Source organism: Salinifilum aidingensis (assembly GCF_054782015.1).
In genome coordinates, this window is record NZ_BAAGTH010000012.1 from 1 (window position 1) to 56,365 (window position 56,365).

General features: G+C 72.5%; 58 protein-coding genes and 2 tRNA genes (1 of these 60 cut by a window edge). 18 read left to right on the top strand and 42 right to left on the bottom strand.

Annotated features, from left to right (window positions below; translation table 11 throughout):
* The first annotated feature begins 317 nt into the window (after positions 1 to 317).
* Complete coding sequence (locus tag ACYVJE_RS16260; RefSeq protein WP_461145134.1) at positions 318 to 689, top strand: recombinase family protein; 372 nt, start codon at positions 318 to 320, stop codon at positions 687 to 689.
* 195 nt (positions 690 to 884) lie between these two features.
* On the opposite strand, the gene ACYVJE_RS16265 is transcribed toward ACYVJE_RS16260, so the two are convergent.
* A protein-coding gene (locus ACYVJE_RS16265; RefSeq protein ID WP_461145135.1) for an IS5 family transposase occupies positions 885 to 1,684 on the bottom strand; the annotation gives its coding sequence in 2 pieces (ribosomal slippage) (positions 885 to 1,354 and positions 1,354 to 1,684; 801 coding nt in all).
* A 627-nt stretch (positions 1,685 to 2,311) separates the two neighbouring features.
* Between ACYVJE_RS16265 and ACYVJE_RS16270 the strand changes: the two genes are divergently transcribed.
* Positions 2,312 to 3,097: a transposase family protein gene (locus ACYVJE_RS16270; RefSeq protein ID WP_461145256.1), complete on the top strand. Its 786-nt coding sequence runs from the start codon at positions 2,312 to 2,314 to the stop codon at positions 3,095 to 3,097.
* 235 nt (positions 3,098 to 3,332) lie between these two features.
* Here the strand turns inward: ACYVJE_RS16270 and ACYVJE_RS16275 are convergent, their stop codons facing one another.
* Positions 3,333 to 3,947, bottom strand: a complete 615-nt coding sequence (locus ACYVJE_RS16275; RefSeq protein WP_461145136.1) for a hypothetical protein — start codon at positions 3,945 to 3,947, stop codon at positions 3,333 to 3,335.
* Between the two features lie 143 nt (positions 3,948 to 4,090).
* Positions 4,091 to 4,291, bottom strand: coding sequence for a helix-turn-helix domain-containing protein (locus ACYVJE_RS16280; RefSeq protein WP_461145137.1), 201 nt, complete (start codon positions 4,289 to 4,291; stop codon positions 4,091 to 4,093).
* A 177-nt stretch (positions 4,292 to 4,468) separates the two neighbouring features.
* Here ACYVJE_RS16280 and ACYVJE_RS16285 point away from each other — a divergent pair, with 177 nt between their 5' ends.
* Together ACYVJE_RS16285 and ACYVJE_RS16290 are read left to right on the top strand one after the other, a co-directional pair.
* A complete protein-coding gene (locus tag ACYVJE_RS16285; RefSeq protein WP_461145138.1) occupies positions 4,469 to 4,654 on the top strand; it encodes a hypothetical protein in 186 nt (61 codons plus the stop codon).
* A gap of 105 nt (positions 4,655 to 4,759) precedes the next feature.
* Positions 4,760 to 4,912: a hypothetical protein gene (locus tag ACYVJE_RS16290; protein WP_461145139.1), complete on the top strand. Its 153-nt coding sequence runs from the start codon at positions 4,760 to 4,762 to the stop codon at positions 4,910 to 4,912.
* Positions 4,913 to 4,929: 17 nt separating this feature from the next.
* On the opposite strand, the gene ACYVJE_RS16295 is transcribed toward ACYVJE_RS16290, so the two are convergent.
* Positions 4,930 to 5,613, bottom strand: coding sequence for a formylglycine-generating enzyme family protein (locus ACYVJE_RS16295; protein ID WP_461145140.1), 684 nt, complete (start codon positions 5,611 to 5,613; stop codon positions 4,930 to 4,932).
* Between the two features lie 16 nt (positions 5,614 to 5,629).
* Between ACYVJE_RS16295 and ACYVJE_RS16300 the strand changes: the two genes are divergently transcribed.
* Entirely contained in the window at positions 5,630 to 6,871 is a 1,242-nt protein-coding gene (locus ACYVJE_RS16300; RefSeq protein WP_461145141.1) for a site-specific integrase, read from the top strand.
* A gap of 66 nt (positions 6,872 to 6,937) precedes the next feature.
* Here the strand turns inward: ACYVJE_RS16300 and ACYVJE_RS16305 are convergent.
* The 8 genes from ACYVJE_RS16305 to dnaG form a co-directional block, all read right to left on the bottom strand.
* Positions 6,938 to 7,012: transfer RNA gene (locus ACYVJE_RS16305), tRNA-Ile, on the bottom strand.
* A 268-nt stretch (positions 7,013 to 7,280) separates the two neighbouring features.
* Complete coding sequence (locus ACYVJE_RS16310) at positions 7,281 to 7,487, bottom strand: hypothetical protein (protein ID WP_459158795.1); 207 nt, start codon at positions 7,485 to 7,487, stop codon at positions 7,281 to 7,283.
* 578 nt (positions 7,488 to 8,065) lie between these two features.
* Positions 8,066 to 9,622: a sodium:solute symporter family protein gene (locus tag ACYVJE_RS16315; protein WP_461145142.1), complete on the bottom strand. Its 1,557-nt coding sequence runs from the start codon at positions 9,620 to 9,622 to the stop codon at positions 8,066 to 8,068.
* On the bottom strand, positions 9,619 to 9,870 hold the full coding sequence (locus ACYVJE_RS16320; protein ID WP_459158793.1) for a hypothetical protein: 252 nt from the start codon (positions 9,868 to 9,870) through the stop codon (positions 9,619 to 9,621). Before ACYVJE_RS16320 ends, ACYVJE_RS16315 begins: the two co-directional genes overlap by 4 nt.
* A gap of 183 nt (positions 9,871 to 10,053) precedes the next feature.
* Positions 10,054 to 10,125 (bottom strand) — tRNA-Asn (locus ACYVJE_RS16325).
* Between the two features lie 123 nt (positions 10,126 to 10,248).
* Positions 10,249 to 11,010, bottom strand: a complete 762-nt coding sequence (locus ACYVJE_RS16330; RefSeq protein ID WP_461145257.1) for a trans-aconitate 2-methyltransferase — start codon at positions 11,008 to 11,010, stop codon at positions 10,249 to 10,251.
* A 66-nt stretch (positions 11,011 to 11,076) separates the two neighbouring features.
* The gene (locus tag ACYVJE_RS16335; RefSeq protein WP_461145143.1) at positions 11,077 to 11,664 is read right to left on the bottom strand and encodes a hypothetical protein; all 588 of its coding nucleotides are present in this window, start codon (positions 11,662 to 11,664) and stop codon (positions 11,077 to 11,079) included.
* A complete protein-coding gene (gene dnaG, locus ACYVJE_RS16340; protein ID WP_459158791.1) occupies positions 11,664 to 13,583 on the bottom strand; it encodes a DNA primase in 1,920 nt (639 codons plus the stop codon). The genes ACYVJE_RS16335 and dnaG overlap by 1 nt, the downstream gene beginning before the upstream one ends.
* Positions 13,584 to 13,648: 65 nt before the next feature.
* Between dnaG and ACYVJE_RS16345 the strand changes: the two genes are divergently transcribed.
* Positions 13,649 to 14,533, top strand: a complete 885-nt coding sequence (locus ACYVJE_RS16345; RefSeq protein WP_461145144.1) for a sigma-70 family RNA polymerase sigma factor — start codon at positions 13,649 to 13,651, stop codon at positions 14,531 to 14,533.
* 102 nt (positions 14,534 to 14,635) lie between these two features.
* Here the strand turns inward: ACYVJE_RS16345 and ACYVJE_RS16350 are convergent, their stop codons facing one another.
* The 6 genes from ACYVJE_RS16350 to ACYVJE_RS16375 all read right to left on the bottom strand — a co-directional run bounded on the left by ACYVJE_RS16350 (position 14,636) and on the right by ACYVJE_RS16375 (position 20,552).
* The gene (locus tag ACYVJE_RS16350; RefSeq protein WP_461145145.1) at positions 14,636 to 15,241 is read right to left on the bottom strand and encodes a carboxymuconolactone decarboxylase family protein; all 606 of its coding nucleotides are present in this window, start codon (positions 15,239 to 15,241) and stop codon (positions 14,636 to 14,638) included.
* Positions 15,242 to 15,349: 108 nt separating this feature from the next.
* Positions 15,350 to 16,474 (bottom strand): serpin family protein, encoded by a 1,125-nt coding sequence (locus tag ACYVJE_RS16355; RefSeq protein ID WP_461145146.1) that lies wholly within the window; start codon positions 16,472 to 16,474, stop codon positions 15,350 to 15,352.
* Positions 16,475 to 16,556: 82 nt separating this feature from the next.
* A complete protein-coding gene (locus ACYVJE_RS16360; protein WP_461145147.1) occupies positions 16,557 to 16,742 on the bottom strand; it encodes a hypothetical protein in 186 nt (61 codons plus the stop codon).
* A 265-nt stretch (positions 16,743 to 17,007) separates the two neighbouring features.
* Positions 17,008 to 18,321, bottom strand: coding sequence for a deoxyguanosinetriphosphate triphosphohydrolase (locus tag ACYVJE_RS16365; protein ID WP_461145148.1), 1,314 nt, complete (start codon positions 18,319 to 18,321; stop codon positions 17,008 to 17,010).
* Between the two features lie 110 nt (positions 18,322 to 18,431).
* Positions 18,432 to 19,097: a YdcF family protein gene (locus ACYVJE_RS16370; RefSeq protein WP_459158785.1), complete on the bottom strand. Its 666-nt coding sequence runs from the start codon at positions 19,095 to 19,097 to the stop codon at positions 18,432 to 18,434.
* Between the two features lie 69 nt (positions 19,098 to 19,166).
* Positions 19,167 to 20,552 carry a glycine--tRNA ligase gene (locus ACYVJE_RS16375; RefSeq protein ID WP_459158784.1) on the bottom strand — a complete coding sequence of 462 codons (1,386 nt, stop codon included), beginning with the start codon at positions 20,550 to 20,552 and terminating at the stop codon, positions 19,167 to 19,169.
* Between the two features lie 466 nt (positions 20,553 to 21,018).
* On the opposite strand from ACYVJE_RS16375, the gene ACYVJE_RS16380 reads away from it, so the two are divergent.
* Positions 21,019 to 21,468 carry an ArsR/SmtB family transcription factor gene (locus ACYVJE_RS16380; RefSeq protein ID WP_461145258.1) on the top strand — a complete coding sequence of 150 codons (450 nt, stop codon included), beginning with the start codon at positions 21,019 to 21,021 and terminating at the stop codon, positions 21,466 to 21,468.
* The gene (locus tag ACYVJE_RS16385) at positions 21,465 to 21,884 is read left to right on the top strand and encodes a Fur family transcriptional regulator (RefSeq protein ID WP_461145149.1); all 420 of its coding nucleotides are present in this window, start codon (positions 21,465 to 21,467) and stop codon (positions 21,882 to 21,884) included. Before ACYVJE_RS16380 ends, ACYVJE_RS16385 begins: the two co-directional genes overlap by 4 nt.
* A gap of 136 nt (positions 21,885 to 22,020) precedes the next feature.
* Here ACYVJE_RS16385 and ACYVJE_RS16390 read toward each other — a convergent pair whose 3' ends face one another.
* From ACYVJE_RS16390 to hemW, 18 genes are all read right to left on the bottom strand, one after another.
* Entirely contained in the window at positions 22,021 to 22,446 is a 426-nt protein-coding gene (locus ACYVJE_RS16390) for a YbjN domain-containing protein (RefSeq protein WP_459159933.1), read from the bottom strand.
* A gap of 5 nt (positions 22,447 to 22,451) precedes the next feature.
* Complete coding sequence (locus ACYVJE_RS16395) at positions 22,452 to 23,333, bottom strand: isoprenyl transferase (protein ID WP_459158782.1); 882 nt, start codon at positions 23,331 to 23,333, stop codon at positions 22,452 to 22,454.
* 34 nt (positions 23,334 to 23,367) lie between these two features.
* On the bottom strand, positions 23,368 to 24,201 hold the full coding sequence (gene recO / locus ACYVJE_RS16400) for a DNA repair protein RecO (RefSeq protein ID WP_461145150.1): 834 nt from the start codon (positions 24,199 to 24,201) through the stop codon (positions 23,368 to 23,370).
* A 114-nt stretch (positions 24,202 to 24,315) separates the two neighbouring features.
* Positions 24,316 to 24,726, bottom strand: a complete 411-nt coding sequence (locus tag ACYVJE_RS16405; protein WP_461145151.1) for a DUF4190 domain-containing protein — start codon at positions 24,724 to 24,726, stop codon at positions 24,316 to 24,318.
* A gap of 254 nt (positions 24,727 to 24,980) precedes the next feature.
* Complete coding sequence (locus ACYVJE_RS16410; RefSeq protein ID WP_461145152.1) at positions 24,981 to 25,436, bottom strand: DUF4190 domain-containing protein; 456 nt, start codon at positions 25,434 to 25,436, stop codon at positions 24,981 to 24,983.
* A 129-nt stretch (positions 25,437 to 25,565) separates the two neighbouring features.
* Entirely contained in the window at positions 25,566 to 25,979 is a 414-nt protein-coding gene (locus tag ACYVJE_RS16415; protein ID WP_461145153.1) for a DUF2752 domain-containing protein, read from the bottom strand.
* A complete protein-coding gene (locus tag ACYVJE_RS16420) occupies positions 25,976 to 26,377 on the bottom strand; it encodes a DUF4190 domain-containing protein (protein WP_461145154.1) in 402 nt (133 codons plus the stop codon). Before ACYVJE_RS16420 ends, ACYVJE_RS16415 begins: the two co-directional genes overlap by 4 nt.
* Before the next feature lie 31 nt (positions 26,378 to 26,408).
* A complete protein-coding gene (locus tag ACYVJE_RS16425) occupies positions 26,409 to 27,224 on the bottom strand; it encodes an RDD family protein (protein WP_461145155.1) in 816 nt (271 codons plus the stop codon).
* Positions 27,225 to 27,409: 185 nt separating this feature from the next.
* Entirely contained in the window at positions 27,410 to 28,339 is a 930-nt protein-coding gene (gene era / locus ACYVJE_RS16430; protein WP_461145156.1) for a GTPase Era, read from the bottom strand.
* Positions 28,340 to 28,439: 100 nt separating this feature from the next.
* Positions 28,440 to 28,805 (bottom strand): cytidine deaminase, encoded by a 366-nt coding sequence (locus tag ACYVJE_RS16435; RefSeq protein ID WP_459158774.1) that lies wholly within the window; start codon positions 28,803 to 28,805, stop codon positions 28,440 to 28,442.
* Positions 28,798 to 30,153 carry a hemolysin family protein gene (locus tag ACYVJE_RS16440; RefSeq protein ID WP_461145157.1) on the bottom strand — a complete coding sequence of 452 codons (1,356 nt, stop codon included), beginning with the start codon at positions 30,151 to 30,153 and terminating at the stop codon, positions 28,798 to 28,800. Before ACYVJE_RS16440 ends, ACYVJE_RS16435 begins: the two co-directional genes overlap by 8 nt.
* A gap of 68 nt (positions 30,154 to 30,221) precedes the next feature.
* Entirely contained in the window at positions 30,222 to 30,776 is a 555-nt protein-coding gene (gene ybeY, locus ACYVJE_RS16445; protein ID WP_461145158.1) for an rRNA maturation RNase YbeY, read from the bottom strand.
* A gap of 5 nt (positions 30,777 to 30,781) precedes the next feature.
* Complete coding sequence (locus tag ACYVJE_RS16450) at positions 30,782 to 31,846, bottom strand: PhoH family protein (protein ID WP_459158771.1); 1,065 nt, start codon at positions 31,844 to 31,846, stop codon at positions 30,782 to 30,784.
* Positions 31,847 to 32,091: 245 nt separating this feature from the next.
* Positions 32,092 to 32,457 carry a histidine triad nucleotide-binding protein gene (locus ACYVJE_RS16455; protein ID WP_459158770.1) on the bottom strand — a complete coding sequence of 122 codons (366 nt, stop codon included), beginning with the start codon at positions 32,455 to 32,457 and terminating at the stop codon, positions 32,092 to 32,094.
* A 515-nt stretch (positions 32,458 to 32,972) separates the two neighbouring features.
* Positions 32,973 to 33,713, bottom strand: coding sequence for a 16S rRNA (uracil(1498)-N(3))-methyltransferase (locus ACYVJE_RS16460; protein WP_461145159.1), 741 nt, complete (start codon positions 33,711 to 33,713; stop codon positions 32,973 to 32,975).
* A gap of 3 nt (positions 33,714 to 33,716) precedes the next feature.
* Complete coding sequence (dnaJ, locus tag ACYVJE_RS16465) at positions 33,717 to 34,889, bottom strand: molecular chaperone DnaJ (protein WP_459158768.1); 1,173 nt, start codon at positions 34,887 to 34,889, stop codon at positions 33,717 to 33,719.
* 107 nt (positions 34,890 to 34,996) lie between these two features.
* Positions 34,997 to 36,019, bottom strand: a complete 1,023-nt coding sequence (hrcA, locus tag ACYVJE_RS16470; RefSeq protein ID WP_459158767.1) for a heat-inducible transcriptional repressor HrcA — start codon at positions 36,017 to 36,019, stop codon at positions 34,997 to 34,999.
* Between the two features lie 359 nt (positions 36,020 to 36,378).
* Entirely contained in the window at positions 36,379 to 37,608 is a 1,230-nt protein-coding gene (gene hemW / locus ACYVJE_RS16475) for a radical SAM family heme chaperone HemW (protein ID WP_461145160.1), read from the bottom strand.
* 66 nt (positions 37,609 to 37,674) lie between these two features.
* On the opposite strand from hemW, the gene ACYVJE_RS16480 reads away from it, so the two are divergent.
* From ACYVJE_RS16480 to ACYVJE_RS16525, 10 genes are all read left to right on the top strand, one after another.
* Positions 37,675 to 37,773, top strand: coding sequence for a putative leader peptide (locus ACYVJE_RS16480; protein WP_459158765.1), 99 nt, complete (start codon positions 37,675 to 37,677; stop codon positions 37,771 to 37,773).
* A 189-nt stretch (positions 37,774 to 37,962) separates the two neighbouring features.
* Complete coding sequence (locus ACYVJE_RS16485; RefSeq protein WP_459158764.1) at positions 37,963 to 39,660, top strand: nitrite/sulfite reductase; 1,698 nt, start codon at positions 37,963 to 37,965, stop codon at positions 39,658 to 39,660.
* Positions 39,657 to 39,848, top strand: a complete 192-nt coding sequence (locus tag ACYVJE_RS16490) for a hypothetical protein (RefSeq protein WP_459158763.1) — start codon at positions 39,657 to 39,659, stop codon at positions 39,846 to 39,848. Before ACYVJE_RS16485 ends, ACYVJE_RS16490 begins: the two co-directional genes overlap by 4 nt.
* Positions 39,845 to 40,576 carry a phosphoadenylyl-sulfate reductase gene (locus ACYVJE_RS16495; protein ID WP_461145161.1) on the top strand — a complete coding sequence of 244 codons (732 nt, stop codon included), beginning with the start codon at positions 39,845 to 39,847 and terminating at the stop codon, positions 40,574 to 40,576. The genes ACYVJE_RS16490 and ACYVJE_RS16495 overlap by 4 nt, the downstream gene beginning before the upstream one ends.
* 41 nt (positions 40,577 to 40,617) lie before the next feature.
* Complete coding sequence (cysD, locus tag ACYVJE_RS16500; protein WP_459158761.1) at positions 40,618 to 41,568, top strand: sulfate adenylyltransferase subunit CysD; 951 nt, start codon at positions 40,618 to 40,620, stop codon at positions 41,566 to 41,568.
* Positions 41,569 to 41,605: 37 nt separating this feature from the next.
* Positions 41,606 to 42,991 carry a sulfate adenylyltransferase subunit 1 gene (locus ACYVJE_RS16505; RefSeq protein WP_461145162.1) on the top strand — a complete coding sequence of 462 codons (1,386 nt, stop codon included), beginning with the start codon at positions 41,606 to 41,608 and terminating at the stop codon, positions 42,989 to 42,991.
* A 5-nt stretch (positions 42,992 to 42,996) separates the two neighbouring features.
* A complete protein-coding gene (locus ACYVJE_RS16510) occupies positions 42,997 to 43,767 on the top strand; it encodes a sirohydrochlorin chelatase (protein ID WP_461145163.1) in 771 nt (256 codons plus the stop codon).
* Between the two features lie 213 nt (positions 43,768 to 43,980).
* The gene (locus ACYVJE_RS16515) at positions 43,981 to 49,224 is read left to right on the top strand and encodes a type VII secretion system-associated protein (protein WP_461145164.1); all 5,244 of its coding nucleotides are present in this window, start codon (positions 43,981 to 43,983) and stop codon (positions 49,222 to 49,224) included.
* 22 nt (positions 49,225 to 49,246) lie between these two features.
* Positions 49,247 to 51,685, top strand: coding sequence for an ADP-ribosylglycohydrolase family protein (locus ACYVJE_RS16520; protein ID WP_461145165.1), 2,439 nt, complete (start codon positions 49,247 to 49,249; stop codon positions 51,683 to 51,685).
* Between the two features lie 92 nt (positions 51,686 to 51,777).
* Positions 51,778 to 52,557 carry an enoyl-CoA hydratase-related protein gene (locus ACYVJE_RS16525; RefSeq protein ID WP_461145166.1) on the top strand — a complete coding sequence of 260 codons (780 nt, stop codon included), beginning with the start codon at positions 51,778 to 51,780 and terminating at the stop codon, positions 52,555 to 52,557.
* A gap of 263 nt (positions 52,558 to 52,820) precedes the next feature.
* Here the strand turns inward: ACYVJE_RS16525 and ACYVJE_RS16530 are convergent, their stop codons facing one another.
* From ACYVJE_RS16530 to ACYVJE_RS16555, 6 genes are all read right to left on the bottom strand, one after another.
* Entirely contained in the window at positions 52,821 to 53,183 is a 363-nt protein-coding gene (locus ACYVJE_RS16530) for a barstar family protein (protein WP_459158754.1), read from the bottom strand.
* Positions 53,184 to 53,227: 44 nt separating this feature from the next.
* Positions 53,228 to 53,476, bottom strand: a complete 249-nt coding sequence (locus tag ACYVJE_RS16535; RefSeq protein ID WP_459158753.1) for a hypothetical protein — start codon at positions 53,474 to 53,476, stop codon at positions 53,228 to 53,230.
* Complete coding sequence (locus ACYVJE_RS16540) at positions 53,473 to 53,691, bottom strand: hypothetical protein (protein ID WP_459159932.1); 219 nt, start codon at positions 53,689 to 53,691, stop codon at positions 53,473 to 53,475. The genes ACYVJE_RS16535 and ACYVJE_RS16540 overlap by 4 nt, the downstream gene beginning before the upstream one ends.
* Positions 53,692 to 53,764: 73 nt before the next feature.
* Entirely contained in the window at positions 53,765 to 54,652 is an 888-nt protein-coding gene (gene mmsB, locus ACYVJE_RS16545) for a 3-hydroxyisobutyrate dehydrogenase (protein WP_461145167.1), read from the bottom strand.
* Between the two features lie 217 nt (positions 54,653 to 54,869).
* Positions 54,870 to 55,901 (bottom strand): enoyl-CoA hydratase/isomerase family protein, encoded by a 1,032-nt coding sequence (locus tag ACYVJE_RS16550; protein ID WP_461145168.1) that lies wholly within the window; start codon positions 55,899 to 55,901, stop codon positions 54,870 to 54,872.
* A protein-coding gene (locus ACYVJE_RS16555) for an acyl-CoA dehydrogenase family protein (RefSeq protein WP_461145169.1) crosses the window boundary here: on the bottom strand, positions 55,898 to 56,365 show its 3' portion. 705 nt of this gene lie beyond the right edge of the window; 468 of the gene's 1,173 nt are visible here — the last part of the coding sequence; the start codon falls outside the window, past its right edge; its stop codon occupies positions 55,898 to 55,900. The genes ACYVJE_RS16550 and ACYVJE_RS16555 overlap by 4 nt, the downstream gene beginning before the upstream one ends.

Below are 56,365 nucleotides of genomic sequence, written 5' to 3' on the forward strand. Positions count from 1 at the left end.
AGCCGTCAACTCCGCCCACGCCCGGCGACCGCGGCCCCGGCGAACGAGCACGCCCAGCTCACAAGCTGGAAAATCCTGCGTCGCATCCGAAGCTGTCCACACCACGCAACCCGACTGATCAACGCCATCCAAACCCTCATCCACACCAGCTAAACCCAAGCGGAAAGAGCTCAAGCAGGCGATCACAGTCGTGCTCCCAGTAGTGCGACCAGAACTGACCCCTGAGGTAGCGCAAGCGCTACTGCGGTTGATTTACCACGCGGCGTATACGCAGGAGAACCCCAACGAGTCCCCGACAGCAGCGAGGAGGAAGCAGGATGACCCACCAGTTCGCTTTTTACGGACGAGTATCTACTGAGGACCAACAAGACCCCGAAACGTCCCGCAATTGGCAACGCTCACGATCTCAAGCGCTGATCGAGGGGCATGGTGACATCATCGTCGAGTATTTCGACTCCGGTTACTCACGCTCGCTGCCGTGGAAACGTCGACCGCAGGCTGCTCGACTCCTCGAAGCGTTCAAGAACCCTGACCGCGCTTTCGACGCTGTCGTGATCGGTGAACCCCAGCGCGCCTTCTACGGCAACCAATACAGCACGACGTTCCCGGTCTTCGAGCACTACGGGGTCAGCTTGTGGATCCCCGAAGTCGGGGGCCCATTGACCCCGGCTCGGAAGCTCATGAGCTGATCATGGGCGTCTTCGGCGGCATATCCAAGGGCGAACGCAACCGCGTCAAGGTCCGAGTGCGGAGTGCGATGGGATTTCAAACCCAGATAGAAGGCCGTTACTAGGGAGGACGACCGCCCTACGGTTACTGCCTCGTTGACGCCGGTGCGCATCCCAACCCCGCCAAAGCCGCTGAGGGCAAACGCCTTAGAGCTCCTAACGCATTGGTGCGGGGAGGCGTCGCCAGCATATGAGGTTGGTGGCCAGGGTGAGGAAGCCGTGGTGGATGTCGGTGCGGCGTTCCCAACGGGTGGCCAGGCGTCGGAACTGGTGCAGTAGCGCGAGGGTTTGTTCGACGACCCAGCGCACGGGTTGGTTGTTGTCCCGGGTGCCGCGCCGGCTGATCAGCGGCCGGATCCCGCGCTCTCGTAACAAAGTCCGATGATGGTCGTAGTCATAGCCGCGGTCAGCGACCAGAACGTCGGGCTTGTGTCGCGGTCGCCCAGGTCTGCCGCGGACGGGCGGGATGGCATCGACCAGCGGCAGGAGCTGGGTGATGTCGTTGCGGTTGCCGCCTGTGAGGATCGCCGCGAGCGGTAGTCCGCCGCCATTGGTGATGAGGTGGTGTTTCGAGCCAGTCTTGCCGCGGTCTACCGGGCTGGGGCCGGTCGCTGATCCCCTTTTTTCGCCCGCACATGGGAAGAATCCGCGATCGCCCGCGACCAGTCGATCTGGCCAGCTGCGTGCAGCTCGGCCAGCAGCACTTCGTGGAGCTCGGCAAAGACTCCAGCTTCGTGCCAGTCCCGTAACCGGCGCCAGCAGGTCATCCCCGAACCGAACCCCAGCTCTTGGGGAAGGTCTTCCCAACCGATGCCCGTGAAGAGCACAAACAAGATGCCCTGGAGCACCTGCCGGTCCGGCAGCGGCTTCGGGCCGGTCTTGCCGGCTGGGCGTACCGGCAGCAACGGCTCGATGCGCTCCCACAACGCGTCCGAGACGATCCATGGCGCAGCCACAACAAGATCATCTCACACCAAGATCATTAATGTGTTAGGGGCTCTAAGAGTAAACCGCAAACAGCAAGAATATGAAAATCCACCAGGGCCAAAATGTGGCCCACGTAAAAAACTTCCATTCTGAGAGGATGATTCGCCATGGTGTACCTTCGAGCGCGTATGCTATAATGGAAGTTGCCGTGAGTATGAGCATAAAAGTGGCGGCAAAGGACAGGCCAGAAATCCATCCATATCGCCTTAACTTTGAGGGATGGCTGGCAGCCAGCGTCGGCCCTTGTCCAGTCGGAGGATCCGCGGAGGGCGAGACTGCCCTAGCTGCACTTCCTTGGGGAGAAGATCTTTGCAACCACGTAGTGCAACGATGGACCCAACGTCGATGTTGGTAGGGAGGCCAGGGGTGCCCTGTAAAGGGGTCGGGCTGGGGCGGTAGCTGCGAAATCACTAGGGTACACTACCTCGGCCACGCCAGAGCGAAATGAGTTTGAGGATTCGAATTCGGGCACTGAGCCTTTTCCACTTGGTGCGGTAGGGCCTCGGCGCTGGTGATGCCGGGTGTGGAGACGGGTGAAGCTCCTGGTAGACGAGTGGATTGACAAGATCAACTCGGCCACTACCAGGAGCTTCAGGGTGCTTTCTTACCCGTCGGGGATGTCGGTGTCCAGTCGCGCGTTGAACATGCTGGCTGAAGCGTTACGCCAGGAACGGCGGGCACGTCGGACCCGCTGGCGGCGTCTCGACGCGGGCCAGCAGGCGCTGTTGGTGCTGGCCTACCTGCGCAAAGGTGACACCTACGCGGACCTGGCGATCGGGTTCGATATCGGTGTCACCACGGCGTTCCGCTATATCCGTGAAGCCCTGGGAGTCCTGTCCGTCCGCGCGAGAAGCCTGGATGAAGCGATCACCCTCGCGGCGCGGAAAACCTTCGTCGCCCTCGACGGGACGTTGTTGCGCATCGATCGGGTCGGGATGGCCACCGCTCGGGATCGCCCGTATTACTCAGGAAAGCACACAAGACACGGGGTGAACGTGCAGGTCATCGCCGACCCTGCCGGGAGGTTGATCTGGGCCTCACCCGCATTGCCCGGCGCCCGGCATGACATGGGCGCAGCCCGGGACCACGGTCTCATCGACGCCCTCGACACCGCGGGCATCCGGGTCGTTGCCGACAGCGCCTATCGCGGCGCGGACTTCGAACTCCCGCAACGCCGCCGACCACGCGACAACTCCGACGACCGGCCCCACCTCTCGACGAACCAGAAGGCAGTCAACGTCGCCCACGCCCGCCTACGCGGCCCTGGGGAACGAGCGAACGCCCAGCTCACAAGCTGGAAGATCCTCCGCCGCATCCGAGGATGCCCGCACCACGCGACACTGCTCGTCAACGCGGTGCAAACCCTCATCCACGCAAGCTGACCACAAGTGGAAAAGGCTCACTACCAGGAGAGTGCGACATACCGGGTCGAATCAGCGTGTGGTGAGCATTGTCAACGGTCCTTACCGCGCACGGCGGCGTGCAGCTCGGCGATCTCGGCGTATAGTCGGCGCACCCCCTCCGGCAGGGTCGGGTGCTGCTGCTGGCCGGGCTGGTCTGCCCAGGCTCGTGACAGGTGCTACCCCACCGTCCCTGAGGAGCGCACGGCGGGCCGGGTCAGCTCTCCTTGCCGCGCACGCCCGCGCGCAGTTGCGCGATGTCGGCGCACAGCTGGCGTACATCGTCCGGTAGGGCTGTGTGGTCGGCGCGCAGGGTGGCGGCGGCGAGGCCGAGCACGGCCAGCGCCTGTCGGGAGCAGTCCTGTTCGCGGTGATCGCGGTCGACCTCGGCGAGCCAGTCGCGCACGTCCGCAGAAACCCCGGTGCTCTCGCCGGCCGCGGCGAGAAGCCGGCCGCGCAGGACGTGCAGGTGCTCAGCGGCTGCGGCCAGGCGCTGCTCCTCGGCGGCGGCCTGGTGTGCGCGTGCGCGGTCGGCCGCGCGGGCCACGCGGATGTCGTGCTCTGTGCTGCGCCCGAACTGCAGCAGGGCGGCGTTGCGGTCGCGGCGGTCGCGCACGCTCTGGCGGTGCATCCCGCCGCGGCTGAGCAGCGCGCCGACCTCGGCGTTGCTCGGTCGGACGTCGGTGAGCAGATCATCGAGCCGGGTGAGCCGGGCCTGTTCGTGTTCCAGCAGTTGCCAGCGCAGTTCCGCGAGCAGCAGCAGCGCCGCGCGCCCCTCGGCAGCAGCGTCCTCGGGCCGGCGTGCCGGGTGGCGGCGCAGGTAGGCCAGCACCTCCCACGGTTCGCTGCCCAGCAGTTCGCGACGCTTATCGCCAGTGCGGCGATGGCGCCGCCCGACCGGACCGCGCTGACTGCATCGAGTGGCCTTGAGCCCTCAGGTGGACGGGCTTGCCGGCACCGGTGTGCAGGCTTGGGCTACTTCTCGCGGTCTTCGCGGCGCTTCTGCGCGAGCTGGCGCAGCTCTTCGGAGACCACGTCGAGATCGAAGCGGTAGCGGCCGCCTGGGGTGACGAGTGCGATGGAGATGAGTCCTTCATCGGCGTAGCGGCTGATGGAGCGACGCGAGAGCCCGAGTTCGTCGGCGAGCTCTCCGGAGGACATCAGCCGCTTGCTCATAGCCGCAGCGTAGGGCTGCCATTTGGCCTCGGCAGCCTATTTGACCTGATATTCCTCTACGGCCTTACTGGCCTGCTTGTCCTGGCTGTGGGAGCACGCTACCCTCTGATTGGCCCATATGGCCTGAGTGCCTGAATCGGGGAGATTGTGGCGAGCGGAGGGAGTTGGACGTGCCAAGTGGGGTTGCACGTGTTCGTGTGGCCGCAGGGGACGTTCGTTCAGATCTACGGCCTGCCGCACTGGCAACGGCGGCTGGCCGGTGAGACGCGGGACGCGCACCCGGATCGGGTCGTGGCGGTGGCTGGGTTCTCGACCTACGCGGAGTTCTGCGCGTGGTGCCGGAACACGAACCCGTGGTGGTGAGGAATCGTGCATCGCGCACCGCCTGCGCTGGGAACCTCACACCGCTTGAGCAAGGACGACGGCACCGATGCCGCGTAGTCTGCGCGAGTGATGGACCGTGGCCGCTTGCAGGGACAGACGCTCATCGGCTCTGCCGCCGTGGCGAGCCTGATCGCCGCGCTGCTCCCCTCCAGCTACGTGTGGCTATCGATCTTGTGCTTGGTCGCCGCTGGTGGCCTGCTCGTGGCCGGCGTGGTGCGGTACGTGCGCTCGCGGTAGCGCCGGGGCCGTCGCGCCTACCGGCTGAGCAGGCGCTCCATCTCCTCGGCGGTCACGACGCAGCGGAACCCGGTGTCATCGTCGCACATCGTCTCGGCGGCGTCGTTGAACGAGGACGGCGTGGCCCGCTCGAACGGGCTCGTCCACGCCCCACCGCGCAGCTCCCGCCGGCCCGGACGCGAGGCGGTGGAAAACCACTCCCACACGTTGCCGCACAGGTCGTAGACCCCGTACGGACTCGCCCCGCTCTGACACCGGTCCACCGGCGTGCTCGCCCCGATGCCGCTCTCGCGCACGGTGCACTTGGCCGGCGTGGGCTGATCACCCCACGGGTAAACCGTGCCGCGGGTATCGCGGGCGGCCTTCTCCCACTGCTGCGCACTCGGCAACTCCTTGCCGGCCCACTGGGCGTAGGCGGCGGCGTCCTTCCACGTCACGAACACCACCGGGTGCTCGGCCAGCTCGGCCGAATGCGTGCCGCCGGTCCAGTGCTGCGGCGAGCTGTGACCGGTCGCGGCGACGAACCGCGCGTACTCGACGTTGCTCACCGGATGCACGTCGACGTAGTACGCCGGCACCCACACCGGCTCGTTGCTCGGCCCGGACAGGAACACGCTGGCATCGACCTTGACCATGAGACTGCCATCGGCGGGGTGGCGCACCTGGGTGCTGCCGATGAGCTCGGTCCCTCGCTCGCCCACCCTCAATCCGGGGTTGGTGAGCCTGGATTTCCAGCGGTCCGAGCCCTTCGACGCCATCAACCTCGCCGAGCAGTTGCACCTCCTCTTCGCCGGAGCCACCGGCGACGACACCCGCGACATCGACACCGAGCAGGAGATTCCCGAGGACACCGAGGACGGGGACGTGCTGCTCGACCTGGCCGACCTCGAACACATCGAAGTTGACGACGGTGACGACGGAGGCGAAGGCGGAGCGGCAGCTCAAGCAGGAGCTTCGGGACCGCCTCACCCCTGTCCAGGCATCGGGTCTTTCGCCTGGCTCCAAGTTCGAGGAAGCGGCAGAGCTGTGGATCTCGGACGTGGAGGCCGGGATCACCGACGGCGCCCGATCACCGACAACGCTCGACACCTACCGGGCCGGCTGCGGACGATCGTTCTGCCCGCCATGGCCGAGCTGCGGCTCCGCGAAGTCACGGTGTACCGCGTCGAGCAGGTCTGCCAGACCGTTCGGACGAACTGGAGCGTCGACTCCACCCGGACCGTTCGCAACATCATCTCCGGCATCTGCGCGCTGGCAGTCCGGTACCGGGCGTTGGAGCTCAACCCGGTCCGGCACATGAGCTCGCTCGAAGGCAAGAAGAAGGTCTCGCGATCGCTGACCGCTGAGGAGATGAAGGACCTGCTCCACAAGCTGGACAGCAGCGACTTCGCGGCCAAGCACGACCTCCCCGACCTCGTCCGGTGGTACGCGGGCACCGGCTACCGCACCGGCGAGGCCCTGGCGGTGCACTGGCACCACCTCGACCTCGACGGCGGCACGGCCCAGTGGCCCGGCAACGTGATCAGGGCCAAGGGCACCGGACTCATCATCAACGAGGGCAAGACCGAGGTCTCCGAGCGGATCCTGGCATTGCCCTCGTGGCTGGTGACCATGCTCCGGCGGCGCCGCGAACGCCTCGCCGACGAACTCGGGGCCCTGCCCGAACGGGTGGCCGGCCCGGTCTTCCCCAACACCGCCGGCGGACTCCGCGACAAGGCCAACACCCTCGCCCGCTGGCGCGACTTCCGCGCCACGGCCGGCTACCCCTGGGTGACCTTCCGGACCTTCCGCCGCTCGGTGGCCACCGTCCTCGACGAGGCCGGCCTCTCCGCCCGCGAGATCGCCGACCAGCTCGGCCACTCGAAGGTGTCGACCACCCAGGACGTCCGCACGGGCCGCCGGGTCCGCAGCCACCGGGCGGCCGAAGCGCTGAGCCGCGTCGAGTGCTTCGAGGGGTGATCTCAGGAAAGACCTGGTGATGATCGTGCCGCTCCCGCTCGGCAATCCTCTCACCTGGATGAGCGGTGGGGCAGGTCGGATTTGAACCGACGACCTGACGGGTTATGAGTCCGCTGCTCTGACCTGCTGAGCTACTGCCCCGGCAGGGCCGATCGTAGCGAGATCACCGGGGAAGACGACCGCGGGGTCCGGGCGCACGGGGGCACCGCGGAGACCGCACATCCCGCGCGCACGACCGCCCCCTTTGTCAAGGACCTCACCTGACCGAGGTCGGGAACCCCCACGGGAAATGTTCGAACCCCTGGGCGCGGACCCGCCGAAGCGCAGCGCGGGATCCGCCGAGGGATGCAACACGCACGGAGCCGGCGCGCCGTGGTGCACGACGCGCCGGCTCCGCTCGGATCGATCCTCAGGCCACGAAGCTCAACACGCTGAACGCACCCGTCAGCTGGCCGATGATGGCGATCGTGGTCAGCAGCGCCCCGATGGCGACCACGGTGCCGACCGACAGCAGCAGCACGTACACGAGTGCCTTGACCGGTTTCGGCAGGTTCTCCACCGTTGACCAGTCCGGCAGGGAAATGTGCGGGTGCTTCCCGATTCCTGGTGCCGACATCTGACTACCCCCGTCCTTCGTCAGTCCCCGAACCCGAATACCGCTGTGCCGGACGAGACGACCCAGCGGCGGTGTGCCGTTGCGCGCAACGCATAACGAATCAGTTTCATTCGCTGATCCGAACGACCGATTCCCGGCGCCCGGTGCCCGAGCACCGGGAGCCGGAGTGCGTGGAACCGGCGCCGACGGCACCGCCCATCTTCCGCCGCGACCCCCGGGGTGCGCGACCCCGTTCACCCGAAACGCGCCTCGTGCGCAGGCGTTCCGGTATGACCGCGAAGACGCGGAGCATCCCCGGCGCCCTGCGCGCGGAAGCGATCTTCGGCGACCCGACCGCCCCGTCTCCGGGTGGTCGACCGGCCACGACCCGGCCGGTTCAGGATGAGCGGAGTTCAGGCTCGGACATTCGGACCTTGCACCGTTGCTGCTCGTGATCTTAGCAGGCGAGCGGCTCCGTCCCGCATGACACCGCGCACTCGGCGTGTTCCCGCAGGCCGCGCGGCGGCGCGGAACGAAAGGGCCCGCGCAATTCGATCATTTCCGCGCAAGTGCGAATTGCCGGCCGAGCGGAATGGAGATCATCTTTCCGCCGATCGCTCATCCGCCGCCCGCGGAGCGGCCGGTGGCGCGGACGCGGCCGCCACCGCGCTGCGGGTGCGGCCGCCCGTCCGCGGGCGCCGCGCCCGCGCTGTCAGCGCGCTGCGGGTGCGGCCGCCCGTCCGCGGGCGCCGCGCCCGCGCTGTCAGCGCGACCGCGGTCAGCACGAGCAGGTTGGCCGCGAGGCCGAGCACCCCGGCGTTGATGCCGAGCGGGGTGATCCCCGCCGCGGTCAGCACGAGCACGACCACTTCCCCGACCGCGATCCCGGCGATGACCGCGGCCGCCCCGACCGGACCGCTGCGCTCCGGAGCACCGCGGCGCAGCCCCAGCAGGTTGGCAGGGGCCAGCTGGGCCAGACCGCCGTAGGTGAGCAGGTACAGGTTCGCCATGAGGTCGGGGCGGCCCAGCGTCAGGGCCAGCACGAGCACCGCGACCACGGCGGCCGCCGCGCGGCTGATCCGCAGCCGCGCCTGCGCCGGGGTCGCCTGCGGCACGAGGTTGCTGGACACGAGCGTGGAGATGGCGATCAGCCCGCCGGCCGCGGGCACCATGGCGCAGGCCGCGCCGCCGATGAGGACCACGGCCAGCAGCCACGGCGGCAGGCTCCGCTGCGCCAGGGCGAGCAGGGCGGCGTCCTCCTGCCCCTCGCCCAGGTTCAGGTGCGCCACGGCGTAGAAGCCGAGCAGCACGGGGATCGCCACGGCCACGGTGTACAGCGGCAGGTAGACGTGGTTCGTGGCCACGGCCCTCGCCGACCTGCCGGACAGCACCGCGGGCCAGCTCACCGGCAGCGTCATGCCGCCGAAGCCGATCGCGCTGATGAGGATGCTCGAGGTGTACCAGAGCCGGCCGTACTCGCCGGTCGGGTGGATCGTGAGCAGGTCGGCACCTCCGGCGAGCACCGCCCCGCGCAGCCCGCCCTCCGGCAGGAAGTGCAGGAACACGCCGACGCCGATGACGACCAGCGCCACCACCATGAGCACGTCCTTGAGGTAGGAGGTGGTGGCCACCCCGTGCAACCCGGCCCAGGCGACGAACAGCAGCACCAGGGCCATCGCGATGACGATGCTGAGCGTGCCCGCCGATCCGTCGCCGGTCATGAACGACACGATGGTTCCCAGCCCGATCAGCTGGACCTGGATGACCGGCAGGAAGAACACGACCGCGAGCACCGCCGTGATCCTGCCGAGCAGCGGGCTGGCGAACCGGTGCCGCAGGTAGTCGGAGTTCGTCGCGTACCCGTGCTTCTTGCCGAGCCGCCACACCACCGGCGCGACGAGGAACATGCCGATGTAGCCGAGCACGAGGTACGACGGCATGTACATCGCGGCGACACCACCGCCGAGCACGAGCCCCGACATGCCGAGGAACGTGAAGGTGGTGAAGATCTCGCCGGCCTGCAGCAGGAACGTGGCGGCCCTGCCGAACCGGCGTCCGCCGACGGTCCACGCGGCGAGGTCGAAACCGCCGCTGCGCCTCCCCAGCAGTCCGACGACGCCGATGAGCAGCACACCGGCCACGGCCGTGGTGATCACCGCGCCTCGCCCCCGTTCGCGCCCGCGTCGGCCGGGGCGGCGTTCTCGGCCGGGGGTGCGTCGCCGCTGCCGTGCTCGCGGCGCAGGACCCACGCCAGCAGGCCGCTGGTGAGCACGCACCACAGGCACACCCACACCACCACGGACGGCAGGCCGAACCACAGCGCGGGCGCGTTCACGAACGGCAGGAAGGGTGTGCCGAGCAGTGCCACGGCCGGGCACACCAACAACAGGTAGAACGGCTGCATGGCTCATCCCCGGGGTCGCCGCACACGTGCCGGGGAGACGTTAGTACCCGCGGCGCGCGCGGCGAAGGCGCGGCGTGCGCTCTGCGAGATGCATGACGCCAGAGGTGGCGACGGTCACGCGAGCACCGGACCGCGGGGCGAATACGAAGAAGCCCGGGCCGTGCGGCCCGGGCTCCACCAGAGCTCCTCCGGTTGGATTCGAACCAACAACCTTTCGGTTAACAGCCGAATGCTCTGCCCTTGAGCTACGGAGGAATGCTGTTCTGCTCTTCGTCGCCAGCTCCGTTCCCCGTCGCTGACGTCGTCCACCTTAGCGCACCCGCACCGGAGGATCTCACCCACCCCCTCCCCTCCCGCTACGCACCTTGAAATCGCAGGTCACATCCGATGAAGCAGGGCGAAGACGCGGCGGAACGGAAACCACGTCACCCCGTCGTCCCGCCGCGGGTACGCCGCCCGCAGGCGCGGGGCGAGCTCCGCGGTGAACCGCGTCCACTCGTCCTCGCCCAGCACCGCCCGCACGGGTCGCAGCCCGGCGCCGCTGATCCAGCGCAGCACGGGGTCGTCCCCGCGCAGCGCGTGCACGTAGGTGGTCTCCCACGCGTCGACCGCGGTGCTCCCGCTCGTGAGCCGGTCGGCGTAGTCGACGGCATCGGAGACGACGTCCTCGCCGGGCACCGCTCCGGCCAGGCGCTCGCGCCACCGCTCCTGCGCCGCCAGCTCGCGGGCGAGCGCGTGCGACGGGGCGCCGAAGTTGCCCGGCACCTGGAAGGCGAAGCAGGACCCGCTCGGCATCCGGTCCAGCCACGTGCGCAGCAGATCCACGTGCCCGGGAACCCAGTGCAGCACGGCGTTGCAGAACACCACGTCGGCGTCCGGCCCGGGTTCCCACGCGCGCACGTCGCCGACGTGCGCGTCGATCCCGCGCGAGCGCGCCTCGGCCACCATCTCCGGCGAGGAGTCGAACGCCTCGACCGCGGCGTCAGGCCAGCGCCGCGCCAGCTCCCCGGTGAGCGTGCCGGCGCCGCAGCCCAGGTCGACGACCCGCCGCGGCCGCTCCGCCGGCACGCGGGCCAGCAGCTCGCGCGCCGGCCGGTCCCGCTCGTCCTGGAAGGAGAGGTACGTCCCCGGATCCCACATCGCCACCTCGCACTCGAACCGTACGGATGTACGGTATCTGGTGGCGCGGGACCCGTCGACGCCCGCTCACTCGGCCGCGGCCCCGCCCCGCTCGGGATCACCCCGCTCGGCGCCCTCCCGCTCGGCGCCCTCCTGCTCGACACTGCGCACCCGGGTGCTGACCTCGCGCGCCAGCGCGGTCACCAGCTGCTCGTCGGTGCCCGGATCACCGCGGACCTGCAGCACGACGCCGTCCTGGCCGGGCACCCTGCGCTGCACGACCCACGCCCCGCCGCCGGGCAGGTCGCGGCGGTGGCGCGAGCGGATCGAACCGGTGACCCGCTCGTGCACCACCTGCGGCACCCGCCCGGGGACGGACAGCCGCAGCCGCCGCGGCGGGTGGTCGCGCAGCACCACGGCCTGGTCGGCGGTGGCGATCTCCTCGGCCTCGACGAGGCTGAGGCTGCCCGCGTCCCACGTGGCCTTGCTGATCAGGTGCCAGCCCACGCGCCGCCGCTCCGGTAGCCACAGCCCGCGCTGCGTCGCCACGGCCGCGCCCTCCGGGCTCTCGGCCGCGGCGAGCACGCGCTCGTCGTGCTCCAGCGCGCGGCGGACCTCGTCCGGCACGCGCGGACCACCGGTCAACCGGGTCAGCAGCCGCCGCAGGCGGGACATCACACTCCGCCACCCATCGCCTGGTCCAACAACGACTTGCGGTACCCCTCGAGCGCGATGAGATCGCCGAAGAGCTGGTTGTACTCCTCGGGCTCGTCCACGGGGGACATCCGCTGCACCTTCGACTTGATGTCCGCGATCTGCCTGCTCACCAGGGTTTCCTGCAACCTCGCGACGAGCGCGTGCACGTACCGCGGGTCCTCCACCGAGTTGATCTCCAGCGTCTCCACCGCGAGCTCGGTCAGCAGCGACCGGGCCACCTGCGACTCGCAGTGCTGGGACACCGCCTCCACCAGCGCCGAACCGCCCAGCCCGGAACCGCAGCCGCCGGCGGCGAGCATCGCCCGGTGCAGTTCGGCGTAGGCGGGTTCGGTGAACGCCTCGGCCGGCAGCGCGTCGTACGGCGGGCCGGCCAGCGCCGGCACCTGCAGCGCGGCCTTCACCGTCTCCCGCTGCGTCCACCGCGGGTCGTGCCGCGGCGGCTTCGGCGGCAGGTCCGCCTCGAGGCCGAGGCTCTGCTGGTTCTGCTCCCGCTGCCGCCGCCGCGGGGGGCTCTGCTTCTTCGCGGGCGCGCCGGCCTCCTCCCGGACGCGGCGCACCACCTGGTTCTCGTCGCTCCAGCCGGCCCACCAGGCCAGGTTCACCGCGTAGCCGTCGCGGCTGGCCGGGTCCTTGATCCGGGCGACCAGCGGCACGGTGCGGCGCAGCGCCTCCACCCGACCGTCCACCGAGTCGAGGTCGTAGCTGCCGAGCAGGCTGCGGATGGCGAACTCGAACAGCGGCCGGCGGCGCGCCACCAGATCCCGCACGGCGCTGTCGCCCTTGGACTCGCGCAGCTCGCACGGGTCCATCCCGTCCGGGCCGATCGCGATGTAGGTGTGGCTGGCGAGCTCCTGCTCGCCCTCGAACGCCCCCAGCGCGGCCTTCTGCCCGGCCTCGTCGCCGTCGAAGGTGAAGATGACCTCGCCGCGGAAGCTGCGCTCCTTGCCGTAGTCGACGTCCATCATCAGCCGCCGCAGCACCGCGACGTGCTCATCGCCGAACGCCGTGCCGCAGGAGGCGATGGCCGTGGGCACACCGGCCATGTGCATGGCCATCACGTCGGTGTAGCCCTCGACGACCACGACCTGGCGCCGCTTGGCGATCTCCCGCTTGGCCAGGTCGATGCCGAACAGCACCTGCGACTTGTTGAAGATCGGCGTGGCCGAGGTGTTGACGTACTTGGCCTCGATCGGGTCGTCGTCGAAGATGCGGCGCGCGCCGAAGCCGACCACGTCGCCGGAGAGGTCCTTCAGCGGCCACACCAGCCGCCGGTGGAACCGGTCGATCGGACCGCGCCGGCCCTCCCGGCTCAGCCCGCACTTGATCAGCTCCTCGAGCTCGAAGCCCTTGCCCAGCAGCACCTTCGTCAGCCGGTCCCAGCCGCTCGGCGCGAAACCGCAGCCGAACTTCGCCGCGGCGGCCTCGTCGAAGCCGCGCTGGGCCAGGTACTCGCGGGCGGGCCGGGCCTCCTTCTCCGAACGCAGCTGCTCGGCGTAGAACTCGGCGGCCAGCCGGTGCGCCTCGACCATGCGGGCGCGGGTGCCGCGGTCGCGCTGGCTCGGCGGCGCCCCGCCCTCGTAGCGCAGCTGCACCCCGGAGCGGTCGGCCAGCCGCTCGACCGACTCGACGAAGCCGAGGTGCTCGATCTTCATGAGGAAGGCGATGACGTCACCGCCCTCGCCGCAGCCGAAGCAGTGGAACGTGCCGTGGCTGGGGCGCACGTTGAACGAGGGGGTCTTCTCGTCGTGGAACGGGCACAGCCCCTTCTGCGCACCACCACCGGCGTTGCGCAGGGCGACGTACTCCGAGACGAGATCGTCGATCCGGTTGCGATCGCGGACCTCGGCGATGTCGCTCTCCCGGATTCGTCCTGCCACGGCTCCAGTCTAGGGAAACGGCCAGCGGCCCGCGCGGACCCGGGTCGGTGCGGCAGAATCGTCCCATGACAACCGCTCTGGCCACCGAGTTCGAGCAGCACCGCGCACGGCTGACCGGCGTGGCCTACCGCCTGCTCGGCACGCTCGCCGACGCCGAGGACGCCGTGCAGGAGGCCTGGCTGCGGCTCGCCGGGGCCGACCACGACCGCATCGACGACCTCGGCGCGTGGCTGACCACCGTGGTCAGCCGGCTGTGCCTGGACCGGATGCGCTCGGCCGCGGCGCGCCGGGAGCAGTACCCCGGGTCGTGGCTGCCGGAGCCGGTCGTCACCGACGAGCAGCACCCGGACGCGGTGGTCGGGGAGCGCGACGACCTGCGCATGGCCGCGCTGCGGATCCTGCACGAGCTCAGCGCCGACCAGCGGCTGGCGCTGGTGCTGCACGACGGCTTCGACGTGCCGTTCGGCGAGATCGCCGCGCTGCTCGGGTGCAGCGCGGCCGCGGCCCGCCAGCACGCCTCGCGGGCGCGGCGCGCGATGGCCGAGGGGGACCCGGCTCCGCGGGCGCCGCTGTCCGAGCAGCGCGCCGTGCTGGAGCGCTTCCTCGCCGCGGTGAACACCGGGGACGTGGCCGAGATCGCGCGCACCCTGCATCCGCGGGCGGTCGTGCACGGCGACGGCGGCGGCCGGGCGCGCACCTCGCGGCACCCGGTCCGCGGGGCCGACAACGTGGCCCGCTTCACCGCCGGCCTGGTGGCCAAGTACGGCGCCGACATGATCGCCGGGGCCCGGCCGGTGCTGGTCAACGGGGACGCGGGCCTGCTGCTGCCCGGTTCGCCGGAGGGGTCGCCGGTGGCGCCGCGGGTGATGACCCTGAGCGTGCGCGAGGGGCGGGTGGACGAACTGTTCGACGTGGTCAACCCGGACAAGCTCACCCGCGTGCCGTGGTGAGGGCCGGCGAGCTCCCGCAGCGGCGGCCGGCACCGCCGAGGCGGTGGAACGGGCTCCGCGGCCCCGGGCGAGCCGGCCGGGCAGTCCCGGCCGGCGGCGGTGTCACGGCATCGGTGCGCGGCAGGCCTCGCCCGAGGTGAAGCCCTGCTCGGTGATCCCCAGCGCGTGGTTGAACCGGGCTCGCTGGTTCTCCACCGCGATCGCGTGGGTGAGTTCGACGAGGCCGGCGTGCCCGAGGCGGCGGTCGAGCTCGGCGACCTGCTCGTCGGAAACCCGCATCGGCTGGTCGCACATCGCCTCGGCGTAGGCGATCACGAGCCGTTCGAGCTCGGTGAACTTCCCCGACGTGGCGCTGTCGTCGACCTCCCGCAGCCGGTCGATGTCGAGGCCCTGGTTGCGCTGCAACATCGTGCCGAAGTCGACGCACCACGAGCAGCCGATGCGGGTGGCCGCGCGGTACACCGCGAGTTCGCGCAGACCCGCGGGCAGAACGTGGGCGCCCTTCTCCGCCGCGAGCTCGCTGATGCTGAACGCGAACATCAGCCTGCGGTGGTGCGCCAGCACGCCGAGCGGTTCCGGAACTGCGCCGTACCAGCGCTTGGTCAACCGGTAGGTGAGCCGCGTCAGCCATCCGGCGCGCGCCGCGGGCACCTGCGGGACGCGTGCGGTGGATCCCTGCGGGGTGGATCCCTGCGAGGAACGTGCCATCATCACTCCTTCGCGCGGTGCCCCGCCGTTCGGGGCCGTGCGATGGGAGGACGAGACGGTGCACGCGGATGTGACAGCCCGCGCGGCGAAAGCCCCGGTGAAGCCCCGCTAGGACGCCGGGTCGGTCACCCGGGCCAGGAAGTACGGCACACCGCTGGCGCGGTGGCGCACGAGGAACCAGAACGGGCGGTCCACGGTCACGCGGATCGGCCGGGGGCGGCGCACCGCGGAGGTCAGGCGCATCACCGCAGCCGTGGCCGCGGCGCCTTCCAGCCCGTTCTCGTCGACGCGCAGCACCGACTCGTGCACGGCGGTGGACACGCGCATCGGCCGGTCGGTGAGCGGGGTGAAGTCGGCCGCGGGGGTGAACACGGTGTCCACCCCCAGGGCGCCGAGCGGCCCGCGCAGCTCGGCGTTGCCGCGCACCTCGAACCGGGGCAGCGCCAGTTCCACCCGCTGGGTGCCCGTGCCGCCGAGCAGGTCGGCGAGGGTCTCGGGCGTCAGCGCGCCCTCGGCGGTCTCCAGCGCCTCCACCGGGTCGCGGGCGGCGTCGGGCAGCAGCACGACCGCCTCGACCCCGCCGAGCGCTGGCAGGCCGACGGCCTGCCAGCCGTGCGCGGCGGCGTACGGCAGGTCCCGGCTGACGTGCATCATCGGCACCGACCGATCCCGCCCGGGCGCGTGGAAGACGCGGTCGCGCGTGTCGTTGCCGTCGAAGGCCTCCTGCCACGAGGTCTTCAGGTACAGGGCGTTGACGAGGGCCGCGACCGTGTCGGGGTCGACGGTACCGGGCTGCAGCAGTTCGGGGATGAGCCCGCGGGTGGTGTCGGCGACGTCGCTGTTGATCTCCTGCCGGGCTCGTTCCGGATCGGCGCGGAACCGGGTGCTGCGCACCGCACCGCCGGGCCACGCGGCGAGTTCGGCCAGGTACGCCTGCTTCGGCGCCAGGTCCCCGTCGGCCCACAGGGTGTTCGACGCGGCGAACTCCGGCTGCTCGCGCGCCCCGCCCGGATCCTCGATCGCGGAGGCCGCGGCGGCCGCCGCGCGCAGGTTCGCCGGGTCGTCGCCCAGCGCCGCGCGCAGCTGCTCGTGCGCGGGTCCGGTGGTGGCTTCGGCGACGAGTCCGAGGGCGCTGAGCACGGAGCAGGGCGACCAGCAGAACGAGGTCTCCACCGGCGGGGCGAGGGCGCGGTGCAGGCTGCGGCTGAACGCGAGCGGAACTGGGGCGGGCACGGCGCCTCCCGGTGGCGGGGGTGGGGACCGGCACCGAGTCTGCCAGCTCCGCGGGGCCCGCGGGGCGGCTCCGCGGACTCCCTTACTTCAGCGATTCCTCGGCGTCGGCCAGGCCCATCAGCCGCAGCTCCTGGGCGATGTACTGGGCGGCCCGCTTGGCCGCGGAGTCCTGCCAGTTGAGGTCGCCTATCCAGTCGGCGAGGTCGTCGCTGTTGACGTAGGGCTCACCGGCGACGACGAGCTTCTGGATGTAGTGCCGCTGGGGCATCGGGGTCTCCTTGCGGCGTTCGACGCGGACGAGCCGGGGCGGTTCCGGGGACCCCGGCTCGCGGCGTTGTCGGGGAACTCTTCCTCAGGGGGAGCGCGGCCGCGGTGCGCGTGCACCACTGCGCAACACGCTGCGTGACAGCATGCAATACACAGAAGATCAATTCACCCGGTTACGCGAAAAATCACAGAAAATAAACTACTCCAAGTAGTTACACTTGTGCGCGGAGGAACTCCGGCCCCGCAGGACGCGGCGCACGCGCGGCTCAGGCCGAATCCGCCGCCTCCCCGACCAACTGCCGGTGCCACCGCACGGCCTGCGCATCGGTCAACGAGGCCACCTGGTCAGCCACCACGCGCCAGCACTCCGCGTCGTCGCGCGCCGCGTCCCACACGTCGCGCAGCACCGGGTCGAGATCGCGCGGCGCGCGGCGCGCCACCTTCCGCGCCAGCTCCGCGAGGAGCTGCCGCTGCTCGGCCTGCATGCGGGCCCGCTCCTGCGTGCGCAGCACGTACCGGAAGGCGAAGGCCTTGAGCACCGCGACCTCGGCCACCACCGGTGCGGGCACCACCAGCTCGGCGGCGTACCGGGTCAACCGCCGCTCGGCGAACCGCTCCCGCGTCGAGCGCACGGCAGCACCCACGAACCGCCCCACGAGCTCGCTGGTGAGCCGCTTCAACGCGGTGTGCTCGGCGAACGCGTCGGAACAGCCGGTGACCGCCCGCACCGCGGGCAGCGCGGCCAGCCGCTCCACCGCCGCGGTCAACGTCCCCTCCCCCACCTGCCCCGCGGACGAGCCCGCGTCGAGGTCGGCGGCGATGCGCACGATCTCCGCGCGCTCCACCGGGCTGCTCAGCGAGCGCAGCGAGATCCGCCCGGCCAGCACGCCGTCCTCGAGGTCGTGCACCGAGTAGGCCACGTCATCGGCCCAGTCCATGATCTGGGCCTCGAGGCAGCGCCTCCCCGGCGGCGCGGGCGCGCGCACCCAGTCGAACACCGCCCGGTCCGCGGTGTACACGCCGAACTTGGCGCGCCGGCGCGCCCCGTCCGGCCGCGGCCAGGGGTACTTCAGCACGGCGTCCAGGCACGCGCGGGTGAGGTTGAGCCCGCTGCCGCCCCGCTCGGAGTCGGCGGCGGACCACTTGGGCTCCAACCGCGCGAGGATCCGCAGCGTCTGCGCGTTGCCCTCGAACCCGTCGGGAACGGGCAGCAGCTCGTCGAGGGCGCGCTCGCCGTTGTGCCCGAACGGCGGGTGCCCGATGTCGTGCGCCAGCCCCGCCATGTCCACCACGTCGGGGTCGGCGCCGAGCGCGTCGGCGATGCCCCGACCGATCTGCGCGACCTCGAGCGAGTGGGTCAGCCGGGTGCGCGGTACGTCGTCCTCCTCCGGGCCCACCACCTGCGTCTTGCCCGCCAGGCGCCGCAGCGCGGCCGAGTGCAGCACGCGCGCGCGATCCCGGGCGAACGGCGTCCGCGCGTCCACCCCGCTGCGGTCCTCGGCCGCGAACCACGCGGCCTTCGGCTCCTCGGAGCCCAGGCGGGCGACGTCGTCGGAGGAGTAGCCGTCAGGGGCGGTCATCGCCACCACGCTACGACGCACCACCGACACCGGCGGCACGACAGGATGACCGCGCGGTGAACACCGCACCGGCGGGCCCGGCCGAGCGGGCCCGCCTCAGCAGCCCCCGCTCAACCCAGCGTGATGCCGAGCGACTTGCCCTCCACCACCGCCGGGGCGTGGGTGAGGCGGTAGTAGATCATCGCCGCGGTCTCCCGGGCGACGTAGCTGGTCCGCGCCTCGGCCGTCTGCCCGGTCGGCCCGCCGCGGGTGGGCGAGGACCAGGCGCGCAGCCCGAAGTCCCGGGCCATCGTCTGCGCCCGCAGCGAGTGCCACGGGTCGCTGACGATGAGGCCCGTGCGCCACCCGCGCTCCTCGGCCAGGTCGGTGACCGCGTCCATGCTGCCGAGCGTGTCGCTGCCCTCGTCGACCTCGACGATCCGGTCGGCGGGCACCCCCCGTTCGACGAGCCAGCGCTTGCTCGCCTGGGCCTCGGTGTACTCGTCCCCGGTCTGCCGCCCGCCGACGGTGACCACGTGCCCCGCCAGGCCCTGCCGGTACAGCTCCAGCACCTGGTCGAGCCGGGACTCCAGCACGTCCGAGGGCACGCCGTGGTACTGGGCCGCGCCGAGGACCACGAGGATGTCCACCGGCCGGCGGTCGTCGGCGCGCGCGACGTGCCACACGTGGTAGGCCGTCCCGCCGACGAGCAGCAGTCCGACGAGCACGCTGCCGACCACGGCGCGGCGGACGACGCGCCACAACCGCCCGCGGCCGGCGCCACCTGAGGTCTTCACGCTGGCAACCTCACAGATTCACGTCGCGCGCCTCCGCGGCCCGCCGCACGGCGGATCGCGGCGCGCTCCTCAGCAACCGACGAGGCGGGCCGCCAGGTACTCCTCCAGCTTGTCCATGGCGACCCGCTCCTGCTGCATGGTGTCGCGCTCCCGCACGGTCACGGCGTGGTCGGACAGCGAGTCGAAGTCCACGGTCACGCAGAAGGGGGTGCCCACCTCGTCGTGCCGACGGTACCGGCGCCCGATCGCCCCGGCATCGTCGAAGTCGATGTTCCAGTTCCGGCGCAGCTGGTTGGCCAGGTCGCGGGCCTTCGGCGAGAGGTCGGCGTTGCGGGACAGCGGCAGCACGGCCGCCTTGACCGGGGCCAGGCGGCGGTCCAGCTTGAGCACGACGCGCCGGTCCACGCCGCCCTTGGCGTTCAGCGCCTCGTCCTCGCGGTAGGCGTCGGTCAGGAACGCCATCATCGGGCGGCCCACGCCGGCCGCGGGTTCGATCACGTACGGCCGGTAGCGCGAGTCGGTCGCCTGGTCGTAGTAGGACAGGTCCACGCCCGAGTGGTTCGAGTGCGTGCCCAGGTCGAAGTCCGTGCGGTTGGCGATGCCCTCGAGCTCGCCCCACTCGTTGCCGGCGAAGGCGAACCGGTACTCGATGTCGACGGTGCGCTTGGCGTAGTGCGAGAGCTTGTCCTGCGGGTGCTCGTAGTGGCGCAGGTTGTCCGGGTCGATGCCCAGGTCCGTGTACCACCGGGTGCGCTCGTCGATCCAGTACTGGTGCCAGTCGGCGTCCTCGCCCGGCTCGACGAAGAACTCCATCTCCATCTGCTCGAACTCGCGGGTGCGGAAGATGAAGTTGCCCGGGGTGATCTCGTTGCGGAAGGACTTGCCGATCTGGCCGATGCCGAACGGCGGCTTCTTCCGCGCGGTGGTCATCACGTTGGCGAAGTTGATGAAGATGCCCTGCGCGGTCTCCGGGCGCAGGTAGTGCAGCCCTTCCTCGCTCTCCACCGGACCGAGGTAGGTCTTGAGCATCATGTTGAACTCGCGCGGCTCGGTGTACTGGCCGCGGTTCCCGCAGTCCGGGCAGGGAACCTGCGAGAGGTCCTCCTCGCTGGCCTCCTTGCCGGTGCGCTCGACGTACTCCTCGGCGAGCTGGTCGGCGCGGAACCGGTGGTGGCAGTTCTGGCACTCCACCAGCGGGTCGTGGAACGCGCCGACGTGGCCGGAGGCCTCCCAGACCTTGCGCGGCAGGATCACCGAGGAGTCCAGGCCGACGACGTCCTCGCGGCCCTGCACCATCGCCTTCCACCACTGCCGCTTGATGTTGTCCTTGAGCTCGACGCCGAGCGGACCGTAGTCCCAGGCCGACCTGGTACCGCCGTAGATCTCGCCAGACGGGTAGACGAATCCGCGGCGCTTGCAAAGATTGACGATCGTGTCGATCTGATCGGCGGGCACGTTCACTCCGGAAATCTCGGCTGACTACGACGGTTCCATTGTTCCAGGTCCGCCCGGGCAGCGGACGGGCCGGTGGCCGCGGCGGCCCGGTGCGCGCGAACCGGGCCCGCGGATCCGCGGGCCGGGGTGGCCGGGCGGGCGCCGCGCGGCCACCCGCCGCCTCCGCCGCGGGCCTTTACGGTGTTGTGCACGTGCCGCACGGTGTTCGTGATGCGCTCCGGCAGCAGCCGGCCGGTCCGTACCATGGACACCGCGGCGCGCACCCGCGTTGCCGCGGCGCGCGGCACGTCTCGGAAAGGATGCCATGCCCGCCCTGAACTCGAACTCCCCGGCGGAACCGCACCACCCGGCCGATGCGGCCCGGTCGACGGCGCCGCGCGGAACGGGTCCGCTGCGGGACGACTCCGTCTGCCAGCACACCGCCTCCGGGGCGTCCCTGGAGAGCGCGGACCTGGACACCGCCGCCCTGGGCGCGGCGGCGGTGGACGCGGCGGCGCAGCACGACGACCACCGCCCGGATTCGGAGCGCCCGGCGCCCGCCCCCCGCTGGTCGCCGGACACGCTGACCGAGGCGGGGGACCTGCTGCGCGCGCTGGCCGCACCGGTGCGGATCGCGATCGTGCTGCAGCTGCGCCACGCGGAGAGCTGCGTGCACGACCTCGTCGACGCGCTCGGCGTGGCGCAACCGCTGATCAGCCAGCACCTGCGCGTGCTGAAGTCGGCGGGGGTCGTGCGCGGGGAGCGGCACGGCCGCGAGGTGGTATACCGGCTGGTGGACGAGCACCTGGCGCACATCGTCGTCGACGCCGCCACGCACGCCGAGGAGGTCGCCGGCGCCCGGGGCGAGCGGCGCGCGGCCGAGGCGCGCACGGACATCGCAGAACCCAGCAGCGGACGGGAGACGGAGACGGGTTGACCATCGACGAGCGTTCCACGGCCGGAGTCCCCGGCCTGCGGGCCACCAGGCAGCGCGCGGCGGTGTCGAAGCTGCTCGACGAGGTCGACGAGTTCCGCTCGGCGCAGGAGCTGCACGAACAGCTGCGCAACCGCGGCGAGGGCATCGGCCTGACCACGGTGTACCGCACGCTGCAGAGCCTGGCCGACGCCGGCGAGATCGACGTGCTGCGCGCGGCCAGCGGCGAGGCGGTGTACCGCCGCTGCTCCAACCAGCACCACCACCACCTGGTGTGCCGGCACTGCGGCCGCACCATCGAGGTCTCCGACCCGCCGGTGGAGAACTGGGCCGAGCGGATCGGCCAGGAGCACGGGTTCACCGACGTCAGCCACACCGTGGAGATCATCGGCACCTGCTCGGGCTGCGCGCAGTCCTGATCGGGCTTCGCCGGAGCACCGCGCGCACGGACTTCCGCAGCAGGACCTCCGGCACGGCTCCCGCTCCGGCTGCTCGACCGCTCCGGCTGCTCGACGTCGAGCAGCCGCGCGGGCGCGGCACCGGCGGGCCCGCGCCCTACCGCAGGAGCTCGTCCCGCACCTGCGAGGCCGTGGACACCACGAGCATGAGCAGCGTGCCCAGCGCGGACGGGTCCATCCCCGCAGCCGGGAACGCGTAGCGCAGGGTCACGTCCACGCCCCGCTCGTTCGGCACGGTGCCGAGGGTGCCGAACAGGCCGCGGCCGGCGCGCTCGGCCACCGCGCGGCCGAGTTCCTCCCCACCGGGCACGTCCCAGGCGACGACGCAGGTCAGGCTCAGCACGGTCAGCCCCTCGGTCAGCCGCATCGCCTGCACCACGCAGGGCACGTCGGCGTGCTGGAAGGTCAGCGTGCCGTCGTCGTCGACGTGCACCTCGACGAAGGCCTCCAGGGCCTCGCGCGCCGACGCGAGCAGCCGCGCGGTCACCGCCGCGTCCGCGGCGCTCGCCACGTCCTCGGGCATGCCGGTCACGACGGGACCTCCTGCTGGCCGTCCCCGGTGGAGGGGTCCTGCTCGGCGGCGTCCTGATCACCGGCGTCCTGCTCGGCGGACTGGTCGATCGCCCCGCCGAAGCGCCGGTCCCGGCGCGCGTACTGCTCGCAGGCGCGCCACAGGTGCCTGCGGTCGACGTCGGGGAACAGCGTGTCCTGGAAGACGAACTCGGAGTAGGCCGACTCCCACAGCAGGAAGTTCGAGAGGCGCTGCTCCCCCGAGGGGCGGATGAACAGGTCCACGTCCGGCATCCGCGGCTGGTACAGGTGCTTGGCCAGGGTGCGCTCGTCCACCCGGTTCGGGTTGATCCTGCCCTCGGCGGCCAGCTGCGCGATCTGCCGGGCGGCGTCACCGATCTCGGCGCGGCCGCCGTAGTTGACGCACATCGTCAGGTTGAGCCGGTCGTTGCCCTTCGTGCGCTCCTCGGCCGACTGCAGCTCGTTGATGACGCTGCGCCACAGCTTGGGCTTGCGCCCGGACCAGCGGACCCGCACGCCCAGCTCGTCGAGCTCGTCCACGCGGCGGCGGATCACGTCGCGGTTGAACCCGAGCAGGAACCGCACCTCCTCGGGGCTGCGCTTCCAGTTCTCGGTGGAGAAGGCGTACAGCGACAGCCACTTCACGCCGAGTTCGAGCGCGCCCTTGGCCAGTTCGAGCACCACGGCCTCGCCGCGCTTGTGCCCTTCGACACGCGGCAGCCCGCGCAAGTTGGCCCAGCGCCCGTTGCCATCCATGACCACGGCGACGTGGTTGGGGACGAGCTCCTGCGGCAGTTCCGGCGGCCGGGCGCCGCTCTCATGGGGTTCGGGGGGACGCACCTGCGCCTCGTCCCTGCCCTGCCCACGGCGTCGCAGCATGGATGTGCTCCTTCGACCTGCTGAGGGGACCGCCTCATTGTCCCGAGGGCGCTCGACCGGGTGCCCACCGGTCCGCTCCGGCGCTCTCGGCGGGCTCCTCGTCGAACGGGGTCGCCCGCTGGCGGATGTACTCGGGCGCGGTGCGCTCCACCAGCGGCAGCGAGCGCAGCTGCCGCTCCATGTGCCACTGCAGGTGCGCGGCGACGAGGCCGCTGGCCTCCCGGCGCACGGGCGGGGCCGCCGCCTCGGCGGTGTCCCAGTCGCCGTGCAGCAGTGCCGCCATGAGCGGTGCGGTGCGCTCGGACGGGTGCACCGACCCCGCGGGGCGGCAGGTGGGGCAGACCGTTCCTCCCGCGGCCACGTGGAACGCGGCGTGCGGCCCGGGCAGACCGCAGCGGGCGCACTCGTCCACCGCCGGGGCCCACCCGGCGAAGGCCATGGCGCGCAGCACGAACGCGTCCAGCACCAGCGACGGCGCGCGCCGGCTCTCGGCGAGGGCGCGCAGCGCGCCGACGGCCAGCAGGTACAGCCGCAGCACGGGTTCGCCCTCCTCCGCCGCCAACCTGTCCACGGTTTCCAGCACCGCGCAGCCCGTGGTGTAGCGCTGGTAGTCGGACACGATGCGCATGCCGAACGCGTCGAGGGTCTGCACCTGCGTGATGACGTCGAGGGTGCGCCCCGTGTGGAACTGCACGTCGACGTGGCCGAACGGTTCCACCCGGGCTCCGAAGCGCGAGTTCGTGCGGCGCACGCCCTTGGCCACCGCGCGCACCTTGCCGTGGCGGCGGGTGAGCAGGGTGACGATGCGGTCGGCCTCGCCGAGCTTCTGCACGCGCAGCACGACCCCGGTGTCCCGGTAGAAACTCACACCGCCATCATCGCACCCGCCGCGGGCGGCCCGGTGGCCGCGGCGCCCGGCGTGAACCCGACCGCGCCGCCCCGCGGCAGTGGTGCGCGCGGCGGGGTGGTGCGCGACCGGTGGTCAGGCGACGAGGGAGCCCGCGCGCGCCAGCAGATCGAGCAGATCGCCGCTCTGCAGCCCGTGCGAGAGCGCCAGCACAGCGGTGATCCACCCGAGGGCGATGCCGGCGATCGCCACGCCCCGGTGCTCGTGGGCGCTGTTCCCGCGGCCACCGCGGTGGTGCTTGTCCCGCCGCAGTCCCACGTGGCCGAGGATCGCGCCGATCGGGCCGAGCACGACCGCGCCGTACAGCGAGAGGGCGCCGAGCACGGCCACCGCGAGGCTCGCGGTGGCCAGCCGGTTCGCCTTCCCCCTGTCCTGGCGCACGACGGACGACCGCCCCGGAGAGCGCGCCGCGGAGGGCCGGTAGGCCGAGTCCGGGTGCAGCTGCTGCGAGGCGAAGCGGTGGTTCGCGTGGTACGGAGAGGTCATCGGGCGTCCTTCGACGCTCGCCCGCCGAGCTGCGCACCGGCGGAAGCGGCACGATCAGGCCTCGGGGGCGGGCACGGTGAACGGTGCGGACGGCAGGTTCCGCACCACTGTCCAAAGCAGAACGGCTGCGAGCAACCCCGGGGGCGTCACGATGTGGCCGCGCTCCCACCCCCGTTCGTCCTCCGCGGGCGGAGGGAGCGCGGATCGCCCGCGCTCAGCAGCGTTTCGGGATGAGCGGAGACCGCGAGCACGGGTCAGTACGCCGAACCGCTCGCGCCGAGCCCCAGCCCCAGGAAGGCCAGGACGATGAAGCCGATCGTGAGCAACCACCCGCCGCAGGTGATCCATCCGATGATGATCCCCGTCAACGCCATGCCCTGGCCCTCGTAGAACTGCGGCTGGTTGTTGATCTGCCGCCGGGCGGCGTGCCCGAGGATCGCCCCGACGAGCCCGATGAGCACCGCGCCGTACAACGTCACGATGCTGACGAGGGAGACCACCATGCTGGCGACCGCCAACCCGTTGGTCTTGCGCATGCCGTAACCACCGGGTCCGGGCTGCCCGCCCGGGTACGGCACGGGCTGGCCCGGCACCGGCGCACCGTAGCCCGGTTGCTGGGGCGGCATCTCCGGCGTCCCGTACCAGCCGGGCTGCTGACCGCGGGGCTGCTGCGGCTGCGGACCGGACGGCGGCCCGTAAGGATTCGTCACGACACGTCCCCGAATGAGTCGAACTGCACGATCGCGTCCTCGGCCCCGAAGCGCCGCTCAGGGCCGAGGACGGAACATATCAACCACTTGATCGCGGCGGGCGCGTTCCACGGGTCCGCCGCGTCACGTTCAACCGCCCGAGGAGAGCGCGGTGAACGGTGCGAAGGGCAGGTTGCGCGCCAGCGTCCACAGGAGGAGCGCTACGAGCAGGCCCCGCCCGATCCCCCGACCGAGCCGTCCCGCCGGCCAGGCGCGCACGGCTCGTCCCGACTCGACCCGGGCGAGCCCGACCAGCACCGCAATCGCCGCGGGCGCGCCCACGAGCAAGAGGAAGGCGTTGTGCTGCAGCGCGGCTGCCACATCGCCGCGCAGCAGGGATGCGAGCATCCGCGTGCCACCACAGCCGGGGCAGTCGAATCCGGTGAGCAGGCGGAACGGGCAGGGCCACGTGATGGGACCGCTGACGAGCTGGGCGGCACCCGCCCCGCCCAGCCCCACGAGCGCGCCCGTGCGGCGGAAACGCGCAGCGGCGAGCGCGGTCACCCGGCCGCACCGTTCGCGTGCACCAACCACGCGATCGCACTGGTACCGAGGCCCACCAGCAGCACCCACACCGCGAAGCTGGCCCATCCGATGATGATTCCGGTCAGCGCGATCGCCCTGCCGTCGTGCGCGTCCGGCCGACGTTTGACCTGACGCAGCCCCGCGTGCGCGAGGATCGCCCCCGCGGGGCCGATCAGGAGCGCGCCGCACATCGTCATGAGACCGACCGGGGAGACGACCAACCCGGCGACGGCCAACCCGTTGTTCCGGCGCACGCAGTGGGGCGGAGGCGGCGCTCCCGGGGGCATGCCCACGCCCGGGGGCGGTGGTGCCGGGTTCGCCGGCGGCGGGTGCTCGGACGACGCGTACGGCTGGTGCGGATCGCGCGGAGACGTCATCGGGCTCCCCCCGCTGCGCTGTTCACCGGGTTCACCACTGCGGCGGCATGCCCTGCTGCGGTCCGGGCTGACCCGGCATCTGGCCCGGCATGCCCGGTTGAGGACCCGGCTGGCCCGGCATCGGGCCGTGCTGACCGGGCTGGCCCGGCATCTGACCAGGTTGGCCCGGCATCTGCCCGGGCTGGCCCGGCATCGGGGGAACCTGCGGCCCCTGCGGCGCGTGCACGACGACGGTGCTGACGATCTTGTCCGCCCAGGTCTGGTTCTTGTCGTCCCAGAGGGGCGACAACCACCCGATCGGCAGACCGCAGATCGCCGAGTCCAGGATGTGGCAGATCTGCCGTCCGAGCGCACGACCGAAGCCCAGGTGGGTTCCCGTGGCCTCGTTCACCGTTTTGATCTTGACGGCCTGCTGCCCCACGGTCTGGCCCCGCGTCCCGCGCCGGTAGGCCAGGTTCCAGAGGCTGAAGCCGGTGAGAGCGGCGTACATGACGATCCCCCCGATGATCGACACGGCCATCACGCCGCTCTGGGACATCGCGCTGCTCGCCCCCATCACGGCCAGGAACTGCAGCAGGAGCAGAACGAGGTACGCGCCGAGAACCATCGCGCCGTCCACGAGGTAGCCGAGCGCGCGCGTTCCCCATTCCACGAGTTGTCCGGCGGGGTGCATGCCACCCGGGTGCTGGCCACCCGGGGGCGGGGCGGGCTGGCCCGGCATCGGCGCACCGTAGCCCGGTTGCGGCTGAGCAGGCATTCCCGGCGGTGGCGTGCCGTACCCGCCCGGCTGCTGGCCGTACGGCTGTTGCGGTTGCGGACCGGACGGCGGCCCGTAGGGATATGTCACGACGAGTCCTCGAATGGGTCGAACTGCAGGATTTCACCATCGGCCCCGATTCGCTGATCGAGCCGACCGCAGAACCTATCAACACCGCTGGCCCGCGAGGGGCCGTTCCACCGAGGAATGCCTTCCACCGCAGCGACGGCGCCGCGCGCGATCACTGGAAAAGCGGGCTTCCGCCGCGGGGTCGATCAAAAGCCCAGCCGGTTCAGCTGCTTGGGGTCGCGCTGCCACTCCTTGGCCACCTTGACGTGCAGGTCCAGGTAGATCTTGCTGCCGAGCAGCCGGCGGATGTGCCGGCGCGCCTGGGAACCGACCTCGCGCAGGCGCTGGCCGCCGCGGCCGATGACGATGGCCTTCTGGCTCTGCCGCTCCACGTAGATCGTGGCGTACACGTCGAGCATGTCGTCCCGGTCCTCGCGCGGCTGCATCTCCTCGATGGTCACCGCCAGCGAGTGCGGCAGCTCGTCGCGCACGCCCTCGAGGGCGGCCTCCCGGATCAGCTCGGCCATGACCGTGGTTTCCGGCTCGTCGGTGAGCTCGCCGTCCGGGTACAGCTGCGGCCCCTCCGGCAGCTGCTGCACGAGCAGGTCCGACAGCAGGTCCACCTGCACCGACTGCTGCGCCGACACCGGGACGATCTCGGCGAAGCCCATCAGCTCCTGCACCGCCAGCAGCTGGTCGGCGACCTGCTTGCGGGTCGCCGCGTCGGTCTTGGTGACGATGCCCACCACGGGGGTCTCCGCGGCGACCTTGCGCAGCTGCTCGGCGATGTAGCGGTCGCCCGGTCCGATGGCCTGGTCGGCCGGCATGCAGAACCCGATCACGTCGACCTCGGGCCAGGTCTCGTGGACGAGGTCGTTGAGCCGCTGCCCCAGCAGCGTGCGCGGGCGGTGCAGCCCGGGGGTGTCAACGATGATCAACTGCGCGTCGGGCCGGTGCACGATGCCGCGGATCGCGTGCCGCGTGGTCTGCGGCTTGCTGGAGGTGATGGCCACCTTCGTGCCCACGAGCGCGTTCATCAGCGTGGACTTGCCCGCGTTGGGGCGGCCGACGAAGCACGCGAAGCCGGAGCGGTGTTCGGCGGCGGGCTGGGGCGTCTCGGACTCGTTGCTGCTCACCGCCCCATTGTGCCCAGCGGCCGCGCCCGCCACCACGCCCGGTCCCGGCCGCCGCGGAGGGGCGCGCCGAGCACCGGCACGCCCCTCGCGCGGGAACGCCTCAGGAGCGCACGACGCCCAGCACCTCGCCGCGGGAGTCGGCGCGCAGCACGGGTGCCTCGGCCGAGAGGTCGCGGACCGCGGCGAGGGATTCCGCGGCCACCTCGGTGGCGTCGGTCACCACGGCCGCCGCCTCCAGCCCCGGGGCACCGCTGGAGACGGCGGCGGCCACGGCCGCCTGCAGCGCCGACAGCCGCAGCGAGTCCAGCTCGACCGCGCACGCCGCGTAGGTGCGCCCGTCGAGGTCGCGGACGGCCGCGCCCTCCGCGGATCCGGTCCGGGCCCGCGCCGAGCGGGCCAGGGTCACGATCTTGGCGTCCTCGCCGTCCAGCTCGGCCGGCGCAGCGGTTTCCACCCGTTCAGCCACGTGTATCGCTTCCTTCCTGTTGTGCGTCGGCTCCGTCCCCGGGCCGCTCGGCACCCGCCCGCCCGGAGTCCTCGACCGGTTCGACGCGCCGCACCAGCAGCGCGTTGATCCGGATCCTGCCGCGGTGGTCCTTGCCGCCTTCGGCGCGCAGCCGCAGCCCGGCCACCTCTGTTTCCGCACCGGGCAGCGGCACGCGTCCGAGCCGCTGCGCCAGCAGCCCGCCGACCGTTTCGACGTCGCCGTCGTCGAGTTCCACCCCGAACAGCTCGGCCAGGTCCTGCACGGGCAGGCGGGAACTGACGCGCACGGTGCCGTCGGGGAACTCCTCGACGGGGCGGTGCTCCTCGCGGTCCGACTCGTCGGTGATCTCACCGACGATCTCCTCGAGGATGTCCTCGATCGTCAGCAGCCCCGCCGTGCCCCCGTACTCGTCGACGGCGATGGCGAGGTGGCTGCGCGAGCGCTGCATCTCGTGCAGCAGCCCGTCCAACCGCTTGGTGTCGGGGACGAAGCTGGCGGGGCGCATGAGCTCGCCCGCCGACGGGGTGCGGTCGCGGTCGGAACGCTCCATCACCGCGCGGGTGAGGTCCTTGAGCGTGACCACGCCGACGACGTCGTCGACGCTGCTGCCGATCACGGGCAGCCGGGAGAACCCGGACCGCAGGCACAGCGCGAGCGCCTGCCGCGCGGACTTGCCGCGCTCGATCCAGACGATCTCGGTGCGCGGGACCATGACCTCCCGGGCGAGCGTGTCGCCGAGGTCGAACACCGAGTGGATCATCTTCCGCTCACCGGCGGCGACGACACCGCTCTCCCCGGCGATGTCGACGAGCTCGCGCAGCTCCACCTCGGTGGAGAACGGCCCTTCGCGGAACCCGCGGCCGGGGGTGATGAGGTTGCCGATGAGGATGAGCAGCCGGGTGAGCGGGTTGAGCACGCGCGCCACGGCACGCACGGGACCGGCGACCTTCGCGCCCACGCCGTAGGGGTGCTGGCGGCCGATCGTGCGCGGGCCCACGCCGACGAGCACGTACGAGGCCAGCAGCATGATCAGCGCGGCGGCGACGACCGCCCAGGCGTCCGAGTCGGCCAGCCGCAGCGCGAGCACGGTGACGAGCACGGTGGCGCCGAGCTCGCAGGCCAGGCGCAGCAGCAGCAGCAGGTTGACGTGCCGCGGGCGGTCGGCGAGCACGGCGGAGAGCTGCCGCGCCCCGCTGCGCCCCTCGCGCACGAGCTCGTCCACCCGCGCTCGGGAGGCGGCGGTGATCGCCGCTTCCGAGGCCGCGAACAGGCCGGCGGCGAGCACCAGCAGCACCGCCCACCCGAGAAACGCGGTATTACCGGACATCGCCGCCGTTCCCTGGAGGTCGCAACACCACTGCCCTCATCGCACCGCTGCCGGCCGCCCTCCTCCGCTCACCCCTGGGGGCGCTCGTCCTGCCCGCCGTCCAGGCCGACGGTCCCCAGCAGGCGCTCGTCGGCGCTGCGCTGCTGCTCCTGCTGCCGCGCGGTCTCCTGCTCCTCGCGGTAGTCGGCGAGGATGCGGTTCTGCAGGCCGAACATCTCCCGCTCCTCATCCGGTTCGGCGTGGTCGTAGCCGAGCAGGTGCAGCACGCCGTGCACGGTGAGCAGGTGCAGCTCGTCGAACAGCCCGTGCCCGGCCTTGCTCGCCTGGTCCTCGGCGAAGGCGGGGCAGAGCACGATGTCGCCGAGCAGCGCGGGGCCGGAACCGGTCGCGTCCGGGCGGCGCGTCGTGTCGTACTCGTCCATGGGGAACGCCATGACGTCGGTGGGGCCGGGAAGGTCCATCCACCGCTCGTGCAGGTCCGCCATCACGTCCTGCTCGACCATGACGATGGACAGCTCGGCGAGCTGGCTGACGCTCATCTTGTCCAGCGCGAACCGGGCCACGGAGACGATCGAGTCCCCGGGCAGGTCCGCACTCGTCTCGTTGGCGAATTCGATGCTCATCCGCGTCACCGCCGGCCCCGGCCGTTGCCGGAGCGGCCGTTCTCCTCGTTGTCCCGCTGCACTTCTTCCGCTGCCTGCCACCGGTCGTAGGCGTCGACGATGTCGGTCACCAGCTGGTGGCGCACCACGTCCTGGCTGTCGAGGTGGGAGAAGTGCACGTCGGAGAGATCGCCGAGGATGTCCTGCACCACCTTCAGGCCGCTGCGCTGGCCGCCCGGCAGGTCGATCTGCGTGATGTCGCCGGTGACCACGATCTGCGAACCGAACCCGAGGCGGGTGAGGAACATCTTCATCTGTTCCAGCGTGGTGTTCTGCGCCTCGTCGAGGATGATGAACGCGTCGTTGAGCGTGCGCCCGCGCATGTAGGCCAGCGGGGCGATCTCGATGGTTCCGGACTGGGTCAGGCGCGGCACCGACTCCGGGTCGATCATGTCGTGCAGCGCGTCGTACAGCGGACGCAGGTACGGGTCGATCTTCTCGTACAGCGAACCGGGCAGGTAGCCCAACCGCTCGCCCGCTTCCACCGCGGGGCGCGTGAGGATGATCCGGTTGACCTCCTTCGCGCGCAGCGCCTGCACCGCCTTGGCCATGGCCATGTAGGTCTTGCCGGTACCGGCCGGGCCGATGCCGAACACGACGGTGTGCTGGTCGATCGCCTCGACGTAGCGCTTCTGGTTGAGCGTCTTCGGGCGGATCGTCCGGCCGCGCCGCGAGAGGATGTCCAGGCTGAGCACTTCGGCCGGCGACTCGTTGTTGCCCTCGGAGAGCATCGACACGCTGCGGCGGACGGCGTCGGGGGTGACGGTGCCCTTGCTCGCCAGGGTGATGAGTTCCGCGATGACGCGTTCGGCGAAGGCCACCTCCGCCGACTCACCCGAAAGAGTGACTTCGTTTCCGCGGACGTGCACGTCCGCCGTGAGGAGCTCCTCCGCGGCGCGGAGGTTCTCGTCCCGCGAACCGAGCAAGGTCAGCACGACCTCGTCCGGGATGGTCACTGTCGACTGCGCGGAGAAGTTCCGCGGCTGTTCTCCGGACTGGGCGGCGGCGCCGCCGGTGGGGATTCCGGCCACGTGGTTTCGGGTCCTGCTTTCTGCGCTCGCTGCGCTGCTCGACGGACAGTTCCTGCGCACCCCGCGAGCGGACCCGCCGCCCGGTGGGGCTTGCACCACCGATGGTAGAACACTCGACAATTCGCGCCCGGGCGCGCGTGCCCCGCGGAGGCGGGCGCGGGCCGCCGCGCGGTCCCGGGCACGCGCTCACCGAACCGCGCAGCGGCCGGACGGCTCGAAGCCGCGGACCCGCGCGGCCGGCCGCGTCAGCCCTTGATCGGCCCGCCGGTCATCCCGCCGAGGTCCTCCCCGCCGAGCAGGTGCAGGTGCACGTGGAAGATGGTCTGGCCCGCGTCGGCGTTGGTGTTGAACAGCAGCCGGTAGCCGGACTCGGCGATGCCGTCCTCCTCGGCGATGGCGTGGGCGGTGCTGATCAGCTCGGCCAGCAGACCGGGGTCGGCGGCCGCGAGCTCGGCGGCGTTGCGGTGGTGGCGCTTGGGGATGACCAGCACGTGGGTCGGCGCCTGCGGGTTGATGTCCCGGATGGCGATGAACCGGTCGTTCTCCCGCACGATGTCGGCCGGGATTTCGCGGTCGATGATCCGCTGGAACAGCGAGTCCGTGTCACTCATGCCCGCAGGCTATCGCCGGCCCCCACCGCCCCCGCGCGCCGCCACCACCCGTGATCCGCGGGGGTCGTCAAAGCCAGAGCGCACTGCCGGACACGACAAGCCGCGGCCCGCAGCCACCATTTCGACGCGAAGCGTCGAGCACCCAGCAAGCAACGCACCAGCCGCAGGTTCTCCAGTGCGTCTCTCGTGAGGAAGGTCCGACGCTGCGTAGGCGGACTACTCAAGGAGGGCACCCGGAACGAGAGACGTGCTGGAGGTTCTGCCACAGGGGCCTTGCGCAACGGAACCCACCACTGTTTTCGACGCCGTGCCGCAGGAATGGATCTGGGGGTCATCCACCTGCGGCACGGCTCCCGCCGGACCGAGGGGGAGGCGTCCGGCGGGTGGAAGGGTCCGATCGGCAACCCGTTCGGCCCCGACGCTATCGCCCCTCGTACGGGTGACGCCACGGCCGCGACCGAAACTTGATCTCGATCCCATTCCGCCGCGCGGGCACAACCGATCGGGCGGTGTGATCAGCACCACCGCTCGGTGAGCGCGCCGAGCGCTCCCAGGGCCACGGCCGGCGCGGTGGAGGCGCGCAGCACGCTCGGCCCGAGCCGGACCGAGCGCGCTCCGGCCGCGGTCAGCTGCTCGACCTCCTCGGGGGCGATCCCGCCCTCCGGGCCGACGATCAGCAGCACTTCCCCGGAGCCGGGCAGCTCCACCGAGCGCAGCGCCGTGCTGCCGGTCTCGTGCAGCACGAGCGCGGCGTCGGCTCCGCCGACGAGCCGCGTCAGCTCCCGCGTGCTCACCGGTTCCGCGACCTCGGGCGTCCACGCGCGCCGCGCCTGCTTGGCCGACTCGCGCACCGTTTCCCGCCACTTGGCCAGCGCCTTCGCACCGCGCGGTCCGTCGTCCCACTTCGCCACGCACCGCGCGGCCCGCCACGGCACGACGGCGTCCGCACCCGCTTCGGTGGCGACCTCGACGGGCAGCTGGCTGCGGTCGCCCTTGACGAGGGCCTGGGCCAGCCGCACCCGCAGCCGCGGCCGCGGCACGTGCCAGCTGCCGATCACCTCGAGCGCGAGCTCGTCCTTGCCGACCTCGGTGACCGCGCACCGCGCCATTCCGCCGCGCCCGTCGGTGAGCAGGAGGTGCTCCCCCGCGCGCAGGCGCCGGACGGTCGCGGCGTGCTTGCCCTCCGGACCGTCCAGCGTGGTGCGCGCGCCGCCGGGGAGCTCGTCGACGTGGAAGACCGGCAGCCCCTCCGGCACGGCTCAGCGGTTCCCGAACGACTTGAACCGGGAGAAGATCCCGTTGCGGTGCCCGTTGCCGTTGGCCGAGACGGTCGGTTCCGGCTGCTCCTCCCCCCGCAGCGCGGCGAGCTGGCGCAGCAGCTCGGCCTGCTGCTCGTCGACCTTCATGGGCACTTCGACGTTGAGGTGCACGTGCAGGTTGCCGTGGCCGCTGACCTTGCCGTTGGAGCGCAGCTTCGGCAGTCCGCGGCCGGTGAACACCTGCTCGGTCCCGGGCTGGGTGCCGGCCTCGACGGCGATCTCCTCTTCCTCGCCGTCGAGGGTGCGCAGCGTGAGCACGGTGCCCAGCGCCGCTGCGGTCATGGGCACGTCGACCGTGCAGTGCAGGTCAGCGCCGTCGCGGGTGAACCGCTCGTGCGGCTGCTCCTCGACCTCGACGAACAGGTCGCCCGCCGGACCGCCGCCGGGGCCGACCTCGCCCTCGCCGGCCAACCGCACGCGCATCCCGTCGCCGACGCCGCCGGGGATCTTGACCGTGATCGTGCGCCGCGCGCGGATCCGGCCCTCACCGCCGCACTGCTGGCACGGTTCGGGGATGACCTCGCCGAAGCCGTGGCAGACGGGGCACGGCCGCGAGGTCATGACCTGCCCCAGGAACGAGCGCTGCACCGACTGGATCTCGCCGCGCCCACCGCAGTTGTCGCAGGTGGAGGGGGCCGTTCCGGCCTTGCACCCGCCGCCGTCGCAGGTGTCGCACAGCACCGCGGTGTCCACGGTGATGTCCCGGTCGATGCCGCTGGCGCACTCCTCGAGGGTCATCTCCAAGCGCAGCAGCGCGTCGGAACCGGGCTGCGCCCGGCTCTTGGGCCCGCGGCTGCCACCGCCCATGCCGCCGCCGAAGAAGGCGTCCATGATGTCGCCGAGGCCGCCGAAGCCGGCGAACGGATCGCCGCCTCCGCCCCCGGCACCACCGCCGCTGTCCATGGGATCGCCGCCCATGTCCACGACCTGGCGCTTCTGCGGGTCGGACAGCACCTCGTAAGCGGTGGTCACTTCCCGGAACCGCTCCTGCGCGTCCTCCTCCGGGTTGACATCCGGGTGCAGCTCCCGCGCGAGCTTGCGGTACGCACGTTTGATCTGCTCCGCGGTCGCGTCCTTGGACACTCCGAGGGTCGCGTAGTAGTCCCTGGCCACCTTGTCCGTACTTCCTCTGGTCGATCAACAGGTTCACGTATCGGTCGCACCGACGCCGCGGCTGTCGCCGACGGCTCGTGCGCAGGCGGGCACGTCGCGCCGGAACGTCACCGGCCCCGCAGGATCTCACCCACGTACGTGGCGACCGCACGCACCGCCGCCATCGTCCCGGGGTAGTCCATGCGCGTGGGGCCGACCACGCCCAGGCCACCGAGCACCGTCCCATCCGCGCCGTACCCGGTGGACACCACCGAGGTGGTCTGCATCTCCTCCGCTTCGTTCTCCGCCCCGATCCGCACGTGCACCGTACGCGAGTCGCGCGCGGCGGCGAGCAGTTTGAGCACCACGACCTGCTCCTCCAGCGCTTCGAGCACCTGGCGCAGCGAGTCGGAGAAGTCCGCGACGTTGCGCGTGAGGTTGGAGGTCCCGCCCAGGACCATACGCTCGTCGGGGTGCTCGACCAGCGATTCGATGAGCACGCTGCTCACGCGCACGAGGATCGGGCGCAGCTCGTCCGGGCCCTTCTCGGGGAGGTCGGCGACCGCCGCGGAGGCGTCGGCGAGCCGCTTCTCGGACATCGCGTTGTTCAGCACGGTGCGCAGCCGCGCCACGTCGTCCTCGGAGACGACGTCGCCGAGGTCCACCATGCGCTGGTCGACCCGGCCGGTGTTGGTGATGAGCACGAGCATCAGCCGGGCGGGGCTGATGGTGACGACCTCGACGTGCCGCACCGTGGAGCGCGTCAACGTGGGGTACTGCACCACGGCGACCTGCTGGGTCAGCTGCGCCAGCAGGCGCACGCTGCGCCGCATGACGTCGTCGAGGTCCACCGCGCCTTCCAGGAAGGTGTAGATCGCGCGGCGCTCGGCGGCGGTCAGCGGCTTCACCTCGTGCAGCCGGTCGACGAACATGCGGTAGCCCTTGTCGGTGGGCACCCGTCCGGCGCTGGTGTGCGGCTGGGCGATGTAGCCGTCCTCCTCGAGGGAGGCCATGTCGTTGCGGACGGTGGCGCTGGACACGCCGAGGCTGTGGCGATCGACGAGCGCCTTCGAACCGATGGGCTCCTGGCTGGAGACGTAGTCGGCGACGATGGCCCGCAGCACCTCGAAGCGGCGGTCGTCGGTGTTCATGCGCCACCTCCCTGGCATCGACCTCCGCGCCCCGGCATCGCCGGGACGCACGCCCACGGCCTCTCCCCCGGGGCTCCGGGAGCGCGGCCCGTGGACCACGACGCGCCCGCGCGCCGCACCGCGGCGGGTCAGCACGCGGCGCAGTGCCGGACGCACGTGCAGTACCGGTCACAGGTGCAGGCTCGGCGCCGCTGCTGCCTCCCTCCCAGTTTACTGGTGCAACACCACGGCCGGGCACGTGCGAACGACGATCACCGGTGCGCCCCGCCGCGGGCAATCCCCGCTTCAGCGCGGTGTGGCGCGGAACACCGCAGGACCGGGACGCCTCCGCCCCGGAAGAGGCCCGGAGCGGGGACGCCTCACCCGAGCAGCCGGGTCACCACCCCGTCGGCCAGCAGCCGCCCGCGGTCGGTGAGCACGGCGCGCCCCTCCTGCCAGCGGTCGCGCCGCAGCAAGCCGTCCGCGACGGCCCCCTCGGCCTCCCGCAGCCCCTCGTCGTCGAGCACCTCGGGGTCCAGCCCGTCGCTGGTGCGCAGCGCGAGCATGACGCGCTCGATGCGGCGGTCCTCCCCGGTGAGCACCTCGCGCCCGGAGGCGGGCGAGAGTCCCTGGGACAAGCTGCGCGCGTACCGGGCCGGGTGCTTGACGTTCCACCAGCGCACGCCGCCGATGTGGCTGTGCGCGCCGGGGCCGGCGCCCCACCAGTCGCCGCCGTGCCAGTAGCCGAGGTTGTGCCGGCAGCGCGCGGCCCCGTCCGCGGCCCAGTTGGACACCTCGTACCAGCCCAGCCCGGCCTCGGACAGCCGCGCGTCGATGAGCTCGTAGCGGTCGGCCAGCACGTCCTCGTCGGGCGCGGGCAGTTCGCCGCGGCGCACCCGGCGGGCCAGGGCGGTGCCGTCCTCGACGATGAGCGAGTACGCCGAGACGTGGTCCACCCCGGCCGACAGCACCGCTTCGAGGGTGGCGCGCAGGTCGTCGTCGCCCTCCCCCGGCGTGCCGTAGATCAGGTCGAGGCTGACGTGGTCGAACCCGGCGGCGCGCGCCTCGCGCGCGGCCTGCACGGCCCGCCCGGGCGTGTGCCTGCGGTCGAGCACGCGCAGGACGTGCTCGGCGGCGGACTGCATGCCGAGCGACACGCGCGTGTAGCCGCGCTCGCGGATGCCGGCGAAGAACTCCGGCGAGGTCGACTCCGGGTTGGACTCGGTGGTGACCTCCGCCTCCTCGGCCAGCCCGAAGGTGCCGCGCACCGCGGCGAGGACGTCGCCGAGGCGCTCGGCCCCGAGCAGCGAGGGGGTGCCGCCGCCGACGAAGACCGTCTCCGCGCGCGGCACCGGCCGCCCCGCGCTCGCGGCCACCCGCGCGCCCAGCTCGAGCTCGGCGCGCAGGGCCTCGAGCCAGCTGTCGAATCCGGCTCCGTCGCCGAGCTCCTCGGCGGTGTAGGTGTTGAAGTCGCAGTAGCCGCAGCGGGTGGCGCAGAACGGCACGTGCACGTACACCCCGAACGGGTGCTCGCCCAGCTCGGCGAGCGCCGCTTCGGGGAGGGCACCGTCCTCGGGGGCGGGTTCGGCGTTCGGCGGTTCCTTGGCCACGCCCCCACTGTCTCACCATGCGGATGCCGCTAGACCGGCAGGTGAGCGGATGGCAGGGTGATCGGCATGGGTATGACCGGGACCGGAACGCTGCTGGTCACCCGCCGCTACGTCGACTTGCGCCGGGTCTCCAGCGCACTGTGCCCCTCGCAGCAGGGGCGGTGAACCGCGTCGCAGGCGCGCAGTCGCGCCGCCCTCGTTCACCACGTGCCGGGACCACCCCGCGCGTGTGATCGCCCACGTCTTTTTCGTCCCTGTCCACGAGGCGTCGGGCGCTCGTGAGCCCGCGGCTCCACTTCGTGTGAGCGCACTCACGTGCCACCGTCGCGTCTCCTCGAACCCGGAGGTCGGACCATGGTCCCCCCGACGGAAACAGCCGGTCGCCCCGCTCGGAAAAGCAAAGCCCGCGGTCAGGGCCAGTGGGCGCTCGGCCACCGCGAACCGCTGAACGGCAACGAACGCACCAAGAAGGAAGACAACCCGCTCAACGTCCGCGAGCGCATCGAGCGCGTCTACGCCTACCGCGGCTACGACTCGATCGACCCGCAGGACCTGCGCGGCCGGTTCCGCTGGCTGGGGCTGTACACGCAGCGCGCCCCGGGGATCCCGGGCGGGCGCACGGCCGCGCTGGAGCCGGAGGAGCTCGACGACGACCACTTCATGCTGCGGGTCCGCGTCGACGGCGGCGCGATGACCACCGAGCAGCTGCGCACCGTCGGTGAGATCGCCCGGACCTACGCCCGCGACACGGCCGACATCACCGACCGGCAGAACATCCAGCTGCACTGGATCCGCATCGAGGACATGCCGACGATCTGGGAGCGGTTGGAGTCGGTCGGCCTGTCCACCACCGAGGCCTGCGGCGACTGCCCGCGCGTGGTGCTGGGCTCGCCGGTGGCGGGCATCGCCGAGGACGAGATCATCGACGGCACCCCGGCGGTGCGGGAGATCACCGAGCGCTACATCGGCGACCAGTCGCTGGCGAACCTGCCGCGCAAGTACAAAACGGCGATCACCGGTTCGCCCCGGTGGGACGCCGTCCCGGAGATCAACGACGTCTCGTTCGTCGGGGTCGAGCACCCCGAGCACGGCCCGGGCTTCGACGTGTGGGTCGGCGGCGGCCTGTCCACCAACCCGAAGTTCGCCCAGCGGCTGGGCGCCTGGGTCCCGCTCTCCGAGGTGGCCGAGGTCTGGCACGCGGTCACCCGCCTGTTCCGCGACTACGGCTACCGGCGGCTGCGGAACCGCGCCCGGATGAAGTTCCTCGTGGACGACTGGGGCGCCGAGGCCGTCCGCAAGGTCGTCGAGGACGAGTACCTGGACCGCCGGCTCCTCGACGGGCCGGCGCCGGAGACCCCGAGCGAGGACCGCGACCACCTGGGCGTGCACCGGCAGCAGGACGGCAACCACTACGTCGGCTTCAAGTCCCCCGCGGGGCGCGTGAGCGGGTCGAAGCTGCTGGAGGCCGCCGCGGCCGCCGAGCGGGCCGGCTCCCACCGGGTGCGCACCACGGTCGAGCAGAACCTCCTCGTGCTGGACGTCCCGGAATCCGAAGTGGACGCCCTGATTTCGGACATGTCCGCGCTCGACCTGCACGCGCACCCCTCGCCGTGGCGGCGCGGAGTCATGGCCTGCACCGGTCTCGAGTTCTGCAAGCTGGCGATCGTGGAGACCAAGCAGCGGGCGATCGACCTCATCGGCGACCTCGACAAGCGCCTGGAGGACGTCCAGAGCGGCCTGGAGAACCAGGTCTCGATCACCCTCAACGGCTGCCCCAACGCCTGCGCCCGCACGCAGGTCGCCGACATCGGGCTGAAGGGCCAGATGGTCACCGACGCCGACGGCAACCAGGTCGAGGGCTTCCAGGTGCACCTGGGCGGCGGCCTGGCGGTGGACACCGGAACCGGCCGCAAGATCCGCGGCCACAAGGTGACCTCGGCCGAGCTGGGGGATTATGTGGAGCGGCTCGTGCGACGCTACATTGCGCAACGCGAGCAGGGCGAGCGGTTCGCCCAGTGGGCGGCTCGTGCCACCGACGAGGAGCTCTCATGACCTCGGCCGGTAACCGCATGGCGCCGCTGCACTGCCCGTACTGTGGCGACGAGGAGCTCGTGCCCCGGGAGGAACCGGCCGGTGCGTGGAAGTGCGCCGCGTGCCTGCGGGTGTTCACCGTGCAGCTGGTCGGGCTGGCGCTGCCCGAGCACGAGCACTTCCGGCAGGAAGGAGCGCAAGGCCCATGAGCCCGACGGAGGAGCAGGCCGTGGACATCGGACACCGACGTGCGGAGGAGGAGCTGCGGGCCCTCGCCGAGCAGGCCTCGGCCGAGCTCGCCGACGCCACCGCCGAGGAGGCGCTGGCGTGGGCGGCCGAGACGTTCGGCCGCAACCTGATCGTCGCGTCGAACATGCAGGACGCCTCGCTGGTCGATCTGGCCGCTCGTGTCCAACCCGGGGTGGATGTCCTCTTCCTGGAGACCGGGTACCACTTCGCTGAGACGATCGGCACACGTGACGCCGTGGCGGCCACCTATGATGTGAACATCGTGGACGCCACGCCCGAGCAGACCGTGGCCGAGCAGGACGAGAGCGAAGGTCCGCGGCTGTACGAGCGTGATCCGAACCGCTGCTGCTTCCTGCGCAAGGTCCTGCCGCTGCGGAACACGCTGGCCCCCTACGAGGCGTGGGTGACCGGCGTGCGCCGCGTGGACGCGCCCACGCGCGCCGACACGCCCATCGTGACCTGGGACGACCGCAACGGGTTGGTGAAGGTCAACCCGATGGCGGCCTGGACGGACGAGGAACTGCAGTCCTACATCGACAGCCGCAACGTGCTGGTGAACCCGCTGGTGCACGCCGGGTACCCGTCGATCGGGTGCGCGCCGTGCACCAGCAAGCCCGCCCCGGGCGCCGATCCGCGCAGCGGCCGCTGGGCGGGCTCGTCCAAGACCGAGTGCGGACTGCACGGTTGACGGCCGCGCTGGACCGCTAGAACACGGAGGACACCGGAGACATGACCACGACCGATCCCGGCATCGACACGGTGGCGGAGTCGACCAACGAGGCGCCCCCGCAGGTGAACAATCTGGACGCCCTGGAATCGGAAGCGATCCACATCTTCCGAGAAGTGGCCGGCGAGTTCGACCGTCCGGTGATCCTCTTCTCCGGCGGGAAGGATTCCACTCTCCTGCTGCACCTGGCGCTGAAGGCCTTCCGACCCGCACCGGTTCCGTTCGGCCTGCTGCACGTGGACACCGGGCACAACTTCCCCGAGGTCATCGACTTCCGCGACCAGTTGTGCGAAAAGCACGGTCTGCGCCTGCACGTCGCCTCCGTGCAGGACTACATCGACGACGGGCGCCTCGAGGAGCGCCCCGACGGCACGCGCAACCCGTTGCAGACGACGCCGCTGCTGGACGCGATCCGCGACAACAAGTTCGACGCGGTGTTCGGCGGCGGGCGGCGCGACGAGGAGCGCTCGCGCGCCAAGGAGCGGATCTTCAGCCTGCGCAACGCGTTCGGCCAGTGGGACCCGCGGCGCCAGCGCCCGGAGCTGTGGAACCTGTACAACGGGCGGCACCGCGCCGGGGAGCACGTCCGCGTCTTCCCGCTGTCCAACTGGACGGAGCTGGACGTGTGGCGCTACATCCAGCGGGAGAAGATCGAACTGCCCGCGATCTACTACGCCCACCAGCGCGAGGTGTTCCAGCGCGACGGGATGTGGCTGACCTCCGGGCCTTGGGGCGGTCCCCGCGAGGGCGAGGAAGTCCAGCTCAAGACGGTGCGCTACCGCACGGTCGGGGACGGTTCGTGCACCGGCGCGGTGGAATCCGAGGCCTACACGCTCGACGAGGTCATCGCCGAGGTCGGCGCCAGCCACCTGACCGAGCGCGGCGCCACCCGGGCCGACGACCGGATGTCCGAAGCGGCCATGGAGGACCGCAAGCGCGAGGGCTACTTCTAGTCACCTTCCGCCCGGCAACACGAGAATGGGTTGACGCATGACCGAGACCACCCCCGCAACGGCACCGGAGAACGCCGTGCCCCGCGACGTCGCGTTCGAGAACGGTGCGCCCGAGAACGGCGTGCCCGAAAACGGTGTCCTGTCAGATAATACCGATCTGCTCCGCTTGGCGACAGCGGGGTCGGTGGACGACGGCAAGAGCACGCTCGTCGGCCGGCTGCTGCACGACACCAAGTCCGTGCTGGCCGACCAGCTCGACGCGGTGTACCGGGCCAGCGAGGAGCGCGGACTGTCCAGTCCGGACCTGTCGCTGCTCGTCGACGGGCTGCGCGCCGAGCGCGAGCAGGGCATCACCATCGACGTGGCCTACCGCTACTTCGCCACGCCGCGCCGCAGCTTCGTGCTCGCCGACACCCCGGGGCACGTGCAGTACACCCGGAACACGGTCACCGGCGCCTCCACCGCGCAGCTGGCGGTGCTGCTGGTGGACGCGCGCAAGGGCGTGCTCGAGCAGACGCGGCGGCACGCGGCCGTGCTGGCGCTGCTGGGCGTGCCGCGGCTCGTGCTGGCCGTGAACAAGATCGACATGGTCGACTTCGACGAGGGCACGCACACCCGCATCGCCGAGGAGTTCACCGAGCACGCCGAGGCGCTCGGCTACACCGACGACGCCGTCGTGACGATCCCGGTCTCCGCGCTGCACGGGGACAACGTGGTGGAGCGCTCCGCGCGCACCCCGTGGTACACCGGCCCGGCGCTGCTGGAGCACCTGGAAACCGCGCCGGTGGCGCCGGACCCGCACGACGCGCCGTTCCGGATGGCGGTGCAGTACGTGGTCCGCCCGCGCACCGAGGAGTTCCCCGACTACCGCGGCTACGCCGGCCAGTCCGCCAGCGGCGTGGTCCGCGCGGGCGACGAGGTCGTCGTGCTGCCCGCCGGGCGGCGCACGCGGGTGTCCCAAGTGGACACGCCGGACGGGGAGGTCGCCAGCGCCGCGGCGGGCCGCCCGATCACGCTGCTGCTGGAGGACGACGTCGACATCGCGCGCGGCGACCTGGTGGCCCACGCCGACCACCCCCCGCGGCTGAGCGACGAGTTGGACGCCACGGTGTGCTGGCTGGCCGAGAAGCCGCTGCGCGGCGGCGACCGCGTGCTGGTCAAGCACGGCGCCCGCACGGTGCAGGCGATGGTCACCGAACTCACCGGCCGCTTCGACGAGCAGGAGCTGACCACAGTGGACACTCCGGATGCGTTGGAGCTCAACGAGATCGGCCGGGTGCAGCTGCGCACCTCCGAGCAGCTGGCCATCGACGAGTACGCGGAGAACCGCCGCACCGGCGCGTTCCTCATCATCGACCCGACCGACGGCAGCACGCTCGGCGCGGGTCTCGTCGGACACCCCTTGGCCGCCGCGACGGCGTGAGTGGCATGACGGCAGGCGACGTTCCGCTGGTCGCGGTCGCGCACGGCAGCCGGGACCCCCGGTCGGCCGCGACGATCCACGCACTGATGGACGAGGTCCGCAGGCAGAGCCCGGACCTCGACGTCCGCACCGCGTTCCTGGACCTGTCCGCCCCGCGGGTGGGCGACGTGCTGGCGGGAGTGCACGGCGACGGCCACGAGGAGGCCGTCGTCGTGCCGCTGCTGCTGGGCCACGCCTTCCACGCGCGGGTGGACGTGCCGGGCGCGGTGGCCGACGCGGAACACCGCCACCCCCGCTTCCGGGCGCGGATCGCCGAGGTGCTCGGCCCCGACCCGCGCCTGGAGCGGGCGGCGTGGCGCCGCCTCGCCGCGGCGGGGGCCGAGGCCGGCGACCCGGAGCTGGGGGTGGTGCTGGCCGGCGCCGGCTCCTCGCACCCGCCGGCCAACCGGATCGTCGAGGAGGTGACCGAGCGGTGGTGCGCCACCTCGGCCTGGCCGGATGCGGCCGCGGCGTTCGCCGCTGCCGCCGAGCCCACCGTGCCGCAGGCGATCGCCCGGCTGCGGGCCGCGGGCGCGCGGCGCATCGCGGTGGGCGCCTGGTTCCTCGCTCCCGGACTGCTGCCGGACCGCATCCTCGAGCAGGCGCGGGCCGAGGACCCCGAGGCCCTGCTGGCCGCGCCGATGGCCGATGACGCCGAGGTCGCCGCGCTCGTGCTCGCGCGCTACCGCGCCGCGCTCGCCGCGCCGGAGGAGCACGAGTCCGTCCACTTCGCCTGAATGGCCCGGAATCCGCCCGTACCGACCGGCAGTGTCTGCGCCGCACCGAAAGCTTCACTCCACGTGGGCATGAGAGAGTGCGGAACGGCAGCGAACCCTGGGAACTGACTGCGCTACGCGTTCGTCCAACAGTCGGAACCACACTGTCAAGCGAACGGGGGTTTGGGGCGTTCCATGCAAGGCCGGCGGAAAAATCGGGGGCGAGGACGCGCGATGGACACTCAGCAGGCCAACCATCCGGTGATCACACCCGCGATGCGGGAGCAGGCCCGCAAGCAGCCGAACACCTGGCTGTACGTCGTCGACCCGATCTTCACCGACCCGAGCGCCGAAGTGCCGCCCTGGGGGTTCATCGGCGGTTACCGCGTCGATGAGCGGGGCGAGATCACCGACGACTTCTCGTCGAACCCGAACTACCGCCCCTCCCCCGTCGCGCTGCGCCTGCCGGCGCCGAGCAACGACGCCGAACGCGCGTGGCAGCTGACCAGCACCGGCTACGCCCCCGGTCAGACGCTGCTGACGGCGCTGCTCGAGGCCTCCCTCGTCCTCTTCGCCCAACCGCAGGGCACCGGCCTGGTCGTGGCCGAGCCCGACACCACCGGCCGGCGGCAGCTGCAGGTGTTCACCTCCGAGCAGTACCTGCCGCGCACCCCGGCGGCCTGGCAGCACCTGACCGGACGACAGCTCGCCGCGCACCCCCTGGTCGGGGTGGATCTGCACATCAACCCGACGAGCCCGGCCAAGGCCCGCGTGCCGGCCGAGGAGCTCCTCCGCACCGCCGGGACGCACGCCGGTGCTCCCGCCCTCGCCGCGGGAGCACCGCCCCAGCAGGCGCCCGGCGGACCGCAGAGCCCCGCCCGCGGCACGCCGACGGCGGACAGCAGCGGCACGACCGCGCACCCCGGAGGCGGGAGCGCCGGCCCCGAAGCCACCACCGGCGGGGCCGCGGCGGGCGCCGCGAGCGCGACCCCGGAGCCGGCCAGCACGGCGAGCCCCGCCGGGAACCCCGCCACCGCCTCCGGGGAGGCCGCCGGGAGCCCCGCTGCGGGCGCGCCCGCGCAGCAGGCGGAGCAGGCCCCGGGCCAGGTGGATCCCACCGCCGGGGACTTCGGTCGGCGCGTGCTCGGAGCGCTGCTGGGCGGTGCGATCGGCGACGCGCTCGGCGCACCCGTCGAGTTCTACCCGGTCGACCAGATCCGCAGCCGGTTCGGACCCGAGGGCGTCACCGACTACGACCGCGACTCCGAGCACCCGGGCGCGTTCACCGACGACACCCAGCTGACCCTGTTCACCCTGGAAGGGCTCGTCCGCGCCCGCGCCGGCCGGCGCAGCGGGCTGGCCGCGGAGCCGCTTCCCGCCGTGCAGCTGGCCTACCAGCGGTGGCTGCACACCCAGGGGTACGGCTGGGCTCGCGCCGCTGGGCCGTTCGCCGACAACCAGCCCGAGCCGACCGGGTGGCTCATCGGCCACCGGGAGCTGTTCTCCGTGCGCGCTCCCAGCAGCACGTGCATCACCGCGCTGCGCGAGTTCGCCGCCGTCGGCGCTCCCGGGACGTTCGACCGGAGCATCAACGAGTCCGAGGACTGCGGCGGCGTGGTCCGCGCTGCGCCGGTGGCCCTGTGGTCGGACGACCCCCGCGAGGTGTTCGAGCTCGCGGCGGCCACCGCGGCGCTGACGTACTCGCACCCGAACGCCTACCTCCCCGCGGCCGTGCACGCCGTGCTGGTGCACCGCCTGGTGCGCGGTGCGGAGCTCGGCACGGCGCTGGTCGAGGCCCGCGCGCTGCTGGCCGACTACCGCGACCACGCCGACACCGAGCGGGCGCTGCGGGCGGCGGTCGAGCTCAGCGAGCAGGCCCCCACCCCGGAGCGGGTCCGCGACGCCCTCGGCTCCGGGTGGGCCGGCCACGAGGCCCTGGCCATCGCGGTGTGCGCGGCGCTGGCCACGGAGACCGTGGCGCAGGCGGTGATGACGGCCGTCAACCACTCCGGGGCGAGCGACACCACCGGTGCGCTGTGCGGCGCGCTCGTCGGCGCCCGCTACGGCTCCACCGCCCTGCCCGGGGTGTGGCTGCGCGACCTGCGCCAGCGCGAGCTCGTCGAGCAGTTGACCGCGGACGCGCTGCGGGAGTTCGGCCCGACTCCGCCCGAGGACGCGGATTGGCGCGAGCGCTACCCCGCGCAACTGGACGCAGTGGACATCGCGTTCACCTCGGAACTGCCCCGCGCGGAGGAGGCGCCGGACGCTGCGGAGGGCACCGCGGAGGACGCGGCGGCCGGCGGCGCGGCGGAAGGAGCTCCGGGCGGCGTCGACGAAGCCCTGCCCGCCACTGCGGACGCGGCTGCGGAACCCGCCGTCCCCGGAGCGGCGGTGAGCACCGCGCTCACCGCCGCTCGCGGTGGTGAGCGGCCGGCCGCGCCGGAGCTGGTCGAGTCCCGCGTGCTCGGCTTCCTGCTCGGCGGCGCGGTCGGCGATGCGCTCGGCTACCCGGTCGAGGACGACGAGCTGGCCGCCATCCGCCGCAAGCACGGCGAGCCCGGGGTCACCGACTTCACCGAGGCGCACCGCGGTGCGATCAGCGACGAGACCCAGCTGACCGTGTTCACCCTCGAAGGGCTCATCCGGGCGAGCATCCGCCGCCGCCTGTTCGGCGAGGCCGAACCGGGCACCCAGGTGCAGCACGCCTACCAGCGGTGGCTGCACACGCAGGGTTTCGACTGGCGCGACGCCCGCGGTCCGCTCGCGGCCGACGCCCCGGACGGCTGGTTGATCCAGCGCCGGGACCTGTTCATGCGGCGCGCGCCCAAGACCACGTGCGTGCAGGCGCTGCACGGCTACGCCAGCGGCATCCCGCGCGGCACGTTCTCCCACCGGGTCAACGACTCGAAGGGCAGCGGTGGCGTCATGCGCGCGGCCCCCGCGGGACTGTGGTCGGCGGACTCCGGCGAGGTCTGCCAGGTCGGAGCGCTCACCGCCGTGCTCACGCACGGCCACCCGAGCGGTTACTTGCCCGCCGGTGCGCTGGCCGTCGTCGTGCAGCAGCTGCTGGCGGGCCGCTCCCTGCCGGAAGCGGTGGACGGGGCGCTGACCGAACTGTCCACGTGGGACGGGCACGAGGAGACGACGGCGGCGCTGCGGCAGGCCATCGAACTCGCCGCGTCGAACTCCGCCACCCCCGAGCTGATCGAGAAGCAGCTCGGCAGCGGTGAGTACGGGCAGGAAGCGCTGGCCATCGGTGTCTGCGCCGCGCTGAGCCGCCCCGAGTCGTTCTCCGAGGCCGTGCTGCTGGCCGCCAACCACTCCGGTGCCAGCGACTCCACCGCGGCGATCTGCGGCAACATCATGGGTGCGGCGCGCACGGTCTCGGCGATCCCGCAGGAGTGGCGCGAGGCCGTGGAGCTGCGGGACGTGATCGAGGAGATCGCCAGCGACGCGATCCGCGAGTTCGGCGAGGACCCGCCGCAGGACGAGGAGTGGCTGCACCGCTACCCGGTCGGCAGCGGCGCGCCCGCTGAGCCCGCCGCGCAGCAGGCGCCGGCGGAGCCCGCCGCCGCTGCGGAGGCGCCCGCGGAGGAGGCACCCGCGGAAGGGGCTGCCGAGACCGCGGGCGCGGAGGACTTGCTCGAAACTCCGGACGAAACACCTGGTGGATCCCCGGACGGGGCCGCGGACGCGCTCCCGGACGCGGAGGGCACCACCGCGGACGCGGGCGGTGCCGAACCCGGCGCGGAGCCGTCCCCGAACGCGGGAACCACGACGGCGGCTGCGCTTCCCGTGCGCGTTCCGGGCGAGAGCACGCCCGCCCGCAACGGCGAGGACATCGACGTCCCGGACTCCGCCCCCGGAACCGGGACGGCCGAGGAGACCGACCCCCCGGCGGAGGACCTCCCGAGCGGCGGCGCGCCGACCGACGACGTGCCGGCGGACCCCGCGGACGACCCGGCGGACGGAGCCTCGGAGGACGCACCGGTCCCCACCGCCTCCGAGGCACGGGTTCCCGCGGACACCGCGATGCCGTCGAACCCCGCTTCCGAGGACCCCGCCGAACAGGCCAGCGCCGCCGAGGAGACCAGCGCCGCCGAGGAGGACGGCGCTCGCCCCGAGACCCCCGAGCGGGCGACGGCCGCTTCCCCGCAGGGCCCGCCCGCACCGCCCGGTGCGGCGGAGCAGCCGGACTCCGCCGAGGACGACCTGCTCTCCGAGGAGGAGCTGCGCCTGCTCGTGGCGTGGCGGAAGTTCCGGGAGACCGGATCCGGCGAATCCGTGGAGCTCACGCACGGGCTGCGCAAACTCCTCGTCGAGGCCTTCGGGCAGGACCGGGCCACCCAGCTGCTCGGCGAGCAGGAATCCCGGGACGTGCAGGTGCGCCCGAGCGCCCCGGTGGCTCTCGACCGGGACGAGCGGTTGCGCGGCTGCGTGCTCGGGCAGGCCGCGGGCGATGCGCTCGGCGCCCCGTGGATGTTCACCGAGCTGCGCGCGCTGCTGCGGGAGAACCCGGACGGCGTGCGGGAGATGGCCGAGTTCGCCGGGCTCCGCGGGGCGGCGAGCCGGTACGGCCAGCAGGCGGTGTTCCTGCTGGACGGCCTGGTCCGGGCGGAGCTGCACTCCGCCCTGCGCGGGGTCAACACGCACTGGCCGAGCATGGTCCGCCGCACGCTGCAGCACTGGTTGCACACCCAGGGCGTGCGGAGCACGCCGGAGCTGCCGCCGGGCGAACTGGCCAGCACCGGTCTGCTGCACGCGCAGCGGTTCCCGGACGACGCCTCGCTGACCGCGTTGGCCGAGACCGCCGGCGAGGCGGCGCTGCCCAGCCCGGCGAACCCGCCGAACGACGCGCGGACGGGCGCCGCGACCGCCCGGGGCGCGGTGGTGGGGCTCATCGCCCCGACGCCGCGCCAGGCGATCGCGCTGGGCATCGACATCGCGGTGCTCACCCACGGGCACCCGGACGGGTTCCTGCCCGCCGGTGCCGCGGCGGGGCTGGTGCACGCCCTGCACGAGGGCCGCGACCCGCTGGAAGCCGTCGAGGTCGTGCTCGCCGAGCTGGACCAGCGCGAGGGGGCTGAGCGCACCGCGGCGGCGCTGCGCTCGGCCGTGGACCTGGCGCGGCGCGGTGCTGCCACCCCGAGCGGGCTGGCCGAGCTCGGCGGGGGACGGCAGGCCCCGGAGGCGCTGGCGATCGCGGTGGCCGCGGTGCTGACCCACGCCGACTCGTTCGCCGAGGCGACGTCGCTGGCCGCCACGCACGGCGGCGACAGCGCGGCGTCCGCGGCGATCTGCGGGAGCCTGCTCGGGGCCGCGCGCGGCGCCGCGGACATCCCCGCCGAGTGGTTGTCCACTGTGGAGCTGCATGGCCCGCTGGACCAGCTGGCCACCGACTTCTCCCGCGTGGCGGGCGAAATCCACCCCGAGCGCGACCTTCCCGAGTGGGCGCACCGCTACCCGTCGGTCGACTGACTCCGCTCGGAGAACGAGCACAGTGGACGCATCAGCCCACCCGCTGGACGACATCGAGCGGGCGCTGCTCGCCACGCGGCGCGGCCGCGGCCACCGCGATCCGGTCGAGCGCGGGCTGCTCGACCGGTGGCGCCGGTGGCGCGAGCACCCCTCCGAACTCCCGCCGTGGGGCGCGGCCCTGCGCCACCGGATCGCCGCCGACGAAACCGCTGCCCTGCCGCCGAGCGGTCTGAGCGGACGCGCGGGCCTGCTGCCGGAGGTGCCCAGCCGCCTGACGGGCATGCTGCTCGGCGGGCTCGTCGGCGAGCAGGTCGCCCTGCGCGGACCACCCGCCGAGGACGCCCCGGCCGCGGACCGGGGCGCTGCCCCCGCGCTCGGTCAGCGCGGCAGCGCGCTCCTGTTCGCGTTGGAAGGGCTCATCCGCGCCCGCACCGCCCAGCGCGGCGAGGACGGCGCCGAGCCGTTCGGCGAAGTCCTCGAAGGACTGCGCCGGTGGATGCGCTCCCGCGGGGTCGCCTGGGCCGACTGCGGCTCCGCCCACCCCGCTCCGGTCGGCTGGCTCATCCGGCACGACGCGCTGTGGTCGCGCTCCGTCGACGAGCCCGGCCTGCTGACCGCGGTCAGCCGCATCGCCGCGGGCAGCGCGCCCGGAACGCCGCAGCACCGGCTGACCGGATCGGACGGCGCGACCGCGGTCCCGCTCGGTGCGCTCGCCCCGCTGTGGTCGGCCGACGCGGGACGCGTGCGCGTGCTCGGCGGCGAGCTCGCCGCGCTCACCCACGGGCACCCGCGCGGACACGGGCCGGCCGCGGTGCTGGCGGTCGCGATGGCCCGCCTGCTGCGCGGGCAGGGGTTGGACACCGCGATCGAGCGCGGACTGGCCGCGTGGGAGGCCGGGCGTGCGCAACTGTCCCGCGCGGTGGAGCTCGGCCGGGCCAGCCCGGCGGGACTGCGGCCGGGCCGGGTGCAGTGGGCCGCGCTCGGACCCGGGCGGGACGGGCTCAGCACCCTGGCCGCCGCCGTGCGCACGGCGCTGGCCTGCCGCCGCGAGGCGGGCACGCCCGCGGGTTTCGCCGCTGCGCTGACCGCGGCGTGCGAGCACGACGGCGACGGGCCCGCGGCAGCCGCGCTGTGCGGGCAGCTGCTCGGCGCGCTGCACGGGCCGACGGCCGTGCCGTGGCCCACCCTCGCCCCGGTGGAGCTCGTGGAGCGGATCGCGACCGACGCGGTCACCGAGTTCGGACCGCACCCGGACGGTTCGGCGGACTGGACCCGCCGCTACGGCACCGCCGCGCCCGCCCCTGCGGAGGACTCCGCACGACCGCGCGGCGACCGGCCGGCGGGAACGAGCGGCGCGGAGCACTGCACCGGGGCGCGCGACCGGTTCCGCGCCGCGGTGGTGGGCTGCGGCGTCGGCGAGGCGCTCGGCCTGCCCGTGGCCTCGGCCACCGCGGAGGACATCCGCGCCCGGCACGGCGAGGACGGCCTGACCGAGTACCTCCCGGCGGGGCACCCGGCCGGTCGCATCGGCAGCGAGACCCAGCTGCTGCTGTTCTCCGTGGAGGGGATGATCCGGGCCGGCGTGGCCCGCCGCCGCGGAGCGGTCACCACGCCGTTCGAGCACGTGCAGCACGCGTACCAGCGCTGGCTGCACACCCAGCACCTCAGCTGGCCGCGGGCGGCCGGGCGCTTCCGCACGACCGCCGCGCAGCCGGACGGCCCGCTGGTGCAGCACCGGGCGCTGTTCCGGACGCGCAACCCGGGGCGGACGATGATGCGGACGCTGATCGCCGTCGCCAAGGGGCAGCGGGAACCGGGCACGCCGGAGGATCCGGTCAACGACTCGCAGGGGCCGAGCGCGGTGGTGCGCGCGGTGCCCGCGGCGCTGTGGTCCGACGATCCGGCGCGCGTGTTCGACACGGCGGTGCGCCTGGCCGCGCTCACGCACGGCCACCCGAGCGCGCACCTGTCCGCGGGCGCGCTCGGGGTGGTCGTGCTCCACCTGCTGGGGGGCGCGGAGCTGCCCGACGCGGTGGCGCGGGCCCGGGAGGAGCTCGCCGGGCACCCGGAGCACGAACCGGTCGCGCGCCGGCTGGACGCGGCGGTGCGCCTGGCCGCCTCCGGTTCGGCGTCCCCGGAGGAGCGCAACCACCACCTCGGCACCGGTTGGCAGGCCGCGGAAGCCCTCGCCCTGGGGGTGCACGCGGCGCTGGCCGCGGTGGAGCGGGAGAGCCCGTTCGAGGCGGGTCTGGCGGTCGCGGTCAACCAGACGGGCAACAGCGCCGCGGTCGGGGCGGTCTGCGGCAGCCTGCTCGGCGCGCTCCTCGGCACCGGCGGGATCGCCGAGCGGTGGACCGACGAGCTGGAGCTGCACGCGGTGCTGGAGGGCCTCGGCGCCGACGCCGCCGCCGAGTTCGGCCCCGCACCACCGGAGTGGGGCGAGCGCTACCCGGCCACCTGAGGTGCCCGGCCACCTGCATCGCGTCCGGAGGAGTCCGGCGATCGTGGCCGCAACGGTTGGACGCGCCTGCGCGAGCCGCTAACGTGCCGCGCATGGCAGAAGAACTTGTGCACCGCGCCGACTCCGGCGGCACCGCGACGATCACGCTGGACTCCCCGCACAACCGCAACGCCCTGTCCGCGCAGCTGCGGCGCGAGCTGCACGGGCACGTGGCGGACGCGTTCGCCGACGAGAGCGTCCGGGTGCTCGTGCTGGACCACACTGGTCCGGTCTTCTGCGCCGGGATGGACCTGAAGGAGTCGCAGTCCGCCTCCGCCGACGACCAGGGCGTCCGGGCGTTTCCGGCGCTGCTGGAGCAGCTGTGGACGAGCCCGAAGCCGGTGATCGCGAAGCTGGCCGGACCGGCCCGCGCGGGCGGTGTGGGACTCGTCGCGGCGGCGGACATCGCCGTGGCCGCCGACGAGGCGACGTTCGCGTTCTCCGAGGTGCGCATCGGGGTGGTGCCGGCGGTCATCTCGATGACCGTGCTGCCCAGGCTCGCGCCGCGGCAGGCGCACGAGCTGTTCCTCACCGGGGAGCGCTTCGACGCGCGCCGGGCGGTGGAGGTCGGCCTGCTCAACAGCGCCGTGCCCGCCGGGGAGCTGGACGCCGAGGTGCGGCGCTACGCCGGGATGCTCGCCCGCGGCGCCCCCGGCGCGCTGGCGGCGGCGAAGCGGCTGCTGCTCGACCCGCCGTCGGCGACGGCGGACCGGGAAGCCTCCTACGAGAAGCTGCTGGCGCTGTCGGCCGAGCACTTCGCCGGTGAGGAGGGCCAGGAGGGGATGCGCGCGTTCGCGGAGAAGCGCGACCCGTCCTGGGTCCCCGGTGACTGAAGCACCCGGTCGCGCCTCATGGCTGCGGGCATCGCGGGAACGCATCACTGGTCTGGTGCAGATCAGTGATGCGTGCTGCACGGTATGCCTGCTGACCCAGCTGCGCTGCGCGCGGCCTCCGAGGAGGCCGAGCGACCCGCAGCCACGCCGGCGCACCGAGCATCGTCCGGGGTCGCGCCGACGCGGCCCTGCGCGCCGCCCTGACCCTGTGAACAGCAGAAACAAGGCGAACAGCAGAAACAACCCGCCGGGCTGCGCCCCGCCTACTCGCTGGCGAGCACGGGCTGGAAGCGGCGCCCGCACATCGAGTTCTCCGCGGCGTCGCGCAGCACGTCGAGGATGCGCTCGTAGGCGCGCGGGTCGTGCTCGGCCAGCGCCTGGTGCCCGGACCAGACGAGCACGTGCTCGCCCTCCGGCAGCCAGGACAGGTCGGTGAGGCAGTCGTAGAGGGCGTCGAGGTTGCGGCCCGCCCACTCGGGGAAGTTCAGCACGGCCGCGATGCCGTCGAGCGTCGTCCGCTTGCTCGTCAAGTCCGCCCCGTCCAGGACGTGGACCTCGGCGCCGCGGCGCTCCGCCTCCTCCACGGCCCGGTGGGCCTCCACGCGGGGCAGCTGCACCTCGCTCACCCCCGTCCTCCCAGCACGCACCCGTGCTCGCTTCAGCACCTTCATCAGCATCCACCGTCGGCGTCGGCACCCGCGCCGCGCGCACCGCGGGCCGCCCCGGCGTGTCCGCGGTGCTCACGAGCGCCGGTGAACTCCGATGGCACTTCGTGCAACGTCCGGTCCGCGCGGACGGATTCCGCCGCGCCGAGCGCGTCGTGCCCGGCCGATCCGTTCCCGCCGCTGACGAACCATCCGACCACGACGAGGAGGATCAGCGCGACCAACGCGAGGGTGATCCGTTTCCGCGGGCTCACGTCGAGGTTCCCCCCGCGTTCCGGCGCGCCGAGCGGCCTCCGGCGCGCAGCCGGGACCACCGGTCTTCGACCAGGTCGGCGACCCGGTCCACCACGCGCGTGGCCGCCCAGCACAGCGGGAGGAGAACGCCCACGACGAGGACGACCTGCACCGGGTAGGGAAGCTGCACGAGCCACAGCTCGATCGCGTCCCACCAGTCGAGGAGCCATGCCATCACGAGCGGACAGCGTACGCCGGTGCCCGGTGATCGCCCCGCCGGGGATTGCGCCGTTCGCGGGAGCGCGTCGTCACTGCTCGGAGCGCTCGCGGATCCACTTGATGATGGCGCCGAAGTCCTGGTCGCCCCCGCCGGTGTCGTTGAACCGCTCGTACAGGTCGAGGGCGAGCTGCCCGATCTCCGCTTCGGTACCGCTCTGCGCGGCGGCGGACTTCGCCAGCTTCAGGTCCTTGGCCATCAGCGAGGCGGCGAATCCCGGTTCGTAGTCGTGCTCGGCGCGGCTGGTGGAGACCATGCCCGGTTCGGGGCAGTTCGTGGTCAGCGCCCAGCACTGGCCGGTGGAGACCGACGCCACGTCGTAGAGCGCCCGCGGCGGCAGGCCGAGCCGCTCGCCCAGCACGAACGCCTCGCTCACGGCGATCATCGACGCGCCGAGGATGAGGTTGTTGCACATCTTCACGACCTGGCCGTTGCCGGACCCGCCGCAGTGGATGAGCTTGCGCGCGATCGGCTGCAGCAGCTGCTCGGCGCGGTGGAAGTCGCTCTCGGAGCCGCCGACCATGAACGTCAGCGTGCCCGCCTCCGCGCCCGCCGTGCCGCCGGACACCGGCGCGTCGAGCGCGCCGAAGCCGGCCTGCTCGGCCCACTCGTGGGTCTGGCGCGCTTCGGCGACGTCGACGGTGGACGAGTCGACGAGCAGCGTGCCCGGCTGCGCCGCGGCGAGGATCTCCGGGTAGCAGGCGTGCACCTGCTTGCCGCCCGGCAGCATGGTGATCACCGCGTCGGCGCCGGTCGCGGCGGCGGTGACCGAGTCGGCCGGGGTGATGCCGTTCGCCCGGGCCGCCTCCAGGACCTGCGGGTCCAGGTCGAAGCCCTGCACCGCGTTGCCGGCCCCGACGAGGTTGGCCGCCATGGGACCGCCCATGTGGCCCAGTCCGATGAAACCGATGACTGCCATAGTCTCCGTCCCCTTTCGAGTGGTGGGTTGCCGCGGACCGGGCGGGCCGGCCGCCGGGAGGCGGCGGAGCCGGGCGTGGGGAGTCCGCGGATTGGCTGGCGTGCGGTCGGGGGAACCCCCGGTGGTTCGGTCTGCGTACGTGGAGGAGGAAGCGGCTGCGCCGCTTGCCCGGCGGACCGTTGCGGCCGAGCGAACATCCGCCAATCCGCGGATTCCCTTACAGTTCGAGCTCCCCGTCCGGGTCGGGCTCGAAGAACGACGCGATCCGGTCCTCGCCGACCTCGGCCAGCGCGGGCGGGTTCCACTTCGGGTCGCGGTCCTTGTCCACGAGGGTCGCGCGCACGCCCTCGACGAACTCGCCGCTGCGCACGGCCGACATCGCCACCCGGTACTCCTGGCGCAGGGCCTCCTCGAGCGAGCCGTACCGCTGGCGCACCGCGCGCAGGGTCACGCTGAGGCTGGTGGGCGACTTCTCGGCGATGGCCGCGGCGGCCTCGGCGGCGCGCTGCTCCGGCCGCGCGCGCAGGCGCTCGAGGATCTCGGGCACGGTCGGTGCCGCGTAGGCCTCGTCGATCCACTCCCGGTCGGCCTCGGCCTGCGCAGCCGGCGGTTGCTCGGCGAACTTGCGCAGCGCCTCATCGGCGGGGGCCTCGGCCAGCGCGTCGGCGAGCTCCGGCAGCGCCGAGCGCGGCACGTGGTGGTCGGCGAAGCCGGCGTGGATCGCGTCCGCACCGCTGAACGGCGCCCCGGTGAGCCCGAAGTGCTCCCCCAGGTGCCCCGGGGTGCGCGAGAGCAGGTAGGTCCCGCCGACGTCGGGGACGAAGCCGATCCCGACTTCCGGCATGCCCACCTTGGAGCGCTCGGTGACCACCCGGTGCGAACCGTGCGCGGTGATGCCGACGCCGCCGCCCATGCAGATGCCGTCCATGAACCCGACGACCGGCTTCGGGTAGTTCCCGATCAGCGCGTTCATCCGGTACTCCTCGGCCCAGAAGGTCGCGGCGGCGCTGTAGTCGCCGTCGCGGGCCGCGTCGTGGATGGCGCGCACGTCGCCCCCGGCGCACAGGCCCTTCTCCCCGGCGCCGTCGATGAGCACCGTGCGGATGTGGTCGGCGGACTGCCACCGGCGCAGGGCGGCGGCGATCTCGCGCACCATGTTCAGCGTGAGCGAGTTGATCGCCTTCGGCCGGTTCAGCGTGATCCGCCCCAGGCCGCCCTGCTCGGAGAGCACGATCTCCTGCTCGCTCATGAGACGTTCTCCAGCAGGTCGCGGGCGATGATGAGTCGCATGATCTCGTTGGTCCCTTCCAGGATCTGGTGCACTCGCAGGTCGCGGACGAGTTTCTCCACGCCGTACTCGGCAAGGTATCCGTATCCACCGTGGATCTGAAGGGCCTCGTTGGCCACGGCGAATCCCGCGTCCGTGGCGAAGCGCTTGGCCATCGCGCACCAGCGGGTCGACCTCGGGTCGCCCGCGTCGAGGGCGCTGGCGGCGCGCCACAGCATCAGCCGCGCCGCTTCGAGGTCGGTGGCCATGTCGGCCAGCTTGAAGCGCAGCGCTTGGAACTCGGCCAGGTGCGAGCCGAAAGCCGTGCGCTGCCCGGCGTATTCGAGGCTGCGGCGCAGCGCGCTGTCCGCGCCGCCGACCGAGCAGGAGGAGATGCCCAGCCTGCCCGCGTCGAGCCCGGCCATGGCGATCTTGAAGCCCTCGCC

Bases quoted from the DNA above. Each gene is read 5' to 3' on its own strand.
- ACYVJE_RS16260 (WP_461145134.1), top strand. From the start codon at position 318: ATGACCCACCAGTTCGCTTTTTACGGACGAGTATCTACTGAGGACCAA.
- ACYVJE_RS16280 (WP_461145137.1), bottom strand. From the start codon at position 4,291: ATGAGCAAGCGGCTGATGTCCTCCGGAGAGCTCGCCGACGAACTCGGG.
- ACYVJE_RS16310 (WP_459158795.1), bottom strand. From the start codon at position 7,487: ATGTCGGCACCAGGAATCGGGAAGCACCCGCACATTTCCCTGCCGGAC.
- ACYVJE_RS16320 (WP_459158793.1), bottom strand. From the start codon at position 9,870: ATGCAGCCGTTCTACCTGTTGTTGGTGTGCCCGGCCGTGGCACTGCTC.
- ACYVJE_RS16330 (WP_461145257.1), bottom strand. From the start codon at position 11,010: ATGTGGGATCCGGGGACGTACCTCTCCTTCCAGGACGAGCGGGACCGG.
- ACYVJE_RS16335 (WP_461145143.1), bottom strand. From the start codon at position 11,664: ATGTCCCGCCTGCGGCGGCTGCTGACCCGGTTGACCGGTGGTCCGCGC.
- ACYVJE_RS16345 (WP_461145144.1), top strand. From the start codon at position 13,649: ATGACAACCGCTCTGGCCACCGAGTTCGAGCAGCACCGCGCACGGCTG.
- ACYVJE_RS16350 (WP_461145145.1), bottom strand. From the start codon at position 15,241: ATGGCACGTTCCTCGCAGGGATCCACCCCGCAGGGATCCACCGCACGC.
- ACYVJE_RS16360 (WP_461145147.1), bottom strand. From the start codon at position 16,742: ATGCCCCAGCGGCACTACATCCAGAAGCTCGTCGTCGCCGGTGAGCCC.
- ACYVJE_RS16365 (WP_461145148.1), bottom strand. From the start codon at position 18,321: ATGACCGCCCCTGACGGCTACTCCTCCGACGACGTCGCCCGCCTGGGC.
- ACYVJE_RS16390 (WP_459159933.1), bottom strand. From the start codon at position 22,446: ATGCCCGAGGACGTGGCGAGCGCCGCGGACGCGGCGGTGACCGCGCGG.
- ACYVJE_RS16395 (WP_459158782.1), bottom strand. From the start codon at position 23,333: ATGCTGCGACGCCGTGGGCAGGGCAGGGACGAGGCGCAGGTGCGTCCC.
- ACYVJE_RS16405 (WP_461145151.1), bottom strand. From the start codon at position 24,726: ATGACCTCTCCGTACCACGCGAACCACCGCTTCGCCTCGCAGCAGCTG.
- ACYVJE_RS16420 (WP_461145154.1), bottom strand. From the start codon at position 26,377: ATGACGTCTCCGCGCGATCCGCACCAGCCGTACGCGTCGTCCGAGCAC.
- ACYVJE_RS16440 (WP_461145157.1), bottom strand. From the start codon at position 30,153: ATGTCCGGTAATACCGCGTTTCTCGGGTGGGCGGTGCTGCTGGTGCTC.
- ybeY (WP_461145158.1), bottom strand. From the start codon at position 30,776: ATGAGCATCGAATTCGCCAACGAGACGAGTGCGGACCTGCCCGGGGAC.
- ACYVJE_RS16455 (WP_459158770.1), bottom strand. From the start codon at position 32,457: ATGAGTGACACGGACTCGCTGTTCCAGCGGATCATCGACCGCGAAATC.
- hrcA (WP_459158767.1), bottom strand. From the start codon at position 36,019: ATGAACACCGACGACCGCCGCTTCGAGGTGCTGCGGGCCATCGTCGCC.
- ACYVJE_RS16480 (WP_459158765.1), top strand. From the start codon at position 37,675: ATGGGTATGACCGGGACCGGAACGCTGCTGGTCACCCGCCGCTACGTC.
- ACYVJE_RS16485 (WP_459158764.1), top strand. From the start codon at position 37,963: ATGGTCCCCCCGACGGAAACAGCCGGTCGCCCCGCTCGGAAAAGCAAA.
- ACYVJE_RS16490 (WP_459158763.1), top strand. From the start codon at position 39,657: ATGACCTCGGCCGGTAACCGCATGGCGCCGCTGCACTGCCCGTACTGT.
- ACYVJE_RS16495 (WP_461145161.1), top strand. From the start codon at position 39,845: ATGAGCCCGACGGAGGAGCAGGCCGTGGACATCGGACACCGACGTGCG.
- cysD (WP_459158761.1), top strand. From the start codon at position 40,618: ATGACCACGACCGATCCCGGCATCGACACGGTGGCGGAGTCGACCAAC.
- ACYVJE_RS16505 (WP_461145162.1), top strand. From the start codon at position 41,606: ATGACCGAGACCACCCCCGCAACGGCACCGGAGAACGCCGTGCCCCGC.
- ACYVJE_RS16510 (WP_461145163.1), top strand. From the start codon at position 42,997: ATGACGGCAGGCGACGTTCCGCTGGTCGCGGTCGCGCACGGCAGCCGG.
- ACYVJE_RS16515 (WP_461145164.1), top strand. From the start codon at position 43,981: ATGGACACTCAGCAGGCCAACCATCCGGTGATCACACCCGCGATGCGG.
- ACYVJE_RS16525 (WP_461145166.1), top strand. From the start codon at position 51,778: ATGGCAGAAGAACTTGTGCACCGCGCCGACTCCGGCGGCACCGCGACG.
- ACYVJE_RS16540 (WP_459159932.1), bottom strand. From the start codon at position 53,691: ATGGCATGGCTCCTCGACTGGTGGGACGCGATCGAGCTGTGGCTCGTG.
- mmsB (WP_461145167.1), bottom strand. From the start codon at position 54,652: ATGGCAGTCATCGGTTTCATCGGACTGGGCCACATGGGCGGTCCCATG.
- ACYVJE_RS16550 (WP_461145168.1), bottom strand. From the start codon at position 55,901: ATGAGCGAGCAGGAGATCGTGCTCTCCGAGCAGGGCGGCCTGGGGCGG.